Source organism: Streptomyces sp. NPDC031100 (genome assembly GCF_055570785.1).
This window is the reverse complement of record NZ_JBVIGN010000001.1, coordinates 235,962-291,774: the sequence shown is the minus strand read 5'-3', so window position 1 is coordinate 291,774 and position 55,813 is coordinate 235,962. Positions and strand designations below refer to the sequence as shown.

The 55,813-nt window shown below is 71.5% G+C and carries 51 protein-coding genes and 3 pseudogenes (2 of these 54 only partly in view); 32 read left to right on the top strand and 22 right to left on the bottom strand.

Features of this window, described 5'->3' with window-relative positions; all coding sequences use genetic code 11:
- The 5 genes from ACZ5DS_RS01355 to ACZ5DS_RS01335 form a co-directional block, all read left to right on the top strand.
- Positions 1 to 455 carry the 3' portion of a branched-chain amino acid ABC transporter substrate-binding protein gene (locus tag ACZ5DS_RS01355; RefSeq protein WP_468232783.1) on the top strand. Its footprint begins 709 nt before the window's first position, so only the last 455 of its 1,164 coding nucleotides appear in the window; its start codon lies off the left edge, out of view; its stop codon occupies positions 453 to 455.
- Positions 456 to 674: 219 nt separating this feature from the next.
- Positions 675 to 1,556 carry a branched-chain amino acid ABC transporter permease gene (locus tag ACZ5DS_RS01350; RefSeq protein ID WP_468232781.1) on the top strand — a complete coding sequence of 294 codons (882 nt, stop codon included), beginning with the start codon at positions 675 to 677 and terminating at the stop codon, positions 1,554 to 1,556.
- Positions 1,553 to 2,923 carry a branched-chain amino acid ABC transporter permease gene (locus tag ACZ5DS_RS01345; RefSeq protein WP_468232780.1) on the top strand — a complete coding sequence of 457 codons (1,371 nt, stop codon included), beginning with the start codon at positions 1,553 to 1,555 and terminating at the stop codon, positions 2,921 to 2,923. The genes ACZ5DS_RS01350 and ACZ5DS_RS01345 overlap by 4 nt, the downstream gene beginning before the upstream one ends.
- Positions 2,923 to 3,837 (top strand): ABC transporter ATP-binding protein, encoded by a 915-nt coding sequence (locus ACZ5DS_RS01340; RefSeq protein WP_468232778.1) that lies wholly within the window; start codon positions 2,923 to 2,925, stop codon positions 3,835 to 3,837. Before ACZ5DS_RS01345 ends, ACZ5DS_RS01340 begins: the two co-directional genes overlap by 1 nt.
- A gap of 14 nt (positions 3,838 to 3,851) precedes the next feature.
- Positions 3,852 to 4,604 carry an ABC transporter ATP-binding protein gene (locus ACZ5DS_RS01335; RefSeq protein WP_468233853.1) on the top strand — a complete coding sequence of 251 codons (753 nt, stop codon included), beginning with the start codon at positions 3,852 to 3,854 and terminating at the stop codon, positions 4,602 to 4,604.
- 126 nt (positions 4,605 to 4,730) lie between these two features.
- Here ACZ5DS_RS01335 and ACZ5DS_RS01330 read toward each other — a convergent pair whose 3' ends face one another.
- Positions 4,731 to 5,219, bottom strand: a complete 489-nt coding sequence (locus ACZ5DS_RS01330; RefSeq protein ID WP_468232777.1) for a hotdog fold thioesterase — start codon at positions 5,217 to 5,219, stop codon at positions 4,731 to 4,733.
- A 48-nt stretch (positions 5,220 to 5,267) separates the two neighbouring features.
- Positions 5,268 to 7,547, bottom strand: coding sequence for an FdhF/YdeP family oxidoreductase (locus tag ACZ5DS_RS01325; RefSeq protein ID WP_468232775.1), 2,280 nt, complete (start codon positions 7,545 to 7,547; stop codon positions 5,268 to 5,270).
- A gap of 220 nt (positions 7,548 to 7,767) precedes the next feature.
- Here ACZ5DS_RS01325 and polA point away from each other — a divergent pair, with 220 nt between their 5' ends.
- A complete protein-coding gene (gene polA, locus ACZ5DS_RS01320) occupies positions 7,768 to 10,494 on the top strand; it encodes a DNA polymerase I (protein ID WP_468232773.1) in 2,727 nt (908 codons plus the stop codon).
- Positions 10,495 to 10,792: 298 nt separating this feature from the next.
- Positions 10,793 to 11,017, top strand: coding sequence for a hypothetical protein (locus ACZ5DS_RS01315; protein WP_468232772.1), 225 nt, complete (start codon positions 10,793 to 10,795; stop codon positions 11,015 to 11,017).
- Between the two features lie 246 nt (positions 11,018 to 11,263).
- Here the strand turns inward: ACZ5DS_RS01315 and ACZ5DS_RS01310 are convergent, their stop codons facing one another.
- Positions 11,264 to 12,127 carry a DUF4184 family protein gene (locus tag ACZ5DS_RS01310; protein ID WP_468232770.1) on the bottom strand — a complete coding sequence of 288 codons (864 nt, stop codon included), beginning with the start codon at positions 12,125 to 12,127 and terminating at the stop codon, positions 11,264 to 11,266.
- A gap of 319 nt (positions 12,128 to 12,446) precedes the next feature.
- Here ACZ5DS_RS01310 and ACZ5DS_RS01305 point away from each other — a divergent pair, with 319 nt between their 5' ends.
- The 3 genes from ACZ5DS_RS01305 to pgfA all read left to right on the top strand — a co-directional run bounded on the left by ACZ5DS_RS01305 (position 12,447) and on the right by pgfA (position 15,464).
- Complete coding sequence (locus ACZ5DS_RS01305; protein WP_468232768.1) at positions 12,447 to 14,153, top strand: lytic transglycosylase domain-containing protein; 1,707 nt, start codon at positions 12,447 to 12,449, stop codon at positions 14,151 to 14,153.
- A gap of 156 nt (positions 14,154 to 14,309) precedes the next feature.
- Positions 14,310 to 14,444 (top strand): SPW_0924 family protein, encoded by a 135-nt coding sequence (locus ACZ5DS_RS01300; RefSeq protein ID WP_228622578.1) that lies wholly within the window; start codon positions 14,310 to 14,312, stop codon positions 14,442 to 14,444.
- A gap of 27 nt (positions 14,445 to 14,471) precedes the next feature.
- Positions 14,472 to 15,464 carry a cell envelope lipid trafficking protein PgfA gene (gene pgfA, locus ACZ5DS_RS01295; RefSeq protein ID WP_468232766.1) on the top strand — a complete coding sequence of 331 codons (993 nt, stop codon included), beginning with the start codon at positions 14,472 to 14,474 and terminating at the stop codon, positions 15,462 to 15,464.
- Here the strand turns inward: pgfA and hrpB are convergent.
- Both hrpB and ACZ5DS_RS01285 read right to left on the bottom strand, forming a co-directional pair.
- On the bottom strand, positions 15,454 to 17,979 hold the full coding sequence (hrpB, locus tag ACZ5DS_RS01290; protein WP_468232764.1) for an ATP-dependent helicase HrpB: 2,526 nt from the start codon (positions 17,977 to 17,979) through the stop codon (positions 15,454 to 15,456). The genes pgfA and hrpB overlap by 11 nt on opposite strands.
- Positions 17,980 to 18,056: 77 nt before the next feature.
- Positions 18,057 to 19,025: a class I SAM-dependent methyltransferase gene (locus ACZ5DS_RS01285; RefSeq protein WP_468232762.1), complete on the bottom strand. Its 969-nt coding sequence runs from the start codon at positions 19,023 to 19,025 to the stop codon at positions 18,057 to 18,059.
- Positions 19,026 to 19,254: 229 nt separating this feature from the next.
- On the opposite strand from ACZ5DS_RS01285, the gene rpsA reads away from it, so the two are divergent.
- Positions 19,255 to 20,745, top strand: a complete 1,491-nt coding sequence (gene rpsA / locus ACZ5DS_RS01280; RefSeq protein ID WP_071375501.1) for a 30S ribosomal protein S1 — start codon at positions 19,255 to 19,257, stop codon at positions 20,743 to 20,745.
- Between the two features lie 168 nt (positions 20,746 to 20,913).
- On the opposite strand, the gene ACZ5DS_RS01275 is transcribed toward rpsA, so the two are convergent.
- Positions 20,914 to 21,873, bottom strand: coding sequence for a right-handed parallel beta-helix repeat-containing protein (locus tag ACZ5DS_RS01275; protein WP_468232760.1), 960 nt, complete (start codon positions 21,871 to 21,873; stop codon positions 20,914 to 20,916).
- Between the two features lie 210 nt (positions 21,874 to 22,083).
- Between ACZ5DS_RS01275 and ACZ5DS_RS01270 the strand changes: the two genes are divergently transcribed.
- The 3 genes from ACZ5DS_RS01270 (at position 22,084) to ACZ5DS_RS01260 (ending at position 24,202) form a co-directional block, all read left to right on the top strand.
- Entirely contained in the window at positions 22,084 to 23,022 is a 939-nt protein-coding gene (locus tag ACZ5DS_RS01270; RefSeq protein ID WP_468232758.1) for a PAC2 family protein, read from the top strand.
- A gap of 102 nt (positions 23,023 to 23,124) precedes the next feature.
- Positions 23,125 to 23,772: a dephospho-CoA kinase gene (gene coaE, locus ACZ5DS_RS01265; RefSeq protein WP_468232756.1), complete on the top strand. Its 648-nt coding sequence runs from the start codon at positions 23,125 to 23,127 to the stop codon at positions 23,770 to 23,772.
- A 49-nt stretch (positions 23,773 to 23,821) separates the two neighbouring features.
- On the top strand, positions 23,822 to 24,202 hold the full coding sequence (locus ACZ5DS_RS01260) for a tetratricopeptide repeat protein (protein ID WP_468232755.1): 381 nt from the start codon (positions 23,822 to 23,824) through the stop codon (positions 24,200 to 24,202).
- Between the two features lie 24 nt (positions 24,203 to 24,226).
- Here ACZ5DS_RS01260 and ACZ5DS_RS01255 read toward each other — a convergent pair whose 3' ends face one another.
- Complete coding sequence (locus ACZ5DS_RS01255) at positions 24,227 to 24,523, bottom strand: DUF6343 family protein (RefSeq protein WP_468232753.1); 297 nt, start codon at positions 24,521 to 24,523, stop codon at positions 24,227 to 24,229.
- Between the two features lie 74 nt (positions 24,524 to 24,597).
- On the opposite strand from ACZ5DS_RS01255, the gene ACZ5DS_RS01250 reads away from it, so the two are divergent.
- The 3 genes from ACZ5DS_RS01250 (at position 24,598) to ACZ5DS_RS01240 (ending at position 26,802) form a co-directional block, all read left to right on the top strand.
- A complete protein-coding gene (locus tag ACZ5DS_RS01250; RefSeq protein ID WP_468232752.1) occupies positions 24,598 to 25,509 on the top strand; it encodes an acyltransferase domain-containing protein in 912 nt (303 codons plus the stop codon).
- Between the two features lie 62 nt (positions 25,510 to 25,571).
- Complete coding sequence (locus ACZ5DS_RS01245) at positions 25,572 to 26,264, top strand: class I SAM-dependent methyltransferase (protein ID WP_468232750.1); 693 nt, start codon at positions 25,572 to 25,574, stop codon at positions 26,262 to 26,264.
- A gap of 76 nt (positions 26,265 to 26,340) precedes the next feature.
- Complete coding sequence (locus ACZ5DS_RS01240; protein ID WP_468232748.1) at positions 26,341 to 26,802, top strand: DoxX family protein; 462 nt, start codon at positions 26,341 to 26,343, stop codon at positions 26,800 to 26,802.
- Positions 26,803 to 26,874: 72 nt separating this feature from the next.
- Here ACZ5DS_RS01240 and ACZ5DS_RS01235 read toward each other — a convergent pair.
- Positions 26,875 to 27,003: pseudogene (locus tag ACZ5DS_RS01235) on the bottom strand (transposase); the annotation flags it as partial.
- A gap of 44 nt (positions 27,004 to 27,047) precedes the next feature.
- Positions 27,048 to 27,668, bottom strand: a complete 621-nt coding sequence (locus ACZ5DS_RS01230; protein ID WP_468232747.1) for an RNA-binding S4 domain-containing protein — start codon at positions 27,666 to 27,668, stop codon at positions 27,048 to 27,050.
- A gap of 299 nt (positions 27,669 to 27,967) precedes the next feature.
- Here ACZ5DS_RS01230 and ACZ5DS_RS01225 point away from each other — a divergent pair, with 299 nt between their 5' ends.
- Complete coding sequence (locus ACZ5DS_RS01225; RefSeq protein ID WP_468232745.1) at positions 27,968 to 28,663, top strand: uracil-DNA glycosylase; 696 nt, start codon at positions 27,968 to 27,970, stop codon at positions 28,661 to 28,663.
- A gap of 154 nt (positions 28,664 to 28,817) precedes the next feature.
- Here ACZ5DS_RS01225 and ACZ5DS_RS01220 read toward each other — a convergent pair whose 3' ends face one another.
- On the bottom strand, positions 28,818 to 29,492 hold the full coding sequence (locus ACZ5DS_RS01220; protein WP_468232744.1) for a GntR family transcriptional regulator: 675 nt from the start codon (positions 29,490 to 29,492) through the stop codon (positions 28,818 to 28,820).
- Between the two features lie 182 nt (positions 29,493 to 29,674).
- On the opposite strand from ACZ5DS_RS01220, the gene ACZ5DS_RS01215 reads away from it, so the two are divergent.
- Positions 29,675 to 31,126, top strand: coding sequence for an NCS1 family nucleobase:cation symporter-1 (locus ACZ5DS_RS01215; protein ID WP_468232742.1), 1,452 nt, complete (start codon positions 29,675 to 29,677; stop codon positions 31,124 to 31,126).
- A gap of 5 nt (positions 31,127 to 31,131) precedes the next feature.
- A complete protein-coding gene (locus tag ACZ5DS_RS01210; RefSeq protein ID WP_468232741.1) occupies positions 31,132 to 31,854 on the top strand; it encodes an aspartate/glutamate racemase family protein in 723 nt (240 codons plus the stop codon).
- 128 nt (positions 31,855 to 31,982) lie between these two features.
- Here the strand turns inward: ACZ5DS_RS01210 and ACZ5DS_RS01205 are convergent, their stop codons facing one another.
- The 3 genes from ACZ5DS_RS01205 to ACZ5DS_RS01195 all read right to left on the bottom strand — a co-directional run bounded on the left by ACZ5DS_RS01205 (position 31,983) and on the right by ACZ5DS_RS01195 (position 33,781).
- Complete coding sequence (locus ACZ5DS_RS01205; RefSeq protein ID WP_468232739.1) at positions 31,983 to 32,447, bottom strand: GNAT family N-acetyltransferase; 465 nt, start codon at positions 32,445 to 32,447, stop codon at positions 31,983 to 31,985.
- On the bottom strand, positions 32,444 to 32,866 hold the full coding sequence (locus ACZ5DS_RS01200; RefSeq protein WP_468232738.1) for a RidA family protein: 423 nt from the start codon (positions 32,864 to 32,866) through the stop codon (positions 32,444 to 32,446). Before ACZ5DS_RS01200 ends, ACZ5DS_RS01205 begins: the two co-directional genes overlap by 4 nt.
- A gap of 252 nt (positions 32,867 to 33,118) precedes the next feature.
- Positions 33,119 to 33,781: a hypothetical protein gene (locus ACZ5DS_RS01195; RefSeq protein WP_468232736.1), complete on the bottom strand. Its 663-nt coding sequence runs from the start codon at positions 33,779 to 33,781 to the stop codon at positions 33,119 to 33,121.
- Between the two features lie 38 nt (positions 33,782 to 33,819).
- Here ACZ5DS_RS01195 and ACZ5DS_RS01190 point away from each other — a divergent pair, with 38 nt between their 5' ends.
- The 6 genes from ACZ5DS_RS01190 to ACZ5DS_RS01165 all read left to right on the top strand — a co-directional run bounded on the left by ACZ5DS_RS01190 (position 33,820) and on the right by ACZ5DS_RS01165 (position 41,886).
- Entirely contained in the window at positions 33,820 to 35,778 is a 1,959-nt protein-coding gene (locus tag ACZ5DS_RS01190) for a toll/interleukin-1 receptor domain-containing protein (RefSeq protein WP_468232734.1), read from the top strand.
- An 88-nt stretch (positions 35,779 to 35,866) separates the two neighbouring features.
- The gene (locus ACZ5DS_RS01185) at positions 35,867 to 36,649 is read left to right on the top strand and encodes a nucleotidyltransferase domain-containing protein (RefSeq protein WP_468232732.1); all 783 of its coding nucleotides are present in this window, start codon (positions 35,867 to 35,869) and stop codon (positions 36,647 to 36,649) included.
- A 194-nt stretch (positions 36,650 to 36,843) separates the two neighbouring features.
- Positions 36,844 to 38,931 carry an FUSC family protein gene (locus ACZ5DS_RS01180; protein WP_468232730.1) on the top strand — a complete coding sequence of 696 codons (2,088 nt, stop codon included), beginning with the start codon at positions 36,844 to 36,846 and terminating at the stop codon, positions 38,929 to 38,931.
- Between the two features lie 36 nt (positions 38,932 to 38,967).
- Positions 38,968 to 40,320, top strand: a complete 1,353-nt coding sequence (locus ACZ5DS_RS01175) for an amidohydrolase (RefSeq protein ID WP_468232728.1) — start codon at positions 38,968 to 38,970, stop codon at positions 40,318 to 40,320.
- A gap of 20 nt (positions 40,321 to 40,340) precedes the next feature.
- Positions 40,341 to 41,537 carry a cytochrome P450 family protein gene (locus ACZ5DS_RS01170; RefSeq protein WP_468232727.1) on the top strand — a complete coding sequence of 399 codons (1,197 nt, stop codon included), beginning with the start codon at positions 40,341 to 40,343 and terminating at the stop codon, positions 41,535 to 41,537.
- Positions 41,538 to 41,712: 175 nt separating this feature from the next.
- Positions 41,713 to 41,886, top strand: a complete 174-nt coding sequence (locus ACZ5DS_RS01165) for a hypothetical protein (protein WP_468232726.1) — start codon at positions 41,713 to 41,715, stop codon at positions 41,884 to 41,886.
- Between the two features lie 6 nt (positions 41,887 to 41,892).
- On the opposite strand, the gene ACZ5DS_RS01160 is transcribed toward ACZ5DS_RS01165, so the two are convergent.
- The 3 genes from ACZ5DS_RS01160 to ACZ5DS_RS01150 all read right to left on the bottom strand — a co-directional run bounded on the left by ACZ5DS_RS01160 (position 41,893) and on the right by ACZ5DS_RS01150 (position 45,101).
- Positions 41,893 to 43,854, bottom strand: a complete 1,962-nt coding sequence (locus ACZ5DS_RS01160) for an ABC transporter ATP-binding protein (protein ID WP_468232724.1) — start codon at positions 43,852 to 43,854, stop codon at positions 41,893 to 41,895.
- Positions 43,855 to 44,034: 180 nt separating this feature from the next.
- Entirely contained in the window at positions 44,035 to 44,463 is a 429-nt protein-coding gene (locus ACZ5DS_RS01155; RefSeq protein WP_468232722.1) for a hypothetical protein, read from the bottom strand.
- Positions 44,460 to 45,101, bottom strand: a complete 642-nt coding sequence (locus ACZ5DS_RS01150; RefSeq protein WP_468232720.1) for an ATP-binding protein — start codon at positions 45,099 to 45,101, stop codon at positions 44,460 to 44,462. Before ACZ5DS_RS01150 ends, ACZ5DS_RS01155 begins: the two co-directional genes overlap by 4 nt.
- 222 nt (positions 45,102 to 45,323) lie before the next feature.
- Between ACZ5DS_RS01150 and ACZ5DS_RS01145 the strand changes: the two genes are divergently transcribed.
- Together ACZ5DS_RS01145 and ACZ5DS_RS01140 are read left to right on the top strand one after the other, a co-directional pair.
- Positions 45,324 to 46,184, top strand: coding sequence for a helix-turn-helix domain-containing protein (locus tag ACZ5DS_RS01145; protein WP_468232718.1), 861 nt, complete (start codon positions 45,324 to 45,326; stop codon positions 46,182 to 46,184).
- Complete coding sequence (locus ACZ5DS_RS01140) at positions 46,185 to 46,439, top strand: DUF397 domain-containing protein (RefSeq protein WP_100825625.1); 255 nt, start codon at positions 46,185 to 46,187, stop codon at positions 46,437 to 46,439.
- Between the two features lie 261 nt (positions 46,440 to 46,700).
- Here ACZ5DS_RS01140 and pdxR read toward each other — a convergent pair.
- Positions 46,701 to 48,121: pseudogene (gene pdxR / locus ACZ5DS_RS01135) on the bottom strand (MocR-like pyridoxine biosynthesis transcription factor PdxR).
- Here pdxR and ACZ5DS_RS01130 point away from each other — a divergent pair.
- Positions 48,119 to 48,538 (top strand): annotated as a pseudogene (locus ACZ5DS_RS01130) (carboxymuconolactone decarboxylase family protein); the annotation flags it as partial. The pseudogenes pdxR and ACZ5DS_RS01130 overlap by 3 nt on opposite strands.
- A 45-nt stretch (positions 48,539 to 48,583) precedes the next feature.
- On the opposite strand, the gene ACZ5DS_RS01125 reads toward ACZ5DS_RS01130, so the two are convergent.
- From ACZ5DS_RS01125 to ACZ5DS_RS01115, 3 genes are all read right to left on the bottom strand, one after another.
- Positions 48,584 to 50,071 (bottom strand): glutamate synthase subunit beta, encoded by a 1,488-nt coding sequence (locus ACZ5DS_RS01125; RefSeq protein ID WP_468232716.1) that lies wholly within the window; start codon positions 50,069 to 50,071, stop codon positions 48,584 to 48,586.
- A 155-nt stretch (positions 50,072 to 50,226) separates the two neighbouring features.
- Positions 50,227 to 50,706: an anthrone oxygenase family protein gene (locus ACZ5DS_RS01120; RefSeq protein ID WP_468232714.1), complete on the bottom strand. Its 480-nt coding sequence runs from the start codon at positions 50,704 to 50,706 to the stop codon at positions 50,227 to 50,229.
- Positions 50,707 to 51,004: 298 nt separating this feature from the next.
- Positions 51,005 to 51,697: a DUF2293 domain-containing protein gene (locus tag ACZ5DS_RS01115; protein WP_468232712.1), complete on the bottom strand. Its 693-nt coding sequence runs from the start codon at positions 51,695 to 51,697 to the stop codon at positions 51,005 to 51,007.
- Positions 51,698 to 51,928: 231 nt separating this feature from the next.
- Here ACZ5DS_RS01115 and ACZ5DS_RS01110 point away from each other — a divergent pair, with 231 nt between their 5' ends.
- Positions 51,929 to 52,561 carry a nucleoside/nucleotide kinase family protein gene (locus ACZ5DS_RS01110; protein ID WP_468232710.1) on the top strand — a complete coding sequence of 211 codons (633 nt, stop codon included), beginning with the start codon at positions 51,929 to 51,931 and terminating at the stop codon, positions 52,559 to 52,561.
- Between the two features lie 57 nt (positions 52,562 to 52,618).
- Positions 52,619 to 53,032 carry a PPOX class F420-dependent oxidoreductase gene (locus tag ACZ5DS_RS01105; protein ID WP_468232709.1) on the top strand — a complete coding sequence of 138 codons (414 nt, stop codon included), beginning with the start codon at positions 52,619 to 52,621 and terminating at the stop codon, positions 53,030 to 53,032.
- 4 nt (positions 53,033 to 53,036) lie between these two features.
- On the opposite strand, the gene corA is transcribed toward ACZ5DS_RS01105, so the two are convergent.
- Positions 53,037 to 54,164, bottom strand: a complete 1,128-nt coding sequence (corA, locus tag ACZ5DS_RS01100; RefSeq protein ID WP_468232707.1) for a magnesium/cobalt transporter CorA — start codon at positions 54,162 to 54,164, stop codon at positions 53,037 to 53,039.
- Positions 54,165 to 54,340: 176 nt separating this feature from the next.
- On the opposite strand from corA, the gene ACZ5DS_RS01095 reads away from it, so the two are divergent.
- Positions 54,341 to 55,135, top strand: coding sequence for a methyltransferase domain-containing protein (locus tag ACZ5DS_RS01095; RefSeq protein WP_468232705.1), 795 nt, complete (start codon positions 54,341 to 54,343; stop codon positions 55,133 to 55,135).
- Here the strand turns inward: ACZ5DS_RS01095 and ACZ5DS_RS01090 are convergent.
- Positions 55,132 to 55,813, bottom strand: partial view of a carbohydrate kinase family protein gene (locus ACZ5DS_RS01090; protein ID WP_468232703.1) — the 3' portion only. 284 nt of this gene lie beyond the right edge of the window; the window shows 682 of its 966 coding nt (coding positions 285–966); its start codon lies beyond the right edge, outside the window — the gene reads right to left on this strand; the stop codon is at positions 55,132 to 55,134. The genes ACZ5DS_RS01095 and ACZ5DS_RS01090 overlap by 4 nt on opposite strands.

The window sequence follows — 55,813 nt, the reverse complement described above, 5'->3', positions numbered from 1 at the left end:
AGGACCTGGCCCCGCTCTCGAAGAAGCTGTCGGACGCGGGCTTCAAGGGTGCCGCGATCTCGGGTGACGGTTCGAACGATGCCAAGTTCGTGGAGCTCGCCGGTAAGGCCTCCGAGAACTGGTACCTGACCTGCCCCTGCACGGACTCGACCGTCGAGGCGGGTACGAAGAAGTTCGCGGCGGACTACCAGAAGGAGTTCAACCGGGCTCCGGGTACCTACTCCGCCGAGGCGTACGACGTCGCGAACATGATCATCGCGGAGATCAAGAAGGCCGGCTCCGGCGTCGAGCGCAAGGCGCTGCGCGATGCCCTCGCCAAGGCCTCCTACAAGGGTCTCACCAAGACGTTCTCGTTCGAGTCGAACGGTGAGTTCAAGGGTACGGACGTCTTCATCTACCAGGTGAAGAGCGGCAAGATCGAGTACCAGGGCAACGTCACCAAGCTGATCGGCTGAGGCCGGGCTCCGGCGGCTGACGCCATGTGACGGGGGTCGGGGGACACACGTTCTCCCGGCCCTTGTCTGTGAAGTGCGCAAGCAGGCACAGCCGTTGACCGCTCCGCATGTCTTTCAGCGGGCCGCCCGGCGTTCCGGGCCAGCGGCTTGTCCGGTTCTCACAGGAAGTTCAACTCCATGTCCCTTCAGGAGTTCTGGGACTATCTCGTCCTAGGGCTGATGCTCGGCTCGCTGTATGCCGTCATCGCCATCGGCTACACCCTTGTCTACGGTGTGCTGCAGCTCATCAACTTCGCCCACAGCGAGGTCTTCATGATGGGTGGTTACGGCAGCCTTGTGGTTCTCACTCTCATCAATCCGGGGGACAGCCCGTCGGCGCTGGCCTCGATCGGCTTCGTCGCACTTGCCATGGCCGGATCGGCGTTGTTCGGCGGTGTGACGGCGTACGGTCTCGAAAAGGTCGCGTACCGGCCGCTGCGCAGACGCGGGGCGCCTCGCCTGATCTTTCTGATCACCGCTATCGGTGCCTCGTTCTTCCTCTACAACCTGGCGGGCAAGCTCTTCGGCCGTGACCCGCTGACGCTGCCGGACATGTACAAGAACAGCACGGTGTTCACCGTCTTCGGTGCGGGGGTGAACATCACTCAGCTGCTGCAGTTCCTGACGGCTGTGGTCATGATGATCGGCCTCGACCTGCTGGTGAACCGTACGAAGCTCGGCAAGGGCATCCGTGCGGTGGCGCAGGACGCCGAGGTCGCGAGCCTGATGGGGGTGGACATCGACAAGGTGATCTCCCGCACCTTCATCATCGGTGGTGTGCTCGGTGGTGTGGCGGGCTTCCTGTTCGCCAACCTCAACCAGGTCTCGTACACGATGGGCTTCATTCCCGGCATCACCGCGTTCGCGGCGGCGGTGGTGGGAGGCATCGGCAACATCCGCGGCGCGATGCTCGGCGGTGTGCTGATCGGCGTGGTGGAGACGATGACGGTGCCGCTGCTCGGTGACGAGTGGCGAAGCGTTTCCGCCATGGTGGTGCTGATCCTGGTGCTGATGTTCCGTCCGACGGGCATCCTCGGTGAGCGAGTGGGGAGGGCGGCATGAGTGCGGTCGACACGTCCAAGCATCTGACTCCGTCTCAGGCAGCCAGGCTGCGTCGTACGGCGTGGTACCAGCAGCCGCGGTTCACCCGGCTGTGGGCGATGGTGGCGCTGGGCGTGCTGCTGGCCCTGGTGACGGGCGAGCAGGGCAACACGCGGGACATCTTCTTCTCCATCAACAACACGTTCACGGGCGGCGGACTGTGGGTCTGTCTCGCGCTCACCGTGGGCGTGTGGGTGCTGCGGGAGTTCGCGGGCGATGCGCTCAAGGGCCTTGCCGCGAAGGCGAAGCCGGGCGTGGCCGGTCCGCTGGGTTCGGTGCGCGGCCGGGTGCAGGCGGACAAGCGGCTGCGCTGGGGTCTGCTGATCCTCGCTCTGGTGGTGGCTCTGGCCGTCCCTCCCACGCTGCAGCCGTACTGGCAGACGGTGCTGGTCGACCAGATCGCCATCTTCGTGCTGCTGGCGATCGGTCTGAACGTGGTGATCGGCTGGGCGGGTCTGCTGGACCTCGGCTTCTTCGCCTTCTTCGCGGTGGGCGCCTACTCGACGGCGTTCTGGACGGGGCGGCTGCCGGTCGAGCCTCCGGTGGTGCTGAACCCGTTCTGGGTGATTCCGATCGCCGTGGTGACGTGTCTGCTCACGGGTGTGCTGCTGGGCGCTCCGACGCTGCGTCTGCGCGGTGACTATCTGGCTATCGTCACGCTCGGCTTCCACGAGATCATCTACCTGGTGGCGAAGAACGCGGACGGGCTGACGGGCGGTCCGCAGGGCGCGCGGATGATTCCCGACTTCTCGATCGACTTCGCCGGGATCTCCTACGAGTGGTCGATCGATCCGCTGCCGTACTGGTACCTCCTGGTGTTCTTCGTCGTGGTCGTGATCATCCTGTTCTCCCGGCTGGAGCATTCCCGGGTGGGCCGGGCGTGGACCGCGATCCGCGAGGACGAGATCGCGGCGGCGGCCAACGGTGTGAACACAGTCCGCTTCAAGATGATGGCGTTCGCGATCGGCGCGTCGACGTCGGGAGTCGCGGGTGTGGTGTTCACCAGCAAGTACGGGTACATCAACCCCGAGGTCTTCCCGCTGCTGCAGTCGATCCTGGTGCTGGCGTATGTGATCTTCGGCGGGATGGGCTCGATTCCCGGCGTGCTGCTCGGTGCCGCCTCTCTGGTGTGGCTGCCCGAGGTGCTGAAGGACTACGTGGACCCGTCCGACCGGTACATGTACCTGGGCGCACTGCTTGTGATCATGATGATTTACCGGCCGCAGGGCATCTGGCCTTCCCGCCGACGTCAGCGTGAGATGCAGCTGGCGGAGGAAGGCATCGGGGACGCGGATGCGATGTCCGAGCCGGCGGGAGGCAAGTTCTGATGACCACCGATGTGACGAGCGAGCCGGCCGCCGTCGGCGGGCCGGCGTCCGGTGACGCGGACCTGGTGCTGGAGACCTGGGATGTGACGCTGCGTTTCGGCGGCCTGACCTCTCTGGACCATGTCAATCTGCAGATGCGGCGGGGCGAGATCCTGGCGGTGATCGGCCCCAACGGTGCGGGGAAGACCTCGCTGTTCAACTCCTTGACGGGTGCGTACACCCCACAGGAGGGGAAGATCGTCTTCCGTCCGAAGGACGGCGGCGAGAAGTCCCTGCTCGGCAGCAAGCCGCATGTCGTCAACCGGCTGGGGCTGGCGCGTACCTTCCAGAACATCCGGCTGTTCTCGGCGCTCACCGCGCTGGAGAACGTGAAGATCGCGGCGGAGACCCGGCTGAAGGCCGGCCCGGTCTCGATCATGCTGGGGCTGCCGAACGCGCGGAAGGCCGAGCGGCTCAGCGACGAGCGGGCGCACCGGCTGCTGAAGTTCGTGGGCCTGGAGGACAAGCTCAACGAGATCGCGGGCAGCCTGTCCTACGGTGATCAGCGCAGCCTGGAGATCGCGCGGGCGCTGGCCACCGATCCGCAGGTGCTGCTGCTGGACGAGCCGGCGGCGGGTACCAACCCGACGGAGAAGCTCGAGCTGGAGGAGCTGATCCGCCGTATAAACACCGAACTGGGCGTGAGCGTGCTGCTGATCGAGCACGACATGCGACTGGTGATGTCGGTGGCGGACCGCGTCATGGTGCTCAACTTCGGCAAGAAGATCGCCGAGGGGACGCCGAGCGAGGTGCAGCAGCACCCCGCCGTGATCGAGGCCTACCTCGGCTCCTCCGCGGAGGACGCGGCGGCGGTCCAGGAGATCATCGCCGAGCATGAGCACCAGTCGGCGTCGGACGCGGAGGACGACCAGTGAGTACGACCACGGAGCTGGAGAAGGAGCCGGGCGGGGACGCCGGTGGTGCGGGCAGCCCGCTGCTGGAGCTGAAGAACCTGCGCGTGTTCTACGGTGCCATCGAGGCGCTCAAGGGCATCGACCTGACGGTCGGCGAGGGCGAGATCGTGGCTCTGCTCGGCGGCAACGGCGCCGGCAAGACCACGACGCTGCGCACCGTCTCCGGCATGCTGCAGCCCCGCGAGGGCCAGGTCTGCCTGCGCGGGGAGCGCATCGACGGCATCAAGTCGCACGAGCTGGTGCAGTTCGGTATCGGGCATGTGCCCGAGGGCCGGCGGGTGTTCGCGACGATGACGGTGCGCGAGAACCTGGAGATGGGTGCCTACCGCTTCAAGTCGGTGGACTCCGCCGACCTGGATCGCGTGTTCACCCTGTTTCCGAGGCTTGCGGAGCGGCGTTCGCAGTACGCGGGCACGCTGTCCGGTGGTGAGCAGCAGATGCTCGCGATCGGGCGCGCTCTGATGGGCCGGCCGGAACTGCTGCTGCTGGACGAGCCGTCGATGGGTCTCGCACCGCTGATCGTGCAGCAGATCTTCGAGATCATCCATGAGATCAACCAGCAGGGCACGACCGTGCTGCTGGTGGAGCAGAACGCGACACAGGCGCTGGGGCTGGCGAATCGGGGTTATGTCCTCGAGACCGGCTCGGTGGCCATGTCGGGCGATGCGCAGGATCTGCTGGCCGACTCGCGTATTCGGGCGGCTTACCTCGGTGAAGGCGCGGCCTGAGCCTGACGCCCAGCCGTATGTGTTGCGGGAGCCGGGAAGACGAAGTCCTCCCGGCTCCCGCGTCGTGTCTGCGGCACCGGTGGCGTGCGTGCCGAAGGCGCTACCGGGGTCGCCCGACGGCACCTGTCAGCCGTTGGCGCCCGGCCCGGGGAGCTGCGCGGGGGCGGCGTCCCGCAGCAGGCAGGTCAGCCGCGCGCTGCACACGCGCCGGCCCGCCTCGTCGCTGATCACGATCTCGTACGTCGCCGTCGAGCGGCCCCGGTGCAGGGGCGTGGCCACGCCGGTGACGAGGCCGGAGCGGACGCCACGGTGATGCGTGCAGTTCAGGTCCACGCCGACCGCGATCTTCGAGCTGCCGCCGTGCAGCATGGAGCCGACCGAGCCCAGGGTCTCCGCCAGCACCGCGGAGGCCCCGCCGTGCAGCAGGCCGTACGGCTGGGTGTTGCCCTCCACCGGCATCGTCCCGACGACCCGCTCCGCCGAGGCCTCCAGGATCTGCACACCCATCCGCGTCCCGAGGTGGCCTGCCGAGAACAGCGCGGGCAGGTCGACGCCGAGCGCCGCGTACTCGTCTATGACCTCCTGCGGGAATTTCACCTGCTGCTGCTCACCCATGGGCCCGGCTCCGTTCGTCGTACACCTGTCTCTTGGCTGAGCAAACGCTCAGTCGGCCGCCGATTGTTCCAGACGCACGACCACGGACTTGCTGGCCGGGGTGTTGCTGGTGTCCGCCGTGGCGTCCAGCGGCACGAGCACGTTGGTCTCCGGGTAGTAGGCCGCGGCACAGCCCCGGGCCGTCGGATAGTGCACGACCCGGAAGCCCGGCGCCCGGCGCTCCACGCCGTCCTTCCACTCGCTCACCAGGTCGACGTACGACCCGTCGGCGATCCCCAGGGCGCGCGCGTCCTGAGGGTTCACCAGGACCACCCGACGGCCGTTCGTGATGCCCCGGTAGCGGTCGTCCAGGCCGTAGATCGTGGTGTTGTACTGGTCGTGCGAGCGCAGCGTCTGCAGCAGCAGCCGGCCCTCGGGCAGCTCCGGGTACTCCACCGGCGCCGCCGTGAAGTTCGCCTTTCCGGTGGCCGTGGGGAAGCGGCGCTCGTCGCGCGGCGCGTGCGGCAGCACGAAGCCGCCGGGGCGCTCCACGCGCGTGTTGAAGTCCTCGAAACCGGGGATCACGCGCGCGATGCGGTCCCGGATGGTCGCGTAGTCCTTCTCGAACTCCTCCCACGGCACGACGCTGTCCTCGCCCAGCACCCGGCGCGCCATCCGGCACACGATCGCCGGCTCGGACAGCAGCTGCCCGCTCGCGGGGGCGAGCCGCCCGCGTGAGGCGTGCACCATGCCCATGGAGTCCTCCACGGTCACGAACTGCTCGCCACTGCTCTGCAGATCGCACTCGGTCCGGCCCAGGGTGGGCAGGATCAGCGCCCGCGCGCCCGTGACGACGTGCGAGCGGTTGAGCTTGGTCGACACGTGCACCGTCAGCCGGGCCCGCCGCATGGCCGCCTCGGTCACCTCGGTGTCGGGGGAGGCGGAGACGAAGTTGCCGCCCATCGCGAAGAACACCTTCGCCTCGCCGTCGCGCAGCGCACGGATGGCCCGTACGACGTCGAAGCCGTGCTCGCGCGGGGGCGCGAACCCGAACTCCTTCTCCAGCGCGTCCAGGAACGCCGGAGCGGGCCGCTCGAAGATGCCCATCGTGCGGTCGCCCTGCACGTTCGAGTGGCCGCGCACCGGACACACGCCCGCGCCCGGGCGGCCGATGTTGCCCCGCAGGAGCAGGAAGTTGACCACCTCGCGGATGGTCGGAACGGCGTGCTTGTGCTGGGTGAGGCCCATCGCCCAGCAGACGATGGTCCGCCGGGAGGCGAGCACCATCCGCAGGGCCTCCTCGATCTGCGCCCTCGTGAGGCCGGTCGCGGTGAGCGTCTCGTCCCAGTCGGCGGCCTGTGCGGCTGCCGCGAACTCCTCGTACCCGTGGGTGTGTTCGCGCACGAACTCCTCGTCGACCGCGCCCTGCGTCTCAAGGATCAGCTTGTTGAGGAGGCGGAACAGGGCCTGGTCGCCGCCGATGCGGATCTGCAGGAACAGGTCGGTGAGGGCGGCGCCCCTGAGCATGCCCTGCGGGGTCTGCGGGTTCTTGAACCGCTCCAGGCCGGCTTCGGGAAGCGGGTTGACGCTGATGATCTTCGCGCCGTTCGCCTTGGCCTTCTCCAGGGCGGAGAGCATGCGCGGATGGTTCGTCCCCGGGTTCTGCCCCGCGACGATGATCAGGTCTGCCTTGTAGAGGTCCTCCAGCAGGACGCTGCCCTTGCCGATGCCGATCGTCTCGGAGAGCGCCGAGCCGGACGACTCGTGGCACATGTTCGAGCAGTCGGGAAGGTTGTTGGTGCCCAGCTCACGCGCGAAGAGCTGGTACAGGAACGCGGCCTCGTTGCTGGTCCGCCCCGAGGTGTAGAAGACGGCCTCGTCGGGGGAGCCGAGGGCGGAGATCTCCTCGGCGATGATGTCGAAGGCACGCTCCCAGCTGACCGGCTCGTAGTGGTCCCCGCCCTCGGGGAGATGCATGGGGTGCGTGAGCCGACCCTGCTGCCCCAGCCAGTAACCGCTCCTGGAGGCCAGGTCGGCGACGGAGTGCGCGGCGAAGAACTCCGGGGTGACCCGGCGCAGGGTCGCCTCCTCGGCCACCGCCTTGGCGCCGTTCTCGCAGAACTCCGCCTTGTGCCGGTGGTCCGGCTCCGGCCAGGCACAGCCCGGGCAGTCGAAGCCGTCCTTCTGGTTCACCCGCAGCAGCGTCAGCGCGGTGCGCTTCACACCCATCTGCTGCTGGGCGATGCGCAGGGTGTGCCCGATGGCGGGCAGCCCCGCCGCCGCGTGCTTCGGCTCCGCGACCTGCGGCGCGTCCTGAACCGGATCACCCTTGGGCGGCTTGGTCGCCATCGCACGGTCCCCTTCGACTGCGTGTGAGAAGTACGCTGCCGATCCTCCCACGGGCCACCGACAGCCGTGAGCCCCGGCCCTGCCGGGGGACGGGAGCAATGCCCCCGCCGGGGGACGGGAGCAATACCCCGCCGGTCCGCGGGCTTCCCGGCGGTGCTGTCCCACGGTGCCCAACCCGCCGCGGCCCGGACTGTCAGTGGCTCGTGGCAGGATCGGGGGCGTGGCAGAGACAGCATCGAAGAAGACCGACAAGACCCCCGGCGGCACCCGTCCCCGGCTGATGCTCATGGACGGGCACTCGCTGGCCTACCGCGCGTTCTTCGCGCTGCCCGCGGAGAACTTCACGACCGCGACGGGCCAGCCGACGAACGCGATCTACGGCTTCGCGTCGATGCTGGCCAACACCCTGCGTGACGAGGCCCCCACGCACTTCGCGGTGGCCTTCGACGTCTCCCGCAAGACCTGGCGGTCCGAGCAGTTCACCGAGTACAAGGCGAACCGCTCCAAGACCCCGGACGAGTTCAAGGGCCAGGTCGAGCTGATCGGCGAGCTGCTCGACGCGATGCACGCGCCGCGCTTCGCCGTCGAGGGCTTCGAGGCGGACGACGTCATCGCCACCCTCGCCACCCAGGCCGAGGCCGAGGGCTTCGAAGTGCTGATCGTCACCGGCGACCGCGACTCCTTCCAGCTGGTCACCGAGAACACCACGGTGCTGTACCCGACGAAGGGCGTCTCGGAGCTGACCCGCTTCACCCCGGAGAAGGTTTTCGAGAAGTACGGCTTGACGCCCGCGCAGTACCCGGACTTCGCGGCCCTGCGCGGCGACCCGTCCGACAACCTCCCCGGCATCCCCGGTGTCGGCGAGAAGACCGCCGCGAAGTGGATCAACCAGTTCGGCTCGTTCGCGGAGCTGGTCGAGCGTGTCGAGGAGGTCAAGGGCAAGGCCGGGCAGAACCTCCGCGACCACCTGGAGGCGGTCAAGCTCAACCGCCGCCTCACCGAGCTGGAGCGCCAGGTCGAGCTGCCGAAGACGGTAGCCGACCTGGAGCGGGCCCCGTACGACCGCAAGACGGTCGCGATGGTCCTGGACACCCTGGAGATCCGCAACCCGTCCCTGCGCGAGCGTCTCTTCGCCGTCGACCCCGGCGCCGAGGAGGCCGAGACCACCCCGGTGGCGGTGGACGGCGTGGAACTGGACGGCAAGGTCCTCGGCGCCGGCGAGCTGGCCCCCTGGCTGGCCGAGCACGGCACCGGGACCCTCGGCGTCGCCACGGTCGACACCTGGGCCCTGGGCACCGGCTCGGTCGCCGAGGTCGCGCTCGCCGCGGCCGGGGGAGCGGCCGCCTGGTTCGACCCCGCAGAGTTGGACGAGGCCGACGAGAACGCGTTCGCGTCCTGGCTGGCCGACGCGGGCCGCCCCAAGGTGTTCCACAGCGCCAAGGGCGCCATGCGCGTCTTCGCCGAGCACGGCTGGAGCGTCGAGGGCGTCGCCATGGACACCGCCCTCGCCGCCTACCTGGTCAAGCCGGGCCGCCGCTCCTTCGACCTGGACGCGCTGTCCCTGGAGTACCTGCATCGCGAGCTGGCCCCGGCCGCCGCGGCCGACGGCCAGCTGGCCTTCGGCGCGGACGACGGCGCCGAGGCCGAGGCGCTGATGATCCAGGCCCGAGCAGTCCTCGACCTGGGCGAGGCCTTCGAAGGCCGTCTCCAGGAGGTCGGCGCGGCGGACCTCCTGCGCGACATGGAGCTGCCCACCTCCGCCCTGCTCGCCCGTATGGAGCGCCACGGCATCGCGGCCGACCGCGCGCACCTCGAAGCGATGGAGCAGATGTTCGCGGGCGCCGTGCAGCAGGCCGTGAAGGAGGCGCACGCCGCTGCCGGCCACGAGTTCAACCTGGGCTCGCCCAAGCAGCTTCAGGAAGTCCTCTTCGGCGAGCTGGCCCTGCCCAGGACGAAGAAGACGAAGACCGGCTACACCACCGACGCGGACGCCCTGGCCTGGCTCGCCACCCAGACGGACAACGAGCTGCCGGTGATCATGCTCCGCCACCGCGAGCAGGCGAAGCTGCGGGTCACGGTCGAGGGCCTCATCAAGACGATCGCGGCCGACGGCCGTATCCACACCACCTTCAACCAGACGGTGGCCGCGACCGGCCGGCTGTCCTCCACGGACCCGAACCTGCAGAACATCCCGGTCCGCACCGACGAGGGCCGCGCGATCCGCCGCGGCTTCGTGGTCGGCGAGGGCTTCGAGTCCCTGATGACCGCCGACTACAGCCAGATCGAGCTGCGCGTGATGGCCCATCTCTCCGAGGACGAGGGCCTCATCCAGGCGTTCACCTCGGGCGAGGATCTGCACACCACGGCCGCGTCTCAGGTCTTCGGCGTCGAGCCCGTCGCGGTGGACGCGGAGATGCGCCGCAAGATCAAGGCGATGTCGTACGGCCTGGCCTACGGCCTCTCCGCCTTCGGCCTCTCCCAGCAGCTGAACATCGAGGCGGCGGAGGCACGCGCCCTCATGGACGCGTACTTCGAGCGCTTCGGCGGCGTCCGGGACTATCTGCGCCGGGCGGTCGACGAGGCGCGGGCGACGGGCTACACGGCGACGCTCTTCGGGCGCCGCCGCTACCTCCCCGACCTCAACAGCGACAACCGCCAGCGCCGCGAGGCGGCAGAGCGCATGGCCCTGAACGCGCCGATCCAGGGCACGGCGGCCGACATCGTCAAGATCGCCATGCTCAAGGTCGACCAGGCCCTGCGCGAGGCGGACCTCAAGTCCCGCATGCTCCTCCAGGTCCACGACGAAATCGTCCTGGAGATCGCCCCCGGCGAGCGCAAGACCGCCGAGGAGATCGTCCGCCGCGAGATGGCCGCCGCGGTCCACCTGAGGGCCCCGCTCGACGTCTCCGTGGGCGTGGGCCCGGACTGGGAGTCCGCGGCGCACTAGCCTTCGGCGATTCAGCGGAGAGGGCGTTGTCGGCACCGGCAGGACAACGCCCTCTCCGCCGGCGCGAGGGCTGCCGCCGGTACACCGGCGCAAAAACTGACCGGTCGCCGGGCTGCCAGGCGCACACCAGCTGTCCCCCCACGCCCTCAAGGCAGTGGGGGAGGTGCCGAACCCACCGCACCCCGCACGGCCACTCCACCCCCCCGCACCCTATTCCGGCTGAACCCCCGGAGGGCGTTTCACTCACGTGGCCCCCGCCAAAACGCCCCCCGAGCCCGGCAGCCGCAACACTGCGAGCATGGGTATACGCATGCAACACCGCCGGACGCCCGAGGCGCGCCACGGCACCCCGGCCCCGGCGGACACCGCCTCGGCCCGGGCCACGGCCGCCTCGCCGGTCCCGCCCTTCGCGGCCGACGCAAGCACCGCCCGCATCCCCGCCGACCCGGCCAAGACCGTACGCAGGACCGCGGCGGACCTGAGGCGCCGGCTGGCCGCCCGTACCCGCCGTGCCCCCGACTAGCGCGCCTGGCCGGACCTCGCCCGCGGCTACCTCGCGCTGCTGCTCACCGTGATCCCGAGGACACGGCCCCGGCGCACCCTCACCGTCTTCGAGGTCACCCTCGCCGAGCGGCCGTACGGTCCTGCCGCGCACCGACCGCCCCACCGGGACCGCCCGGGACCCCGGTGGGGCGCCACATCCTGACCCCGGCCGCGTACACGAGCACCCCGAGGAGGAGCCCGGCGCCCACGCCGAAGCACAGTGAGGTCACCCTCGCCGAGCGGCCGTACGGTCCTGCCGCGCACCGACCGCCCCACCGGGACCGCCCGGGACCCCGGTGGGGCGCCACATCCTGACCCCGGCCGCGTACACGAGCACGCCGAGGAGGAGCCCGGCGCCCACGCCGAAGCACAGCGTGGGCACGAGGCCCCAGGGCTTCGCGTTCGCACCCCAGTAGTCCCACCACCGCGTCGCCCGCTGCACCGCCGCCACCAGGGCGCAGCCGCCGAGCACGGCACCGGCCCGTCGGCGGTCCCGTACGGACAGCGCGGGCACCCCCACCGGTTCGCCGGCCGGCGCCCGCCGCAGCGCGCGGGTCAGGAACACGGCGATCACCACGGCGGCCACCGCGGACGAGCCGTACTGCAGCCATGTGTAGAGCGGCATGCCCGCAACGCCCCGGCCCAGGGCCGGAATCAGCCGCGACCCCCACCGGTCGTGATGCGTGAACGCGTCCCACACGACATGCGTCAGCGCACCGAGCACCGCGGAGACGTACCACCACAGCACGGAAACGGCTCGCACGCGCGCGCGTGGCGCACCGCAGCGCAACAGGGCGGCCGGACGGCCCTGCCGGCCCCGGGGCAGCAGCGCCACCAGCGGTTCCCGGACGAACAGCCACAAACCCACCAGCGCCCAGGAGATGAGCACGTCCACGCCGACCACACCGGGCAGAGAGTGCGTGACCGTACCGAACTCCATCCCGCCGGGCAGGACGCTCGCCGCGTAATAGGTCATGTCGGGCGCGAAGGAGCCCGCGACGAGCACCGAGGGCGCCAGCCGGCCCCGGCCGCCGCCGTCCTGGCGGAGGGCGGGCAGTACGGCTGCCGCATGGCTGAGCGTGAACGGCAACTGGCCCCCCTGGAGCGGTCGTCGGCGCCGGCGCCGGAACCGGTGATCACGTCGTGTCCAGTATGCGTGAGGGCCACCCGGGGCCGTACATACCAACGAGAGTTGGCCAACCGGTGAAAATCGGGCGCGAACGGGTGCCCGCGCCCAGCAGGTTGCCGTAGGGTCTCCTGGGTCGCCGTGCCGGACACGTGATCGAATACATGTCCCACGGGTGGAATGGCGGAACAAGGGCAACCACAGCACCGGGTCAACCGTCACACCAGAGCGAGGCACACAGACGGAGAAGGACGCACCTGCGTCCACGGGAGGGGTTCACTCTATGGCGGCGCACATCGGCAGGCGGCTGCGCAAGGGAGCAGCGACCACCGCGGTGGCCGCGGCAGCGGTTGCGGCTCTGTCCGCGTCCCAGGGGCCGGGAGCGGCCGGCGAGGACAACGGCAGACAGTCCGCGGCCGGCGCCAGCACCTCCGTACCGGACGCGGTCGTCGACGGCGAAGCGGCCGGCAACGCCACCGGCAACTCCCCGTACTACACGGACCTGCCGCCGCTCAACAGCCCCAACCCCAGCCCGTCGCCCACCATCGGCACGCCCGTCGCCCGGGGCGAGGCCGAGGCCGGCATCCCCGCGACGGTCCTCGACGCCTACAAGAAGGCCGAGGCCGAGCTGCGCAGCTCCAAGCCGGGCTGCAACCTGCCCTGGCAACTCCTGGCCGCCATCGGCAAGGTCGAGTCGGGCCAGGCCCGCGGCGGCCAGGTCGACGCCGACGGCACGACCCTGAGCCGCATCCTCGGCCCGCAGCTCGACGGCAACGGCTTCGCGCTCATCAAGGACACCGACCACGGCAGGTACGACGGCAACAGCACCTACGACGCCGCCGTCGGCCCGATGCAGTTCATCCCGTCCACCTGGGCCTGGGCCGGCCGCGACGGCAACGGCGACGGCACGGCGGACCCCAACAACGTCTACGACGCCGCGCTCGCCGCCGGCCACTACCTGTGCCGCAACAACTGGGACATGTCCGGCGAAGCCGGCCTGCACAGCGCGATCCTCAGCTACAACAACTCGCAGGACTACCTGAACCTGGTCCTGAGCTGGCTGGAGTACTACCGCAAGGGCACCCACTCCGTGCCCGACGGCACCGGCACCGTGCCTTCCCACCGCAGCGACGACGGCAAGAAGCCCACCCGTTCGAAGCCCTCCGGCCCGCCGAAGACCAAGCCGGCCCCGCGCAAGCCCGGCGGCGGCAAGGACACCCCCGACCCGAAGCCCCCGAAGCCGCCGGTCCCGCAGACCCCCTCCGACACCGTGGACCACCTGGAGGACGCGGGCACCGCCAAGCTCACGGCGATGGCCGGCGACACGTTCGGCGGGCGGATCGGCACCCGCGCCGAGACCAAGGCCGGGGCGGCCGTCGCCAAGGTCAGGATCCGGTTCACCATCACCGGCGACACCGACGCCACCTTCGCCGGCGGCGAGACCGTGGCCACGATCGCCACCGACGCCAAGGGCGTGGCGCTCGCGCCGGCGCTGAAGGCGGGCGAGAAGACCGGCGACTTCAAGATCACCACCGCCGTCGTCGGCCACAAGGCCAAGACCGTCGGCTACACGGCCACCGTCACCGCGCGCGCCGCCGACACCCTCGCCCGCACCGGCGACACCCCGCTGACCTGCACCCCGGGCGGCGAGTTCGCCGACCAGGTCGAGGTGAAGGCGACGTACAAGGGCGCCGTCGCCGACAAGGTCGCGGCCACCGCCACCCTCATCAAGTCGGCCGACGACCCCACCGAGAACGACAAGGGCCCCTACTTCAAGGACGCCGACGGCAAGACCGTCCGCACGCTCACCGGCCTGCAGACCGACGACAAGGGTCTGCTCACGCTGCCGAAGCTGTACGCGGACGACACCACCGGCACCTTCCTGCTCCGCATCACCACCACCGGCGGCGCGACCCTCACCGTCGAGCTGACGGTCGCCGCGCCCGACTCCTCGGCCAGCCCCTCGCCGAGCCCGTCCGCGACCTCCTGACGGCACGGACGACCCGCAGGGCCACAGGGCGCCCCCTCCGCCACGGAGGGGGCGCCCTCGTCCGTGTGCGCTATCTGTTCTCATCTCGGCCGCCCGTTGCTACGGTGCCTGCCGCACCTGACGATCCATCAGGAACCGTCCGCCGGGAGGCCCCGCATGCGTGCCCTGATCGCCGCCGCGACCGGTCTCGCCCTCGCGTTCGCCCTGGTTCTGGCGATGACCGCCATGGGGACGCCGACGGGCCGGACGTCGCCCAAGCCGCTGCTGACGACCGTGCCCTCGCACCCGTAGCAGCGCCCGTCCGGGAGGGAGGCCGGAATGCGCCGCAAGGCAAGCCTGGTCCTGCTCGCCTGCGCCGTGTTCTTCGCGGCGCTGTCCCCGCTGATGCGCTGGTACGCCTTCCCGCGCCTGGCCAGGATCCCCGCGAACCAGTACCAGGACATGGTCCTGGAGGCCAAGGGCGCCACTCTCCTCGACTACGGGACGATGCGCGCGAAGAAGGTCTCCGCGGTGACCATCGTGCAGACCCTCAAGGGCGACGTGGAGGCCGCGAAGAGGATCGAGAAGACGGCCGGCCGCCCCGTCGTGGTCTGGGACAGCCTGTCCTACGTCCAGGGCCCCGACGGCAAGATGGTCTCCCGGATCCCCGAGCGCTACATCTTCGACGCCCACAGTCAGGACCCCGTCCACGCCACCGGCGAGTCGGTCGACGGCGACCCGGTCAAACGGGACGGCATCGAGTTCAAGTGGCCCTTCCTCACCCAGAAGCGCGACTACGAGTACTTCGACGCGCAGACGCGCACCACCAGCCCCATCCACTACAAGGGCACCCAGACCTTCCGCGGCCTGAAGGTCTACTACTTCGAACAGACCATCCCCTGGACCAAGGTCCCCATGCCCAAGACCATGCCGGTCCAGGGCATCACCCCCGAGTCGGTGGCCAAGACCGGCACCACCCGCTGGTACACCACCGTCCGGAAGTTCTGGGTCGAACCCGTCACCGGAGCGCCCGTCTACGGCGAGGAGATCCACAAGGAGGAGCTGCGCGGCGGCACCCTGCTCGGCGACCGCGCCAAGGTGACGGCGTTCGCGGGGCACGTGAAGATGCGCGAGGACTACATCGAGCACACGGTCGCCCTGGTCAAGCACAACCGCACCCTGGTGCTGACGCTCACCTCGTACCTGCCCTGGGGCTTGCTGATCCTCGGCGTCCTGCTCCTCGCGCTCTCCCTCTGCCTGGAGGCACGCGGCCGCCGCCCGGAGGACCCGGCGACCGCCCGGGCGGCGGAACCCGAACCGGTCAGCGCCTGAGCCGCGCGTTGGTGTGCCGGGTGGGCTCGGCGGTCGCCGGGTCCTCCGGCCACGGATGCTTCGGATACCGCCCGCGCAGCTCCGCACGCACGCCCTTGTAGCCGTCCTTCCAGAAGGACGCGAGATCGGCCGTGACGGCGGCGGGCCGCCCGGCGGGGGACAGGAGATGCACGAGCAGCGGCACCCCCGCCACGGCCGGGGTCTCCTCCCACCCGAACATCTCCTGCAGCTTCACCGCGAGGACGGGCCGCTCCGGGTCCCCGTAGTCGATCCGGATTCTGGACCCACTCGGTACGGCGATCCGTTCCGGCGCCAGCTCGTCCAGCCGGGCGGCCTCCCCGCTCGCCCAGGGCAGCAGCCGCGCGAGCGCCTGCCCGGCGTCGATCCGCCCCAGGTCCGCCCGCCGCCGGGCCCGGCTCAGCTCGGGCTCCAGCCACTCGTCCACGCGCGCGTGCAGCGCCTCGTCCGACACGTCCGGCCACGGCTCGCCGAGGTGGGTGTGCACGAACGCCAGCCGCTGCCGCAGTACCTCGGCGTCCGGTGACCAGCGCAGCAGCCCGAGCCCCTCCTGCCTGAGCCCTGCGAGGAGAGCACCCCGTACGAGCCCGGGATCGACGTCCTTCAGGGGCCGTACGGCAAGCTCGATGGCCCCCAGCCGTTCGACACGCCGGGCTACGACATCCCCGTCGGCCCAGTGCACCTCGTCCCGCTCCTCGAGGAGCGCCCCCGCGGCGGCCCGCGCCACGTCCTCGTGGACGGCCGCACCGAGCCGCACGCGCGCGTGCCCCTTCCCGCCGGGCCGATCGGCGGCGGCGACGACGATCCAGGGCGCCCCGCGCAACGCCGACCCCTCGGACAGCTCGGCCCGAGTCCCGGAGGCCATGAGGTAGGACCCGCTGTCGAGCTTGGCGACACGCTCAGGGAACGCGAGAGCGGCGACGAGCCCGGTGAGCTTGTCGTCACCGGTGCGTGGCTCTACTTGAACGTCCACCTGTGACTGACGGTCATGGGTGGGCGGGTGGGAAAACTCCCCCGAGACGGCCCGCAGCCGCCGAACCTCGATCCGCCACCGCTCGCCGTAGGCGTCACCCCCACGCCGGGCACGCCGCAAAGCGCCAGCAAGATCATCCCCGTAATCCCGCGGCACTTCTTCAGCAAGCAGAGCAACGACCGAGGCACCCCCACCGGAGGTATCCAGCAGGGCCCGCCCCAGCCGAGGATGCACCCCCAACCGACCCAACCGCACACCGAGCTCCGTGGCCCGGCCGACGGAGTCCACCGCCCCCACCGCTGTCAGCGCGGAGCGCGCCGCCGCCATCGCCCCGCCCGGCGGCGGATCCAGCAACGCCAGCCCCGTGGCGTCCGGATCGCCCCAGCACGCCACCTGAAGGGCGAATGCGGTCAGGTCGGCCACCTTGATCTCCGGCGCCGGAAAAGCCGGCAGACGGACGTCCTCGGCCTCCGCCCAGCACCGGTACACCACGCCCGGCGCCTCACGCCCGGCCCGCCCCGCCCGCTGCCGTCCGGCCGCCCGCGACGCCCGTACCGTCGCCAGCCCGCTCAACCCGCGCGCGTGGTCCACACGCGGCTCCCGCGCCAGCCCCGAGTCGACCACCACCCGCACTCCGGGCACCGTCAGCGACGACTCCGCCACGGACGTCGCCAGCACCACCCGGCGCCGCTGCCCGGGTGCCAGCACCGCGTCCTGCACGGCGGCCGGCGCCCGCCCGTGCACCTGCAGCACGTCGACGTCACCCGGATCGCCCAGCTGCCCGGCCACGCGCGCGATCTCGCCCACGCCGGGCAGGAAACACAGCACGTCCCCCTCCCGCTCGGCCAGCGCCCGCCGCACCGTCGACGCCACATGCCCCAGCTGCGCCGGATCCACCCACATGCCGTGCGGCGGCCGTACCGGACGCGCGGGCGGCGCCCACACGACGTCCACGGGGTGCGCGACCCCCTCGGCCTCGACCACCGGGGCATCGCCGAGCAGCCGCGCCCAGCCCTGCGCGTCGGTGGTCGCCGAGGCGGCCACCAGCCGCACCTCCGGCCGCAGCGTCTGCCGTACGTCCCACAGGAACGCGGCCGCCGTGTCGGCGTCCAGATGCCGCTCGTGGCACTCGTCGAGCACCACCACGTCGACACCCGCCAGCTCCTGGTCGCGCTGCAGCCGCTGCACCAGCACACCGGTGGTCACGACCTCCACGCGCGTGTGCCGCCCCACGAGCCGCTCGCCGCGCACCGTGTGGCCGACGCTCTCGCCGGGCTTCTCGCCCAGCAGCCACGCCATCCGCCGGGCCGCCGCCCGTGCCGCGATCCGCCGCGGCTCGGCCACCACGACCCGCCGGGCCGGACCGCCTCCGACCAGCCCCGCCAGCACCAGCGGCACCAGCGTCGTCTTGCCGGTGCCGGGCGGCGCCACCAGTACGGCCGTGCCGTGCTCCTCCAGGGCGTCGCTCAGCGCGGGCAGGGCGGCACGGACGGGCAGCGCGTCCAGGGCGTCGTAACGGATCACGCCCCTAGTGTCGTACGACCGTGAAAGCGCCCTTCACGCGCGCGTGCGCAGAAGTCGTACGCGCAAGTAAGGGCCGCTCAGTCCCGCTCGCAGACGAAGATCGCCGTACCCGGTATGAGGTTTCCGCGCAGCGGGGACCAGCCGCCCCACTCCGTGGTGTTCCAGGCCGGCCACTCCGGCTCCACGAGGTCCACCAGACGCAATCCCGAGGCCGCGATGTCCCGGACGCGGTCGCCGAGCGTCCTGTGGTGCTCGACGTACACCGCACGACCCTCGTCGTCCTGCTCCACGTAGGGCGTGCGGTCGAAGTAGGACGAGGACACCGACAGACCCTCGGGGCCGGGCTCGTCCGGGAACGCCCAGCGGATCGGATGCGTCACCGAGAAGACGAACCGGCCGCCCGGCCGCAGCACCCGGCGCACCTCGCGCAGCACCAGCCGCGGATCGGCGACGAACGGCAGCGCCCCGTACGCGGAGCACGCCAGGTCGAAGGAGGCGTCCGCGAAGGGCAGCGCGCTGGCGTCGGCACAGACCAGCGGAAACGATCCGCCGATGCGCAGGGCGTGCTGCAGCTGGCGGTGCGAGAGGTCCAGTGCCACCGGACGGGCGCCCTGGGCGGCCAGCCAGCGCGAGCACTGCGCTGCGCCCGCCCCGATCTCCAGGACCTCCTTGCCCTTCAGGTCCTCCGGCGGGCCGAGCAGCTCGGCCTCCACCTCGTCCAGGCCCTCCGGGCCCCACACAAAGCGGTCGTCACCGAGAAACGTGCCGTGCTCGATCTGGTACTCGTCCGCGTTGCGGTCCCACCAGCCCCGGTTGGCCCGGCTGCTCTCCGCGACGCCGGCCTCACGCCGGGTTGCTTCCGGCTCGAACCCCTCGGGGTCGAGCGCTTCGGACTCTTGGATGATCGGCTCCCTCGTCGTACTCTTCCGTGCAACCCGCCTGGGCGAGTGCGTCACGGAAGGGGTCCCACGGCCCTGCGTGGCCTCCTGGGACGATTCTTGTGCCGGGTATGCGGCGATCCGCCCCGGGTGTGCGCCTTCGCGCATTGACCCTGTCCGGCTGCCCCCGTATGCTACAAGTTGCGCTGCGGGCCTGCGCACCTCAGACGTAGCAGGCTGCGCTCGCATCTGTTGTATGTCCCCTCGGTTCTCGAGGCGCCATCACCAGTTCTCTGGTGGGGCGCTTCCTTGGCTGTCCGGCTTCTGCAGAGCGAAACGGGCTCCCGGCGTAAGCAGTACCTACGACTTCAATGTCCGTACCGGAGCCCTTTCCCACATGACGAGCAGCACCGAGACCACCGCCACCACCCCGCAGGTTGCGGTCAACGACATCGGTAACGAGGAAGCCTTCCTCGCAGCGATCGACGAGACGATCAAGTACTTCAACGACGGCGACATCGTCGACGGCGTCATCGTGAAGGTCGACCGGGACGAGGTCCTGCTCGACATCGGTTACAAGACCGAAGGTGTCATCCCGAGCCGCGAGCTCTCGATCAAGCACGACGTTGACCCGAACGAGGTCGTGGCCGTCGGCGACGAGATCGAGGCCCTGGTCCTCCAGAAGGAGGACAAGGAAGGCCGCCTGATCCTCTCGAAGAAGCGCGCCCAGTACGAGCGTGCCTGGGGCACCATCGAGAAGATCAAGGAAGAGGACGGCATCGTCACCGGTACCGTCATCGAGGTCGTCAAGGGTGGTCTCATCCTCGACATCGGCCTCCGCGGCTTCCTCCCGGCCTCCCTGGTCGAGATGCGCCGCGTCCGCGACCTCCAGCCCTACGTGGGCAAGGAGCTCGAGGCGAAGATCATCGAGCTGGACAAGAACCGCAACAACGTGGTCCTGTCCCGTCGCGCCTGGCTGGAGCAGACCCAGTCCGAGGTCCGCCAGACGTTCCTCACGACCCTCCAGAAGGGTCAGGTCCGCTCCGGTGTGGTCTCCTCGATCGTCAACTTCGGTGCCTTCGTGGACCTGGGTGGCGTCGACGGTCTGGTCCACGTCTCCGAGCTGTCCTGGAAGCACATCGACCACCCGTCCGAGGTCGTCGAGGTCGGCCAGGAGGTCACCGTCGAGGTCCTCGACGTCGACATGGACCGCGAGCGCGTCTCCCTGTCGCTGAAGGCGACCCAGGAAGACCCGTGGCAGCAGTTCGCCCGGACCCACCAGATCGGTCAGGTCGTCCCGGGTAAGGTCACCAAGCTCGTTCCGTTCGGTGCGTTCGTCCGCGTGGACGAGGGCATCGAGGGTCTGGTCCACATCTCCGAGCTGGCCGAGCGCCACGTGGAGATCCCGGAGCAGGTCGTCCAGGTCAACGACGAGATCTTCGTCAAGGTCATCGACATCGACCTCGAGCGTCGTCGCATCAGCCTCTCGCTGAAGCAGGCCAACGAGTCCTTCGGTGCCGACCCGGCCTCGGTCGAGTTCGACCCGACCCTGTACGGCATGGCCGCGTCCTACGACGACCAGGGCAACTACATCTACCCCGAGGGCTTCGACCCCGAGACCAACGACTGGCTCGAGGGCTACGAGAAGCAGCGCGAGGAGTGGGAGCGCCAGTACGCCGAGGCGCAGGCCCGCTTCGAGCAGCACCAGCAGCAGGTCATCAAGTCCCGCGAGGCCGACGCGGCGGCTGCCGCCGAGGGTGGCGAGGCTGCGGCTCCGGCCGCGACCGGCGGTTCGTACTCCTCCGAGGGCGCGGACACCTCCGGTGCGCTGGCCTCGGACGAGGCGCTTGCCGCTCTCCGCGAGAAGCTGGCCGGCGGCCAGAGCTGAGCTCTGTCACCGAGCTGAGGGTTAGCCCCTAGCTTTGAGGGCCCGTACCTTTCGAGGTGCGGGCCCTCAAACTTTTCGGGGGAACTGCTGGTCATCGGTTGAGTGCCGGCCGTCTGCGGCTGGTCGCGCCCCGCGACGGAGCCGCTGATCGATGCAGCCCCGCGCCCCTCAGGGCGTCACCTGGACGTTGGTCAGTCCCTTGCCGCCCGTCACCGTGTTCGTGCCGTAGACCGTCGTCCTGCAGCTCGTGCTGTAGTTGGTGACGTCGATCGCCAGCTGGGTGGAGCCGGTGGCGCCAGTCAAAGTTGACTTGTTGTTCTTGAAGACCGTGCCGCAGCCCCAGCCGGACTGCTGGGTGTGGGTCTGGTAGCCGTCGTTGCTAGTGTTCCTGCCGGTGTTGTCCTGGACGAGGACGTTGCTGCCCTTCACGTCGACCCAGGAGTCGTCGTAGTTGGCGCCGGTCAGCCCACTGCCGTCGAAGGTGTTCCCGACGATCTGCGCGCCCGTCGTGCCCTCCTTGATGTCGACGTTCTCGCCGCCGACGCCGGGGCCGATCGTGTTGTTCAGGATCTGGATGCGGTCGCTCTTGTCGGACAGCGTGTTCGCGGTCCCCACGTACACGCCCTCGCCCATGCCGCGGCCGTCGTGCCCGGTGTCGTAGATCTTCGAGTTCCTGATCACGCCGTCCGTGCTGGAGTTGCGGAAGTGCACGCCCTCCATGTCGAGGTCGTGGACCGTCACGCCGTCCACCACGACACCCTTGGCCGTGTCGATCATGATGCCCTTCTGGCCGCCGGTCACGGTCAGCCCGCTGACCGTCCAGTAGGACGCGCCGTTCAGGTGCAGGCCGTAGCCGCCGCTCGCGGTGAGTACGGCTTTCGGGGAGCCGGTGAGGGTGATGCGGGAGGCGGCTGCGGCCGGCGTCGTCGCCTTGAAGTTGCCGGTGTACGTGCCGTCCGCGAGGTGGATCGTGTCGCCCGGCTTGGCGCTGCCGAGCGCCGTCTTGAGCTGGGCCGCGGTGCCGACCTCGATGGTCGAGGCGGCCGGGGCCGGGCTCGCGCCGAGAAGCAGGCCGCCGGTGGCGGCGGTCGCGGCGAGCAGGGAGGTGAGCAGCGTACGCGTGCGCATGGGTGCCTCCTGTCGAGCGGACACTCGGATCACTTGATCTCATACATGAACCATGTACGTCATTGTGAACCTGGATTCTTCGTGAAGGTACGGACCAGCTGACGGGGCGTCAAGGTGTGCGGCGCGCGGTGCCTGACCGGCTGCCCGATGCGGGAATGCCCACGCCCCAGGGCGCGTTGTCGAGAAAGAACACGAGGAGGAGCGGTCACAGTGCTTGATCCGCAGGGTTTGTACGCATGGGAGCCGAAGGGCCTGGCCGTCGTCGACATGGCCCTCGCCCAGGAGTCGGCCGGACTTGTCATGCTCTACCACTTCGACGGATACATCGACGCGGGCGAGACCGGCGACCAGATCGTCGACCGGCTCCTCGACTCACTGCCCCACCAGGTCGTGGCCCGCTTCGACCACGACCGGCTCGTGGACTACCGGGCCCGCCGCCCGCTGCTGACGTTCAAGCGCGACCGCTGGGACGACTACGAGGAGCCGGCCATCGAGGTCCGCCTCGTCCAGGACACCACCGGCGCCCCCTTCCTGCTGCTGTCCGGGCCCGAACCGGACGTCGAATGGGAGCGGTTCGCGGCCGCCGTCCGGCAGATCGTGGAGCGGCTCGGCGTCCGCCTGTCCGTGAACTTCCACGGCATCCCCATGGGCGTCCCCCACACCCGCCCGGTGGGACTCACCCCGCACGGCAACCGCACCGACCTGGTCCCCGGTCACCGCAGCCCCTTCGAGGAGGCCCAGGTGCCCGGCAGCGCCGAGTCGCTGCTGGAGTACCGCCTCATGCAGGCCGGACACGACGTGCTGGGCGTCGCCGCGCACGTCCCGCACTACATCGCACGCTCCGCCTACCCGGACGCGGCCCTGACCGTCCTGGAGGCCGTCACGGCCGCCACCGGCCTGGTCCTCCCGGGTGTCGCGCACGCCCTGCGCACGGACGCGCACCGCACGCAGACCGAGATCGACCGCCAGATCCAGGAGGGCGACGAGGAGTTGACCGCGCTCGTCCAGGGTCTGGAGCACCAGTACGACGCGGCCGCGGGCGCCGAGACGCGGGGCAACATGCTCGCCGAAACGGTCGAGATTCCGTCCGCCGACGAGATCGGCAGGGAGTTCGAGCGGTTCCTGGCCGAGCGTGAGGGCGACATCTGACCAGGGCCTGCCCGGCGGATCAGGCGCCCCTGAGGCGGTCGCCCGTCCTCCGGGCCGACGCCGGGGGTGGCCTTGTCAGTGGCAGGGCCTAAGCTTCCGCTCATGCTGAAAGTGGGCCTGACCGGCGGCATCGGCGCCGGCAAGAGCGAGGTGTCGCGACTGCTCGTGGAGCACGGGGCCGTGCTGATCGACGCCGACCGCATCGCGCGCGAGGTCGTTGCGCCCGGGACGCCCGGACTCGCGGCCGTGGTCGAGGCCTTCGGCGAGGACGTCCTCGCCCCGGACGGCAGCCTGGACCGCCCCAGACTCGGCGCCATCGTCTTCGCCGATCCCGAGAGGCTGGCCGTCCTCAACTCGATCGTGCATCCCCTGGTGGGCGCCCGCTCCCGCGAGCTGGAGAGCGCCGCGGCCGAGGACGCCGTCGTCATCCACGACGTGCCGCTCCTCACCGAGAACGGCCTGGCGCCGCTGTACGACGTGGTGGTCGTCGTCGACGCGAGCCCCGAGACCCAGCTCGACCGGCTGGTCAGGCTGCGCGGGATGACGGAGGAGGACGCACGCGCGCGCATGGCCGCGCAGGCGACACGCGAGCAACGCAGAGAGATCGCGGACATCGTGATCGACAACGACGTGCCCCTGGACGCGTTGCACAAGCGCGTGGCGGAGGTCTGGGACGACCTCGTGCGCCGGGCGCGCGAAGGCGGGGCGACATCCGGGGACGGGCGGCCGCGCGAGGTCGGCTCGGAATAGCAGCCCGTGTCAGCGCGTTGAACCGCCGCAGTGAGGGAAGGACTTTGCCGTGCCCGAGACCAGCGGTTCGACCGGACGTACGCCGGAGACGCATGTCATCGACTTCCGTGCGGCCGAGCAACTGCTCAACGCGCGGGATCCGCAGGGTGCGGTGAAGCTGCTGGACGGCGTCATCGCCGCGCACCCCGAGAACACCGCGGCCCGGCTGCTACGCGCGCGTGCATTCTTCGCGGCCGCGCAACTGCGGCCCGCCGAGCTGGAGTTCACCATCGTGCTCGAGCGTGAGCCGGACAACGCGTTCGCCCACTTCGCGCTCGCCCGCACCTACGAGCGCCAGGGCCGCGCCGACCAGGCCAAGCGTCACTTCCGGCTCGCCGCAGCGCTCGACCCCAATCCGCAGTACCTGAAGGCGGCCCGCTTCGACTCCTGACCCGGGCCTGCCCCCAGACCGGGGTCACGGATGGCGGTGCCGCGTCGGACGCGGGTACGGCGGACCGTTCTCCGGTGGCCGGTACGGCGGGATGTTCCGGCCGGGCTGGAAGTGCGGGCCCTGCCGGATGTGCCTGAGGATCATGGTCATGTCGATGGTGGCCACCAGCCACAGCACCCCGCAGGCGGCCGCCCAGCCGGGGCGCCCGACGAGCGAGAACGCCGCCGTACCGAAGATCGCCCAGACCAGCCCCCACAGGCTCAGCCAGAAGCGCGCCCGCAGCGCACTGCGCGCGGTCGCCGGCTCACTGCCCGTACGCATGGGATCACCACTCCTCTTTGCAACGTACTCTCCGTGGGGGACGTTCATCAACGTGCGCCGAAGGGGGACGCGCCGTGCTGCCGGACGCCGACGACCTGCCCGAACTGCTCCTCGACCTGGCCGTACCGCACGAGGACATCAACGAACTGGTCGCGCTGCGGCGCATGGTGACGGGCGACCCGGGCGCACGGCGCCTCCTCGAGGAGTGCGTCGAGGAGCTGCTCCGGGACCTGGGGGAGACGGAGCACACACCGGACCTTGGCGAGCTGCTCGCATCCGCTCCGCCCGCGCTGAACGGCCTCCTCGCCGTGTACGTCTTCGTCGCAGCGGTCCCACACACCCTCGGTTATCACCGGGAACGCGGCATCCCGTCCGAGATCTCCCGGCGCACCCTGGCCGACCTGGGCCGGCACATGGCGGTGCACCGCAGACAGCACGGCAGGGGCGGGGTGCAGTCGCCGCGCTGGCTCGCCCATCACTTCCGCGGGGAGCTGTACCAGCTGGGACGGCTGCAGTACGAGCGGGCGCGGCTCGGGCAGCGCACCGCGCCGGTGATCGCCGCGGCCGGCCTGGACGCGGCACCCGGCACGCGCTGCCTGAACCTGCACATCCCCGACTTCCACGGACCGCTCACCCCGTCCGCCTGCGACCATTCCCTGGCGCTGGCCCGGGAGTTCTTCGACCTGTACTTCCCCGAAGAGCACCCCGAGGCCGTGCTCTGCCATTCCTGGCTGCTCGACCCCCAGCTGAAGCGGTACCTGCCCGCGCAGTCCAACATCGTCCGCTTCCAGGAACGGTTCCGCGTCGCCCGCGAGGACACCGAACCGGCCGACACCGAGCCCGTCCAGTTCGTGTTCGGGGACCCGGACCTCCCGGTCGTCCAGCTGCCGCGACGCACCTCCGTGGAGCGGGCCGTCGGCGACCATCTGCGGGCCGGAGGCCACTGGTACATCGGACACGGATGGTTCCCGTTCCGGGGCAGATGACTCGAACGAGTGAACCGTAGCCGGGTGGGAACGGCCGTACGGAGGCCGCCCGTTGTTCGGGCATGACGGTCGAGATGCGTGAGGGATACGAGGGAACAGGACCGGGTGCGATCACCCCGGACGGCTGCGCGGTCGAGCTGTACGCGCGGCTCCCGGTGGGCGACGAGCCCGACATCATCGCGGGGGCCGCACCCGCCGGGGCCCACATCCTGGAGCTGGGCAGCGGAGTGGGCCGGGTGACCCACGCCCTCCTGGAGCGCGGCTTCACGGTCACGGCGGTGGACGAGTCCGCCGAGATGCTCACCCGCGTCCGCGGAGCGCGCACGATATGCGGCCCGATCGAGGATCTGGACCTGGGCGAGAGGTTCGACGTGGTGATGCTCGCGTCCTTCCTCGTGCACACCGGTGACGTCGAGGTGCGCCGGGGCATGCTGCGCGCCTGCGCCCGGCATGTGGCGGAGGGCGGCTGCGTGCTCATCCAGCGGGAGGGCCAGGACTATCACACGAACGTGCCGAGAGAGCGGGTCGACCCGAGCGGCTTCACCGTGCGGATCGCGTCGTCGGAGCCGGTCGGCGACGGGGTGCGCTCGGTGCGCGCCGAGTACGTCTTCCCGGACGCGGGCTGGACGCAGACCTTCCTGGCCCGGCCCCTGACCACGGAACAGTTCGAAGAGGCGCTGGCGGAGGCGGGACTGGAGGTGGACGCGTATCTGACCCCGGACGGGACATGGGTGAGGGCGATGCCAGTGACGTGAAGACCGATGAGTTCTCGGGCCACGGCCGGTCTATCCAGGTGACAGCAATCGGGACCGCTTCACCCAGGAGACCCCCATGTCCGAGACCACCGCCCCCATCACTTCCGCTCCTTCCACGTCGTCCGCCGCTTCCGGGACCGCTCGCGGTCGCCTCGCCAGGACAGCGCTGCGCACGGTGCAGGTGCTGCTCGCCCTCTTCTACGGGATCGCGAGCGCGCTGCCCAAGCTGATCGCGCACCCGTCGGCCGTCGAATCCTTCGACAAGATCGGCTGGGGCAGCGCGGGCATGTACACCATCGGCGCGCTCGAACTGGCCGGCGCGATCGCGCTGTTGGTCCCGGTTCTGCAGTCGGTGGCAGCGGTGGCGCTGAGTGCGCTCATGGTGGGCGCGTTCATCGTCCAGCTCACCGTCTTCGACGGTCAGTACGCGGCGACTCCGCTCATCCTGATCGTGCCGCTCATCGTGATCGCCTGGGCCCGTCGCGGGCACAACGCGGAACTGCTTCGGCTGGTGCAGCGGGCGGGCCGACGGGCGTGACCTCTGCGGGACACCGTCGGTGACGTCGGCCGGGGCGCGGGGGCCTGGCCGGCGTCATCGGAGCGCGCAGAAACTGGGGCCCGACGACCTGGTGGCCGGGGCGAGGCCGACGTAGGAGGCGAGGTGGGCGGCGGTGGGGAGGCTGGTGCCGTCGCTGACGGTGACCGGCAGCATGGCGGCGGTCCTGACCGCGACCCCCGGAGAACATCACGTGGGGGGGGGAGGGATCCCCATGGGTGACTGGCTCAGCGCCCCCGAGGACGTCCGCCGGACGCACCGGACGCACCGGACGCACCGGACCCACCGAATCCACCCGCTCCGCCGAGCCCGTTCAGTGCGCGCAGTCGTTCCAGCTCGCGGCGGTCCCGCTTGGTGGGGCGGCCGGTGCCGCGGTCGCGGAGGCCGGCAGGGGCCACGGCCTCGCGGGGCGGGGGAGGAGGGGAGTTGTCGATGTAGCACTGGGCGGCCACCGGCGCGCCGACGCGCTTGCGGATCAGCCGTTTGACGATCACGACGCGCTCCCGGCCCTCGTGCCGCAGGCGCACCTCATCGCCGATGCGTACGGAGTAGGCGGGCTTCACCCGCTCGCCGTTGACGTGGACGTGCCCGCCACGGCAGGCGGTGGCGCCCAGGGAGCGGGTCTTGATCAGACGGACGGCCCAGATCCAGCTGTCGATCCGTACCGTCTCGCCGTTCGCCGGCCCGGCGGCCTCGGCGGCGGCCACCGCGGCGGCGACCTTGGGGTCGAGCGGCGCGGCGTCGGAGGCTTCGGGACCCTTGGCGTCCTGGGCGTCCTGGGCGGGAGCCGGTCCGCCTGGTCCGCCGTTGTCACGGTGCACGTTCTCGTCCGCATCCTCGGAAGCCATGTCCCGACCTTAACGCGCCGGGCCGGGTGAGTCGGAGGCGTTTTCCGGGGGGACGGGGACGAGGACGGGCACGTACCGCTTTCGGGGGGGAACGGGGAAGCACCGCCGGTGTCCCATCGAGTCTCTCCCGGCCAGAGCCTCCCCGACCGGCCCGCTCCCTCGGCCCGCTCCCTCGGCCCCCTCTCTCCAGGGCACGGTCAGGGTGACCTCCTCCGGCAGGGGCTCGGCGTCATCGTCACCTGGGTGTCCCCCGATCGCCTGGGACATTCACACCCGCCGGCCAGGCATACCGTGGCGGTATGGACGACAGCAGCGCGCTCGCTCGGCTCGACCGGCATGTCGCCGCGTGCCGGGCCTGCCCCCGGCTGGTCGAGTGGCGTGAGGAGGTGGCCCGGACCAAGCGGGCCGCGTTCGCCGACTGGACCTACTGGGGCCGCCCGGTGCCCGGCTTCGGCCCGGCCGATGCGCGCCTGGTGATCATCGGGCTGGCCCCGGCTGCGCACGGCGGCAACCGTACGGGCCGGATGTTCACCGGTGACCGTTCCGGGGACGTGCTCTACCAGGCGCTGTACGACGTGGGGCTCGCCTCGCAGCCCACCTCCGTGCGCGCCGACGACGGCCTGGAACTGTACGGCGTCCGTGTCACCGCGCCCGTGCACTGCGCCCCGCCCGCCAACAAGCCCACCCCGGGCGAGCGGGACACCTGCCGGCCCTGGCTGGTCCAGGAGCTGAAGCTGTTGCGCCCGACGCTCAGGGCGGCCGTGGTGCTCGGTGCCTTCGGCTGGCAGGCGGCGCTGCCCGCGTTCGCGGAGGCCGGCTGGCCCGTACCCCGGCCCCGTCCCGTCTTCGCCCACGGCACCCGGGTCGCCCTGGGCGGTCTGGACGTCTTCGGCTGCTTCCATGTAAGCCAGCGCAACACCTTCACCGGCCGGCTCACCCCCGAGATGCTGCGCGAGGTGCTGCGCACAGCGTCCGACGCGGCCGGGCTGCCATAGGGCCTCTCCTTCGGATCATGCCGGGATCGCGGGGTCTGGCATCCCCATCCACTGCCTCAAGGGCGCGGGGGCACCCCCATCGCCCCCGACCGGTAGGCCAGAAGGCCCGTCGCCCGGAGCCGGCCTGATCCGAAAGAGAGGCCCGAGCGGTCGCTCAGCCACCCTCGTCAGGGTCGGTTCCGAACAGGTGGCGTGCCGTCGAGCGGTAGTTGGCGCGGACGTGGTCGAGTGCGCGGGTGCGGGCGCGGTCCGGGTCGCCGGAGGCGATGGCCTCGTACAACTCACGGTGTTCGTCGAGGAGTTGGGGCCACTCTTCGTTCTGTCGGGTGAGCCAGCGCAGTCGGCCGTCGACCGGTTCCATGACGGAGATCAGCAGGCTGTTGCCGGCCAGGGCCAGGATGCGGTCGTGGAAGCGGGTGTTGATGTCCGTGATCGCCTCGGCGTCCCCCTCCTTCGTCGCCGTCGCGGCCTCGGACAGCAGCCCCCGCAGCTCCGCCAGTGCCTCGGGTGTCGCCCGTGCCGCGGCCAGTCCCGCCGCATACACCTCCAACGCCTCGCGCAGCTCGAAGAGTTCCTTCACATCGGTCGGGGTGAGCCGTCGTACGACCGTGCGGCGTGCCGACTCGAAGAGGACGAAGCCCTCGGCGACCAGGGCGCGGATCGCCTCCCGGACCGGCACCCGCGAGACGCCGAACCGTTCGGCCAGTTCCCGTTCGACGAGCCGGTCGCCCGGACCGAGGCGCCCCGCGATGATGTCCTGCCGCAGGGTCGCCAGGACCCGTTCGCGCACCGCACCGAGGGGTTCGGTCTTCGTCGTCGTGGGGCTCATGGGGCCATCTTCGCCGACCCGACGGCGCTTTTACGGAGAAGTAACGGGGACGACATCGGTCCGAACGCTTGACGGCGGGACCATACAGCAGTTTGGTATACCAAATCCGCTCGCCCGGCATCCCCGTCCGGCATCCAAGGCCAGCAGCCGCCCTCCTCCGTCCCCTCGCCCAAGGAGGCCCCGTGTCCCTCGCCGACCGCGCCGAAGCCACCGACGCCCCAGCGTTCGTCCCCGACCCCCGCCTCACCAACGAGGACCTCGCCCCCGCCGAGCAGCGGAACTGGAAGGTCTTCGACCTGTTCGCCATGTGGATGTCCGACGTCCACAACCTAGGCAACTACACCTTCGCCGCCGGTCTGCTGGTCCTCGGCATGAACGTCTGGCAGGTCTTCACCTCCCTGCTCGTCGGCTTCGTGCTCATCTACGTCGGCATGAACTGGATGGGCAGGATCGGCCAGCGTCACGGCGTCCCCTTCCCCGTCGTCAGCCGCATCAGCTTCGGCGTCTGGGGCGCCAACATCCCGGCCCTGATCCGGGCCGTGATCGCCATCATGTGGTACGGCATCCAGACCTATCTGGCCTCCGTCGCCGTCAACGTGATGCTGCTGGCGGCCTGGCCGGGCCTGGAGTCCCTCACCCACAGTTCCTTCCTCGGCCTGGACGCCCTCGGCTGGATCTCCTTCGTCTCCCTCTGGCTGATCCAAGCCCTGATCATCAGTCAGGGCATGGAATCGGTACGGAAGTTCCAGGACTTCTGCGGTCCGGCGATCTGGCTGGTGATGATCGCGCTGGCGGTATGGGTCCTGGCCAAGGCCCACTGGAGCATCTCGCTCACCTCCACCCCGCACCCGGTCTCCGTCGGCGAGCAGTGGCGGCAGTGGTTCGGTGCGATCGGCCTGATCCTCGCGACCTACGGCACGCTGATGCTCAACTTCTGCGACTTCTCCCGCTTCGCACCCGACTACAAGACGGTCCGGCGTGGCAACTTCTGGGGCCTGCCCATCAACTCCACCGCCTTCGTCGTCGTCTCCGTCATCGTCACCGCGGGCTCGCTGGAGGTCTGGGGCGAGGCGATCACGGACCCGGCGGAGCTGGTCGCCAAGGTCGGCACCACCTGGGTGCTGGTGGTGGCCGCGCTGACGTTCGCCGTGGCCACCATGGGCGTCAACATCGTCGCCAACTTCGTCTCACCGGCGTACGACCTCGCCAACGTCTGGCCGCAGAAGATCACCTTCAAGGTCGGCGGCATGATCAGCACGGTGGCGGCCCTGGTCGTCACGCCCTGGAACCTGTTCTCCAACCCGACCGTGGTCAACTACTTCCTCGGCGGCCTCGGCGCCTTCCTGGGCCCGCTGTTCGGCGTGATCATGGTCGACTACTACGCGGTCAAGCGCGGCCGGGTGAACGTGGATGAACTCTTCGACGCCACCCCCGGCTCCCGCTACCACTACCGCAAGGGCGTCAACCCCAAGGCCCTGTGGGCGTTCCTGCCCTCGGCCGCGGTCGCCGCGGTGCTGGCACTGGTCAAGACCTTCAGTGACGTGGCGCCGTACTCCTGGTTCATCGGCACGGCGCTGGCCGCCGGGCTGTACGCGGTGCTGTGCCGCGGCGAGCGTTCTGCGCAGGAGGTCTGACGGACGTGCGGATCGTCGTCACCAACTGCAACACCACGCAGGAGATGACCGAGGAGATCGTCCGAGGTGCCCGGGCCGCCGCAGGCCCGGGCACCGCCGTGACCGGGCTGACCCCCGCGTGGGGTCCCGAGTCGGCGGAAGGCTGGCTCGACAGCTACCTGTCGGCCGCCGCCGTCCTCGACGCGCTGCGCACCTACGACGGCCCGCCGTACGACGCCGTCGTCATGGCCGGGTTCGGCGAGCACGGCCGGGAAGGCGTCCGCGAGCTGGTGGACGTACCCGTCGTGGACATCACCGAGGCAGCGGCCCACCTCGCCTGTCTCCTCGGGCGGCGGTACGGCGTCGTCACCACCCTGGACCGGTCCCGCGGCCAGATCGAGGACAGCCTGGAGACCGCCGGTGTGGCCCGCAACTGCGCCGTCGTGATCGGAACCGGCCTCGGCGTCCTCGACCTCACCGACGACCCGGCCCGCACCGAGGCCGCCTTCCTCGCCGCGGCCGAACGGGCCCGCGAAGCCGGCGCCGAGGTCCTGGTGCTGGGCTGCGCCGGGATGACGGGTCTGCAGCGCGCGGTGGGGGAGAAGCTCGGGCTTCCCGTGGTCGACGGGGTCGGAGCGGCGATGAAACTGGCGGAGTCGCTGGTGTCCCTGGGCCTGACGACGAGCCGGGCGGGCGGCTATGCGCAGCCGTTGCCGAAGGGGAGGACGTGGGGGAGGCCGACGGGGTGAGGCGCACGCCTCAGGGCCGCCACATGGACCCTCTCAGGGTCGCCGTATGAACCTCTCAGACCCGCGCCACATGGCCCCCTTCAGGGGCCCGACACATGGACCCTTCAGGGCCACCCCGTGTACCCCCCTCAGGGCCGCCACTCATACCGCACGTCCGGCTCCCGCTCCTCGTTGCCGCTGCCGTCCGTGTACTCGACGGCGACGAAGCCGTGCCGCTCGTAGAAGCGGTGGGCAGGCTGGTTGACCTGGAAGGTCCACAGGGTGAGCCCGCCCGGACTCCGCTCCTTGGCCAGCGCCACGAACCGGTCGCCGATGCCGCGGCCGCGCCAGCCGGGGTCGAGGTACAGCTGGGACAGCTCGTCCCCGGCGAGCACCATCATGCCCACGACGGCGTCGCCGGCCTCCGCGACCCAGGTCTCCCCCGCCGGCACCACGATCTCCCGGAAGTAGTCGCGCACTTCGTCGTCGGTGTGCGCCCGGACGACCGTGGGCAAGGCGGCGGTGTAGGACCGCAGCCAGACATCGGCGACGGCGGCGGCGTCCGGGCCGGCCGCCCGGCGCAGTACGACCTCCGCCCCGGAACCCGCGCTCACGGACGCGCCGCCTCGGGTACGTCGGGTACGACGGCCGTGGCCGTGATCTCCACCAGCTGCCCCGTGTACCCGAGGCAGGCCACGCCGAGGAGGGTCGACGAGTGCGGCCCGGCACTGAGCCCCGACGCCTCGACCACCTCCCACACGGCGGACAGCACCGAGGGTTCGCTGCTGACGACGTACACGTCGGTCGACACGACATGCGCCAAGTCGCTGCACACCGCGTGCAGTTGCTCCCGCAGATTGGCGACCACCTGCTCGGCCTGCCGCACGGGGTCTCCGGCTCCGACCACCTCCCCCTTCTCGTCGAGCGGCACGGCCCCGGCGAGGAACGCGAGCTTCGTCCCGGCTTCGACGACGGAGGCGTGGGAGTAGGTGGGCGGGGGGAAGAGGGCAGGGGACGTGACACGCTGGATCATGACTGCTCCTGGGATGTCCTGACGGTCGTCGAGGTGTACGGCCTGTATGGCGTGATGGCGGACAACTCGCCGATCATCCGCGCCCCGACCCACGCCCGCATCCGAATTTCCCCTCCCCCTCAGCCACTCGCACAGCGCAGGCACTCCGGCTCCCCGATGCCCTCCTTGCCCCCTGCACAAGCACGGCGGATCGGATCCGACCGTCGACGCTCTTACCCAGCCACTCCGACTGCTTCGACGGCGCCCACCGACTCACGCAGCCCGTACGAACCGTCGGCTCGACTCAGTGACCCGAGCCGGAGCCGTCAGGACCCCTCTGACCTGCGGGGGGGGGTGCCCCGATCCGGGGGATCGCTGTGCTCGCGGTGCCGGAAGGTCGATCAGGTCGCTGACCCCCGCGACCTCCTGCAAGGTCCGTGCCAGCGACACCAGCGTCTCCCGTACGGCCGCGATCTCGCGGCGCAGCGCGTCCACGTGCTCCCACTCCCGCTCGTACGCCACGGGATCGCGCCCCGTCGGCCGCTGGGACTCGTACGCGGTGAGGCGGGGATGCCACTGCGCGAGGAGGGGGCGCAGTACGCGGTTGAGGACGGTCACGGCCAGGACGCCGAAGCTGACGTGGCCCGGGGCGAGGGGCGGGGCGACATCAGGGCCGTAGCGTCGCAGAATCTCGCGGGTGGTGTGGAAGAAGGTGTAGAGGGAGGACAGCGCCTCGCGCAGGAAGCCCTCGTCGGGGTCGAGCTGTTCGACCGACACGCGCGTGACCAGCTCCAGGTACAGCTCCCAGGCCGCGCTGCGCTCCGCGTCGGCCGGTTCCCACGTGCCGGAGATCTCGCCGACGAACGGAATCGTCAGCTTGGCCGTGATCTGCGACGGACCGCTCGGCCGACGTCGTCTGCGCTGCCTGTGTGCCATGATCGCCCTCCCCGGTACCCACAGTAGGGTAAGTCGCCGTGTGGGACGTCTTCCTCAGCTACAGCCGCGGTGATGTGGAGCGGGTCCGTCCGCTCGTACGCGCGCTGCGCGACGGCGGGCTGACGGTGTTCACGGACGAGACCGGTGTCGCGTCCTTCGCCGGCATCAGCGACACCATCCGGCGCGAACTGGGCCGTTCCAAGGCGCTGCTGGCGTACTACTCCGCCGGTTACCCCGAGCGCGAGGCCTGTCAGTGGGAGCTGACCACCGCGTATCTGGCGGGACTTGGGGAGGGCGACCCGCGACGGCGCGTCATGGTGGTCAACCCTGAGCGGGCGACGGGCCACATCCACCCCGTGGAGCTGCGCGACGCCCGGCACGCCTCGCCCCACGACGTCGCCGCGCTCGTGGCGGACGTGCGCGACCACGTGGCCCGCCTCGGCGCCCCCATGACGATCGCGGAACCAGCCGTACGACGCTGGCTGCTGGGCACCCCGCAACCGCGCCCGGAGTTCCTGGGCCGCCTCCCCGAGCTCTGGCAGGTCCACTCCGCCCTGCACGCCCATGCGGCCCCGCTCGTCACCGGCCGCGCCGCCGCGCACGCCGTGCAGATCCGCGGCATGGCCGGCATCGGCAAGACGCTGCTGGCGCAGGAGTACGCCGTGCGTTTCGAGGCGGCGTACCCGGGCGGCGTCTTCTGGCGGAACGGGGGGACGTACGAGGACTCGGTGCGCGCCCTCGGCACGGACGGCCCGAACAGTCCGGGTGGCCCGGAAGGCCCGCAAGACCTCTTCGCGTACTTCGACGCCATCGGCGAACCGTTCCTCTGGATCGTCGACGCCGTCCCCGCCGGCCGGCTCACGGCCCGCGAGATCACGGCGATGGCGGCACCGCACCCCCTCGGCCACACCCTCTTCACCCTGCGCAGCCGCGCCTACGACGCCCTCGGCACGCCGATCGACCTCGAACCGCTGGACGCTCCCCACGCGCGCGTGCTCGTCGGCGGCGACGAGGCGCTGGCCGAGGCGGTCGGCGGCCACCCGCTCGCCCTGGGGCTGCTGGGCCGGGCGATCAGAGCCGGACATCACCCCGGCACCCTCTACGACCGGCTGCACGCCCGCGGCGGATCCCTCCTCGACACGCTCGCCGACGAGGACGTGACAGGAGCCGTCGTACGGGACGTGGACACGCGGGACGCCGCCGACGTGCTGCGGTGCGCGGCCGCCCTCCACCCGCTGCCGCTCACCACCGACGACGCGGCCCGCGTCCTGGCCGCCGCCGACGGCGTCCCCCGGATCGTCGCCGACCGGCGTGCCGCCAACGGCGTCGCCGAACTGCGCGCCCGCAGCCTGCTGACCCCCGCCGCCGACGACCGCTGGTCCCTGCACCCGGTGACCCTCCACGCCTGGCACCATCACGACCCGGCCCCCGCCCGCACCGAGACGCTGCGCCATGCCGCTCTGCGCACCCTGTGCGGCCGCCGCGACCCGTGCGCCCCGGCTACGCTGGCCTTCCCCGGCAGCCGGAGGGAGGCACCCATGGCAGCACCCAGCGAGTCGGAACGGATGGCCGCCTACGACATCCAGGTCGAGCTGGTCACGCGGATCGGGGTGCAGGAGCTGGCGCCGGGCACGGGGAGCCTGCGCGAGGCGCTGACGTCCCTGAAGTCACTGATCGACTTCACGCGGGCGACGCTGCATACGTACAGCATTGCTCTGGAGCGCGGCTCGCAGGCCGGTGCGCCGACGGTTCAGAACCTCGCCTACTCCCTGATCAACGAGACGATTCGTCCCTTCACCAGCACCTGGCACCCCCGCCTCGCCGCTTACGAGGCCCGCTGCCCGGCGGACACCGCCCCGCTGGACCACGAGGCGGCGTGGCCGCAGGCGGAGGAGATGCGCGCCGAACTGGCGGCACTGCGGGAGCCGTTGCTGCGGATCGTGGAGGGGCTGGGCGGCATCTCGGGGGCGGACTTCGGGGTGGCGGCGACGGGGTGAGGGACCAGCAGGACGCGGGCGTAAGGGACCAGCAGGACCCGGGCGTAATTGCGTAGAGGGCCTACAGGCAGCTGCATACGCTGCACACATGCCCTCCCCGGACGACGCCACCCTCCTCGACGCCACCTTCCTCGACACCACCGCCGACCGCCTGGCCACCCTCCCCACGGTCCAGGCCGTCGCCCTCGGCGGCTCACGCGCCCAGGGCACCGAACGGCCCGACAGCGACTGGGACTTGGCGATCTACTACCGGGGCGCCTTCGACCCCGACGACCTGCGTGCGGTCGGCTGGGAGGGGGAGATCTCCGAGGTCGGCGGCTGGGGCGGCGGCGTGTTCAACGGCGGCGCGTGGCTGACGATCGAGGGGCGGCGCGTCGACGTCCACTACCGCGACCTCGACGTCGTGGAGCGTGAGCTGGCGGAGGCGGAGGAGGGGCGGTTCAGGGTGGAGCCGTTGCTGTTCCATCTCGCTGGGATCCCCAGCTACCTGGTGGTGGCCGAGCTGGCGATCAACCGGGTGCTGCGTGGCGAGCTGCCGCGACCGCTGGTGTACCCGCAGAAGCTGCGCACCTCCGCCGGCGAACGCTGGCGCGGCACCGCCCACGCCACCCTCGCCTACGCGAAGGCCAACCACGCCCCGGCGGGCCGCCTCACCGAGGTCGCGGGGGCACTCGCAACGGCCGCCGTGCAGGCAGGCCACGCGGTCCTGGCGGCACGTGGGGAGTGGGTGACGAACGAGAAGCGGCTGCTGGAGCGGGCGGGGCTGCGGCGGATCGACGAGGTGGTGGGCGGGTTGCGCGCGGAACCGGAGGCGCTGGCGGGCGCGATCGGGAAGGCCGAGGAGATCCTCGCGCTCGGTCCCGCGAGCTGAGGGTGGCTGCGGTCCGATCGCCACCGAAGGAATTGCGTTCATAAAGAAACCCCCCCACCCCGGCACCTTTCACCTCCCCGAAACGTGACCGCCCCGTTCGCACCGGGAACGCGATCTACCGTGGGAAGCACATCCCGCAGCCCGGCCACCGTCGTCCGAAGGCCCACCCCGCCCTCGTATGAAGCAGGAGCCCTGTGTCGCGCCCCGCAGCACTGTCACTACCCCCCTGGCTCGCCCACCCCCTGCGCACCCAGCAAGGCCCCGTCCCCTGGAGCGCGATGACCCGGGGTGCGCTCGCCGCCGGGCCGCTGCTGCTCGCCGGTGTGCTCGACGGCCGGGTCGCGGACGGCGTCGTCGCCGCCATCGCCGCAATGCTCGCCGGCATCAACGACCGGCCCGGCAGCAGACGGGCCTCCGTCAGACGGCTCGGGGTGCCCGCCCTGGCCGGGGCCGTAGGGCTGCTCGTGGGGACGTACGCGGGGCAGCATGTCACCGCCGTACCGCTGACTTTGCTGCTCACCCTGCTCGGGTTGGCCGCCGGAGGCATCAGCGCCGTCGGGCCCGTCGCCTCCGCCGCCGGTACCCAACTGCTCGTCACCGCCGCCATCGGCGCGGGGATGCCGGCCGCCGAGAGCGGCTGGCAGCGGGCCCTCGCCTTCCTGGCCGGCGCCGGCTGGCTGCTCCTGCTGCGGCTGGCGCTGCCCACGCCCGGTTCGCTGGCCGGGGATTTCCGGTTCGACGGCGAGCGGGAGGCGGTCGCCGACGTGTACGACGCCGTCGCCGCGCTGCTCGACGCCGTGGGCGGTGACACGGCCGGTGCCCGCCGGGCCGCGCTCACCGCCGCCCTCGACCACGCCCAGGACGCCCTCGCCGGCCCCCGGCTGCGCCGGTACGCCAGTTCCGCGGCCGAGCGCCGGCTGCACGCGCAGTACGCCGCCGCGCTGCCCCTCGCCGAGGCCGCCACCGCCCTCGCCTGGGCGGGCGAGCCCGTTTCCGCGCGCGCGTCGGAAGGACCCCGGCGGCTCGCCGCCGCCGTCCGCGGCAACACCGGAACCGGCCCGCTGCCCGCCCCCAGCCGATCGGCACCGGCCTTGCGCGCCCTCGACGACGCCCTGCTGCGCGCCGCCGAGGCCTTCGACCGGGCCGACGGCGGCGCAGACGGGTTGTTCGCCTGGCGGAAGAGCGCGGCGGATGTGGTCCAGGGTGAGGGCGGCGGACGTAGGCTGTTCGCTCGGCGGCAGAGCACCGAGGGCCCCCTCCGGGCCGAGGGCGGCGCGCACCGGCTGTTCGCCTGGCGGCGGAGCGCGGCGGATGCGGTCGGGGAAAAGGGCGGCAGACGCCGGCTCCTCGCCCGCCGGCAGAGCGCCGAACACGCCGTAGGGGTCGAGGGCGGCGAACACCAGCTCCTCACCCGCCGACGCAGCGCCAAGGACGCCCTCCAGGCCGCTCTCGGCGCCGGCGGGCGGGAGTACGGGCTGCGCGTCGCCCTCTGCTTCGGGGCCAGCGCCGCAGCGGCCCAGGCCCTGCACCACACCCGCTGGTACGGCCAGCACGAGCACTGGTACTGGCTGCCCGCCACCGCCGTCTTCCTCGTCAAGCCCGACCTCGGGCCGCTCGCCTCCCGCGTGCTGAGCCGGGCCGCCGGGACCGTGCTCGGTGCCCTGGTGTTCGCCGGGCTCGCCGCGCTGCTGCCGCGCCCGGAGGGGCTGATCGTGCTGGTGGCGGTGTGCGGGGCGCTCGTCCCCGTCTCCACCCGGAACTTCGGCGCTCTGACCGCCGTCGTCACCGTACTCGTCCTGGCCCTGGTCATGGTCGGCGGTGAGCCGCAGGCCTCCGTCAGCCGGATCGGCGAGACGCTGCTGGCCTGTGCGATCGTGCTGATCGTCGGGCATCTGCCGATGCCGGGGGAGCGCGGCGGCGGGGTACGCGCCCGGCTCGCCGTCGCCGCGAGCGCCGCGCACGCCTATCTCGTGCACGTCCTGAGCGAGTCCGGCGACCGCGCCGAACGGTGGGCGCTGCGCCGCGAGGCCTACCGCACCCTTGCCGAGGCCCGGACCGCGATCGCGCTCGCCGCCGCCGAGCTGCCCGCCCTCGCCCGGCACACCGAGGGCACGGATGCTGTCGCCGCCGTCCTCGAACGCCTCGTCGACACGACCACGGCCTGCGCCGTGCACCTGGACGACACCGGCCGGCTCACCCCATGCCACACCCGTCAACTGCAGGAACTGCTTGCCGAGTTGGAGCAGCGCGGGGAGTGGGTCGGGCTGCCCGTGGCCGCGTGACCGTCCGCAACGGTCCGAGCGTCGTACGGTGGCCCCATGAGCGACTCTCCCGCCGATCTCCTCATCACCGGCTGCACCGTCCTCGTGCACGACGAGGAGGAGCGGATCGCCTTCCGCGAGGACGCCGCGATCGTCGTACGCGACCGGGTGATCGCTTCCGTGACCACCGCGACGGCGGCCGAGGACATGGCGGCCCTGGAGCGGATCGAGGCGCGCGGGCAGATCGCGCTGCCCGGGCTCGTCAACTGCCATACGCACGCGCCGATGGTCGCCCTGCGCGGTCTCGCCGAGGACCTGCCGACCGAGGAGTGGTTCAACGACGTCGTCTGGCCCGTCGAGTCCAACCTCACCGAGAGGGACGTCGAGTTGGGCGCGCGGCTCGCCTGCGCCGAGATGATCCGCGGCGGGGTCACCTGCTTCGCCGACCACTACTTCCACATGGACGTGGTCGCCGACGTCGTCGCCGAGTGCGGGATGCGGGCCCATCTCGGCGAGGCCTACTTCTCCTCGCAGGGTCCTCAAGGGCGAGAGAAGTCGGCGGAGTTCGCGCTGCGCCGGCGAGGCGCCGCCGACGGGCGGATCACCACCGCCCTCGCCCCGCACGCCCCCTACACCGTCACCGACGCCGACCTCGCCGCCACCGCTGACCTCGCCCGCGCCCACGGCCTGCCCGTCCACCTGCACGCCGCCGAGAACCGCGGCCAGACCGACACCAGCCTCGCCCGGCACGGCGTCACCCCCATCGAGGTCCTCGACCGCACCGGACTCCTCGACACCGACCTGCTCATCGCCCACGGCACCGGCATCATCGAGCGCGACCTGCCGCTCCTCGCCCGCACGGGCGGCCGTACCGCGGTGGCGACCGCACCCCGCACCTACCTCAGGTTCGCCTGGCCCGACACCACCCCGGTACGGGCCCTGCGCGCGATCGGCGTCCCCGTCGGACTCGCCACGGACGGCGCCGCCTCCAACAACTCCCTCGACGTGTGGGAGTCGATGACGCTGACCTCCCTGATCCAGAAGTCCGCCGAGGGCGACCCGCGCTGGCTGACGTCCCGTCAGGCCCTGCATCACGCCACGCTGCAGAGCGCCCGCGCGGTCGGCCTCGGCACGAGCATCGGCAGCCTCGCCCCGGGGCGGCGCGCCGACATCATCCTGGTCGACCTCACCGGCCCGCACACCCAGCCGGTCCACGACCTCGCCGCCACCCTCGTGCACAGCGCCCGCTCCGCCGACGTGCGCACCACCGTCGTGGACGGCCGCGTCCTCATGCGCGACCGCGAACTGCTCACCCTCGATGTGCCCGCCGTCGTACGGGAGTTGGGGGAGCGACTGGCCGCCCTCGTCGACCGGGGCCACGGGCGGCGCATCCAGGAGTACGACACCTGAGTCCGCGTAGGCTGACTCCCATGGATCTCGCGGACGGCCTGCTCGACCACCCCTACGACGTCTACCGGCGCCTGCGCGACACCGCGCCCGTCCACCGCATCACCGGACCCGACGGCACACCCGCCTGGCTGGTCACCCGGTACGACGACGTCCGGGCCGCCCTCTGCGACCCGCGGCTCTCGCTCGACAAGCGGCACGCCACGGCCCGCACCAACAAGGGCTTCTCGCTGCCGCCCGCTCTCGACTCCAACCTCCTCAACATGGACCCGCCCGACCACACCCGCATCCGGCGCCTGGTCGGCCGCGCCTTCACCCCGCGCCGCATCCAGCAGCTCCGCGAGCCGATCCGGCGTACCGCCGACCAACTCCTCGACGCGCTCGGCCCGCACGGAAGCACCGATCTGATCGCCTCCTACGCGGCCCCGCTGCCGATCACCGTCATCTGCGACCTGCTCGGCGTCCCCGAGGAGCACCGGATGGACTTCCGGGTGTGGACCGACTCCCTGATCGCCCCCGACCCGGCGCGGCCCGAGGCCGGCAAGGAGGCGGTGGTGGCCATGCTGGGCTTCTTCACCCGGCTGCTCGCGGACAAGCGGAAGGCCCCCGCCGACGACCTGCTCTCCGACCTGATCGCGGTCCGCGAAGAGGGCGACCGGCTGAGCGAGGACGAACTCATGTCCCTCGCCTTCCTCATCCTCGTCGCCGGGTACGAGAACACCGTGCAGCTCATCGGCAACTCCGTCCTCGCCCTCCTCCAGCACCCGGACCAGCTCGCCGCCCTGCGCAAGGACCCCGCACGGCTACCGGCCGCCGTCGAGGAGTTCGCCCGCTACGAGGGCCCCGCCCTGCTCGCCATCCGCCGCTTCCCGGTCGAGGACGTGACGATCGCCGGGGTCACCGTCCCGGCGGGGGAGACGGTCTGGGTCTCGCTGTCCGCCGCCAACCGCGACCCCGCCCGCTTCCCCGACCCCGACCGCCTCGACCTGGCCCGCGACGCCTCCGGCCACCTCGCCCTCGGCCACGGCATCCACTACTGCCTGGGCGCACCCCTGGCGCGCACCGAGACGGAGATCGCCCTCGCGGCGCTCCTGGAACGCTTCCCCGAACTGGCGCTCGCGGAGCCCGAGGTGAGGTGGCGTCCGTCGCTGCGCGCACGCGGGCTGGTGACGCTGCCCGTGCGGTACCAGCCGACCGGGCCCGGCCCGACCGAGGACTGACACAAGAGGTGTCCTCTTCGTCGCCGAACGTATCGTTCATGTCGAAAGGTGAACGGACTCTCACGGTCCGCGATGAACGGGTGTCAGCAATGTCTCAGTCCCGTCACCGAGCGAGCCGTTTGCCTTCTCCAGGGCGTTAACTCCAAGAAGTACGACGCTTTTCTGGAGGTGCGAGATGGTGAACGGGCGAACCGTGCTCGAGCGCTTTCCCGCCGGCGGCCCGCGAGGGTCGTGGCCCGCGGAGGAGTTCGCGCACGCGCGACGCCTCGAAGGTCTGCCCGCCGAGGTCGTCATGGACCTCGCCACGGACACCTTCCTGGTCATCGTGCGCGGCGACGCCACGGAGTGAGGCGGCTCAGGCCGGCTTCGGGGCCGGCACCTTCGCCGTGAACTGCTCCGCCTGCAACGCGTACAGCTCCGCGTACACACCGCCCCTGGCCAGGAGGTCTTCCGGAGTGCCGGACTCCACCAGCCGCCCGTGCTCCAGGACGTGCACCAGGTCGGCGTGGCGGACCGAGGCCAGCCGGTGGGTGATCAGTACGACCGTCTGGCCGCTGCCCGCCAGCGCCCGGATCTTCTCGAACACCTCCAGCTCGGCCCGCGCGTCCAGCGCCGCCGTCGGCTCGTCCACGATCAGGATGCGCCCGCGCCGGTAGGCCGCCCGGGCGATGCCGAGGCGCTGCCACTGGCCGCCCGACAGCTCGTGCCCGCCGCTGAAGTTGCGGGCCAGCAGCGTGTCCAGACCGCGCGGCAGATCCGCGACCACGTCCTCGGCGCCCGCCTCGGCGACCGACGCGGCCAGCCGCTCCTCGGTCAGGGGCGCGGAGGAGCGGCCGACGGCCACGTTCACGCGGGCGGTGAAGGGCCAGCGCTTGAAGTCCTGGGCCACCATCGCGATGCGCTCGGCGAGCAGCCGCCGGTCGGCACCCGCCGTGTCGACACCGTCCCACAGGATCCGGCCCCGGTCCGGGGTGTACAGGCCCGCCAGCAGCTTGACCAGGGTGGTCTTGCCCGAGCCGTTCTCCCCGACGAGCGCGATGATCCTGCCGAGGGGGAGGGTGAGGGTCACGTCGTCGAGGGCCGGGCGGGCCGCGTCACCCGGATAGCTGAACGTGACGTTCTCGAACCGGATCTCCCGCGGCTCCTCGGGCAACGGCAGGCCGCCCTCCGGGATCGCCCGCTCGGCCGCCTCGGCGTACAGCCGCTGCAGATCGGCCACGAACAGGGCCTCCTCGTGCAGCTGGTTGATCTCCAGGACCAGCGTGTCCAGGCTCGCCGACCCGGTGCGGATCGCGATCACCGCCGTACCGGCCACGGACAGGGCCATCGCACCGGTCAGCAGCAACGCGCCCAGCGTCGTGTACGTCGCCAGGGTCGCGAGACCCGTCCAGGCGGCCGCGATCAGGCCGGTGCGGGCGGCCAGCCGGGACAGCCGCGCCTGCTCCGCCTCCGCGCTCTCCGACATGGACCTGAAGTGCCGCAGCAGGAACGGGCCGACGCCGTGCACCCGGATCTCGGGGGCCGCGGCCGGCTCGGTGAGCAGGCTGCCGATCAGATGGCCGGCGCGGGCGTGCTGCACCCAGGTGTGGAAGGACTCGTACCGGCGGCGCGCGTTGGTCAGGGCGCCCCAGGCGCTGGGCAGGGTCATGGTGACCAGCAGCGGCAGCAGCGCCGGATGCAGCACGGTGAGCACACCGGCCGCGGCGATCAGGGAGATCACCGCGTTGATGACCCGGGCGCCGTACGAGATCATGCTGCGCGCGGACCGGGCACCGTACTGGGCGGTGTCCAATAGCTTGTGGAAGGCGTGGTCCTCGATCGCGGCCAGCTCCACGTTCGCCGCCCGCTCCAGATACAGCTCGGTCGCCACCCGCTCCACCTTCGGCTCCAGCCGTCCGGTGGCGTAGGTCGAGGCGGCCCGCAGCAGCGCCGCGACCAGCATCATGGCGGCCACGACGGCAAGGGCGGGGGCGGCCGCGCGCAGCCGCTGCCCGATGTCGGGGCCGGTGAGCAGCCTGCCGAGCGCGCTGTTGACGGCCAGCAGGCTCACTGCCTGCGCCGCGCCCCGGCCCACCTCGGCGGCCAGCACGATCCGGGCGGCGCGCGGGTCCGCCTGCCGGGCCAGCCGCAGGCTGGACGCCAGCATGCCGGGCAGCCGGACCACCATCGCCCGGAAGCTCAGCTCCAGGAAGGCGTCCGCATGCTCGTTCCACCCCATGTCGTACCGCAGCGGCCCCCCGAACAGCAGCCGCTCCGAACCCGAGACCTCGGGCTCACCCGCCCCACGTCTCTTTCCCACCGCACCCCTCCCTGGCATATGAACGAACGGCCACTATCGCTGGCACGACAGCGGCGGGGCAGGGCGCGAGCAGGGGTACTGGGGGCGCGCAGGGGTGTGGAGGGGGCGGGGTACGGCGTCGGTTCGGCGACCGGGTTTATGGCGTGGGTTGTACGGTTCCCGCAGCTCACCTCACCGTTGGTGCAGGCGAGCGCAGTGTCACGCCGGAACGGCCCGAGACCAGTCCGGGGTCGTCCCCGTCACCCGGCACAGGGCCAGGTAGAGGGGGATCGGCGGGGTGTACGGGACCGTGCCCTCGGGGCGGTGGATCAGGCGGGCCGTGGCGGGGACCAGGGCGCCGGGGGCGTAGTGCGCGGGGGCCGGCCAGGGGAGGGCGTAGTCGGAGTCCGACGGAACGATCCACCACCAGTGCGCCCCGTCGGCGTACACGCAGCCCACCCGCGGCAGCCGCGGGCCGATCTGCGGTCCCAGGTGGTCGGGTACGGCCACGGCGTCACAGCCGAGCGGGGACGACATACCCTCCGGCACCGCCAGCCGGTGCACCGGGGCCGGCGTGTGCTGCCGACGTCCGAGGCGGACCAGGGTGTCCAGACCGAGCGCCCGGCCGAACGCGCCGGCGCCGCTCACGGCCGCCCCCACCCGTGCTGCTCGCCCGCCGGGGCTTCGCGCCGGGCCTGCGCTTCCTCTTCCTCGCCCGGACCGGGCGGCGGGCCGCCCGGCTTGGGGCGGGCGCCCCAGCCCAGGTCGTTGCACGGGTCGACGATGTCGCGGGCCGCGTCGGTCTGACGGGCCAGCTCGGCCCAGACCAGCAGCCCCGGCCCGTGCTCCTGGGCACCCCAGGCCCGGCACAGCGCGTCGACGAGAAGCAACCCCCTCCCGTGCTCCTCGTCGGGCCGCTGCGGGGAGGGGTGGGGCTCACCGGGCGCACAACCCTCGTCGCGCACGGCTATGCGCACCGTGTCGTCGTGGTCGTGCAACTCGCACACCACGCGACTGCTCGCGGTGTGCACGATCGCGTTGGTGACCAGCTCGGACATGACCAGGGCCGCGGTGTCGCAGGTGTCCGCGCACACTGACCAGCCGGTCAGCCGGGCCCGCGTCAGGCGTCTGGCCTGGGCGGGGGAACCCGGATGTGCGGCCAGCTCGAAGCGGAACCGGCGCTCGGCAGCGCCCCCGTCGGAGGCTGCTCCCGTTGTGGCGCCGAGACCAAGACGGTCTGCGGCGGCGTCTGTTCCTAAGGGCGCGGACGGAATCACGCTTGCCACTATCTCCCCGGCGTGAACACTTGGCAAGTGTCACTCTGAAAAATGCAGAGTGCTGTGTGACTCGGTCAGAGGGCGTGGCACACTGCTCGCAACAGCACCTCGAGCGGCGCCAATTGGGACAACCGGTGATCCGACCCGGATCTTCGAAAGTGTCTTCGAACGGCGCCGCAGGGCTGTCGGGATTCTTTTGCCGGAGCGGACTCTTGAGTCGGAGGTGGGAGCGTGAGCGAACCGCGGTCCGCGCCGACCGTGGGCCAGGTGGTCCTCGGGCGGCGCCTGCTGGACCTGCGGGAGCGCGCCGGGCTGAAGCGCGAGGAGGCCGCCCATGTCCTTCGCGTCGCCCCCGCCACCATCCGCCGCATGGAGATGGCCGAGGTCGCCCTCAAGATCCCGTACCTGCAACTGCTGCTGAAGGCCTACGGAGTTCCCGACGACGAGGCCGACCTCTTCGTCCAACTGGCCGAGGAGGCCAACAAGCCCGGCTGGTGGCAGCGGTTCCACGACATCCTGCCGGGCTGGTTCTCGATGTACGTCAGCCTGGAGGGCTCGGCCAGCCTCATCCGCTCCTATGAGCCGCACTTCGTCCCCGGCCTGCTGCAGACGGAGGACTACGCGCGCGGGGTGCTGAAGTCGGGCGCGATCGGCCAGACCAGCCCCGACGACATCGAGCGCCATGTCGCGCTGCGCATGCAGCGCCAGGAACTGCTCACCCGTCCCGACGCCCCCCGTTTCTGGGCGGTGATGGACGAGACGGCCCTGCGCCGCCCGGTCGGCGGCCCGGAGGTGATGCGTACGCAGATCGACAAGTTGCTCGAGGCCACGACGCTGCCGCATGTGACGCTCCAGGTCGCCCCGTTCCGCAACGGGCCCCACCCGGGGACGTACGGACCGTTCGTCCTGTTCCGATTCGCCATGTCGGAACTGCCGGACATGGTCTACAGCGAGTACCTGACCGGCGCGGTCTACCTGGACGCGCGCTCCGAGGTGGCGACGCACCTGGAGGTCATGGACCGCATGGCGGCGCAGGCCGCCACGGCACAACGCACGAAGGAGATCCTCCAGGATCTCCGCAAGGAGCTGTGAATGGATCGCATCACACCGCGCAGTCGCGTCTACAACGGCATGCCCGCGCGGGAGTTGGGCAGCGAGGGGTGGCACAAGCCCTGGAGCGGCGGCAACGGCGGGAACTGCCTGGAGGCGATGAAGCTCGCCGACGGCCGGATCGCCGTACGGCAGTCGACCGACCCGGACGGACCGGCGCTGATCTACACCACGGACGAGATGACCGCCTTCATCGAAGGTGCCAAGGCGGGGGAGGCCGACTTCCTGCTCTCCTGAACGGCCCCTGATGATTGGCTCTCGCTCGACTTCCCTATGCCGTGCTGACTTGAGTATTCGTTATTCGGCTGCGCGGGCGCATGCCCCACGCTTACGGTGAATGCGGTTCAGGTGCGCAGGCAGCGGATCCTTCCGTCGCGAGTACTCGCTACCCACCCGGCTGCCGGTTCCCTCCGGCGGCCGGTCCCATGCCGGTCGTCGCCCAGTGCGGCCACCGGCGCGAGTGTTTACGTCACCGCCGTCGACCCCGATCTCTGAACCTCACCCCGGCGGCAGCGCCCTGCACAGCGCCTCCAGCGCCGCGCCGTAGGCGTGTTCCGGCGGCGTGGCGTACCCGACGACCAGGCCGTCGGCCATCGGCATCCCCGTCTCCGGGTGCCGGAACGCGGCCAGTCCGTCCAGGGCGACCCCCTGCCACACGGCCGCCTTCACCGCGGACCGCTCCGTGCCGGGCGGTAGCCTGAGCACGGCGTGCAGTCCGGCCGCGATGCCGGTCACCTCGATGTGCGGGGCGTGCGCGGCGAGCGCCGCGACCAACCGGTCCCGCCGGCGCCGGTAGCGCTGCCGCATGCGCCGCAGATGACGGTCGTACGACCCGGAGACCACGAAGTCCGCGAGCGCCAGCTGGTCCAGCACGCTCGCCCACCCCTCCCGCTCGCCCTTGGCCGCGAGCACGGGCCCGACGTATCGCTCGGGCAGCACCATCCAGCCCAGCCGCAGCGCGGGCGACAGACTCTTGCTGACCGAGCCGATGTGGATCACCCGCTCCGGGTCGAGCCCCTGGAGCGCGCCCACGGGCCTGCGGTCGTACCGGAACTCGCCGTCGTAGTCGTCCTCCAGAACCACCGCCCCACGCGCGCGTGCCCAGTCGATCACCGCCGCCCGCCGCTCCGGATGCAGCGGACCGCCGGTCGGGAACTGGTGCGCGGGCGTGAGCAGCACGGCCCGCTCCCGCCCCAGCCCGGCCACCTGGGCCCCGTGCTCGTCCAGCGGGAGCGGTACGGTCCGCACGCCCGCCATGGCCAGCAGTCCCCGGTGGAAGCCCAGACCGTACGCCTCCACGGCCAGCGGGCCGCGCAGCACGCCCCCCCACCCTGGCCGAACAGCAGCCGCAGCGCGTGCGCGAAGCCGGAGCAGATGACGATCCCGTCCGGCTCGGTGCGCACCCCACGCGCGCGTGCCAGATACTCCGTGAGCGCCTCCCGCAGCTCCCGGCGCCCGGCGGGATCCCCCGGCCCGAACGCCTCGCTGGGCGCCGCCTGCAGGGCCCTGCGGTACGCGGCCGACCAGGCCGCCCGCGGGAAAGCCGACGCGTCCGGTGTGCCCTGCCTCAGGTCGTGCCGCGGTCCACGCGCGCGTGGAGTTGCCTTCACGGACACTCGCTCGGCGTGTCGCCAGGGCTCGGCTCGGTCGGCAACCCGGGTCCCGGAACCCTGCCGTGCGGTCAGCCAGCCCTCCGCGACCAGTTCCGCGTACGCGTCGGCGACGGTGTTGCGGGCCACGCCCAGGTCGGCGGCGAGCGAGCGGTACGGCGGCAGCCGGGTACCGGGCGACAGCCGCCCGCTGCGCACGGCCTCGCGCAACGCCCGGATCAGCGCCGCCCGCCGCCCACCCGGCCCCGACAGCTCGAGGTGCAGGTCGGCGCCGATCCGCTCCGCGGAATTGACCCATGATTCCGTCAGGCCTTCCGCGCCCTCATCGGCTTCGACGCCGCCGCACGCGAGGGTCTCGACCCGGCTCTCGTCGAGCTGATCCAGATCCGCGCCTCGCACCTCAACCACTGCGCTTACTGCCTCCACATGCACACCAACGACGCCCGCAAGGCTGGCGAGAGCGAGGACCGGCTGCACATGGTCGCCGTCTGGCGCGAGGCCCGGCACTTCTTCACCCCGAAGGAACAGGCGGCCCTCGCCCTGACCGAGGCGGTCACCCGGGTCGCCGACGCAGGCGTCCCCGACGAGGCATACGAGCAGGCGGCCGCCCACTTCGACCAGACGGAACTGGCCCACGTCCTCGCCCTGATCTTCGCGATCAACACATGGAACCGTGTGGCCCTGGCGACGGGGAAGGTGGCGGGCACGGACGAACGCCGCCGCTGACGACGCGCTTTCGGCGCCGACTCGACCCTGCCGCACCCATGTCGGCTACACGGCCATCGGACGGTCGTACGGCGATATCGGCGCCGGCAGCCGTGAACTCCCCGTCAGGTAACGGTCCACGGCCGCCGCCACCGCCCGCCCCTCCGCGATCGCCCACACGATGAGCGACTGCCCACGCGCCGCGTCCCCGGCGGCGAACACGCCGGCGACGTTGGTCGCGAAGCCGTCGTCGCGGGCGATCGTGCCCCGCGGCTCCATCACCAGTCCCAGCTGGTCGACGAGCCCGTCCTCCCGGTCCGGCCCGGAGAAGCCGAGCGCGAGCAGCACCAGGTCGGCGGGCAGCGTCCGCACGGTGTCCCGCACCGGCTGCCGCCGCTCGTCCACCTCGACCAGGTGCAGGGACCGCACATGCCCGCTGTCGTCCCCGTCGAAGCGCAGCGTGGACGCCGCGAACAGCCGCGCGTCCGCGTCCGCCGCCGGTGCCGTCCTGAGGTCCCGCGCCTCCTCGTGGGCCGCGGACAGCCGGTAGATCTTCGGGTACGTCGGCCACGGCTCGACGTCCTCGTCGCGCTCGCCACCCGGCTGTGCGTAGATGTCCAGCTGGGTCACGGACGCGGCGCCCTCGCGCACCGCGGTCCCCAGACAGTCGGCCCCGGTGTCCCCGCCGCCCACGATCACCACATGCTTGCCGGCCGCGGACAGCGGCGAGACCTCCAGATCCCCCTCGCACACCCGGTTGGCCAGCGGCAGGTACTCCATCGCCTGGTGTATCCCGGTCAACTCCCGGCCCGGTACCGGAAGTTCCCGCCACGCCGTCGCACCCGTGGCCAGCACCACCGCGTCGTAGCGAGCCCGCAGATCGGCCGCCGGGACATCCCGCCCGACCGCCGTCGACGTACGGAACCTCGTCCCCTCGGCCCGCATCTGTTCCAGCCGCCGCTCCAGATGCCGCTTCTCCATCTTGAACGCGGGGATGCCGTACCGCATCAGCCCCCCGATCCGGTCGTCCCGCTCGTACACGGCGACCGTGTGCCCGGCCCGCGTCAGCTGCTGCGCCGCGGCGAGCCCGGTCGGCCCCGAGCCGATCACCGCGACGGTCTTCCCCGACAGCCGATCCGGGGGCCGCGGCGGGGTGAATCCCTCCTCCCAGGCCCGGTCGGCGATCGCGCACTCCACGTTCTTGATCGTGACGGCAGGCTGGTTGATCGCGAGCACGCACCCGGCCTCGCACGGCGCCGGACACAACCGTCCGGTGAACTCGGGGAAGTTGTTCGTCGCATGCAGCCGGTCGCTTGCCGCCCGCCAGTCCTCGCGGGAGACCAGATCGTTCCACTCGGGGATCAGATTGCCCAGCGGGCAGGCGTCGTGGCAGAACGGGATGCCGCAGTCCATGCAACGGTCGGCCTGCTTGCTGATGATCGGCAGCAGCGCTCCCGGGACATAGACCTCGTCCCAGTCCCGGACCCGCTCCTCCACGGGCCGCCGCGGCCATTCCTGGCGCGGCGTGGTCATGAACCCCTTGGGATCGGCCATGGTCGTCTTCCTCGTGTACGCGTACCGGGGGGTACTCCGGGTACGACGGGCCGTGCCTCGTCGGGCGGCACTCTTTCGGCCACGATACGTCTCCGCCGACACCCCCGCAGAGTGGCGGACAGCGCTTTCTCGCGAGCTCCTCGCAGGACGAGGGTTCAGGCTATGGCCAGCACGTACGCGACGGCGGCCGCGGCGGAGGCGACCGTGCGGACGTCGTTCCAGAACGTCCACTCGCGCACATACACCGGCCAGTACGCCGCCGCCTCGGGACTGCCCGAGGCCATCCCGGCCAGCTTGTTGTTGCGGGGCACGTTCGCGACCATGGTCAGCCCGAACGACCCGAACAGGTACAGCGCACTGCCCAGCAGCAGCTCGACCGTGCCCTCGTCCGGCCACACCACGAACGTCACCACCGCGATCACCGCGCACAGCACCGCCGAGCCGAGGAACACCAGCATGAAGGCGGGCTGCACGGCGGCCACGTTGATCGACTTCATCGCGGCCACACCCTGCGCGGGAGGCAACGCGGCCAGCCCTCGCATCACGAAGGTCGAGAACCCGCAGAGCACCCCCGCCACCAGCCCGGTCCCCAGCACCCCCAGCACGGCCAGCACGAAGAACGGCCCATCGATCACGATCCCACCTCACTCCCACACCGCCCGGCCCCAGACCCGGCACCGGCCTTTCTCCTTTCCTCCCAGTGAAGGCGCACACGGCCCGCCCCACCATGGCTGAGGACCGCGCCGACATGCGCCAGCGTCCAGGTCCCCCACGCACGCCGCCCCGATGCGAGGAGGGGCGCCCGCCCCGGCCCTGCGCACCGCCTGACCTGGATCCAGGGCACACCCTCAGCCCCGCTTGAACATCGGGTCGCGACGGTGCAGCACGGCGGTGCCACACCTCCTCGGCCCCCTGCCCCGCCGACGCACATCCTCAGCCGACGTCGGCCGCCTCTCCCCACCCCCTCAGCACGCTCTCCACGGCCGCCGCGATCCGCCGCCGCGCCTCGAACCTCGGCACCCCGCTCATCAGCAGCTGGTCGTACGGCGTGTCCACGTGCCGTACGGCCGCCACGACCGCCGAGATCACCGCCCCCTCCGTCAGCGCCCGCCCGGCCGCACTGCGTCCGACCCGCCCGCTGCCCCGCACCGACGCGTGCGCCGCGATCGCCAGGGCCCGCTCGGCCGGACACCCGGGAAACAGCCGGACGATCTCCGCCGCGAACGCCTCCACGAACCGCTCGTCCTCCACCGCCCTGCGCCGCGCGTCCCGGGCCCGCCGCCGGCGCCGCACCTCCGCGTCCGCCAGGCACCGCGCCTCGGCCCGGGCCAGCGCCTCCTCCTCCACGAGCAGGCCCTGCCGTTCGTACCGGCCCTGGCGCCGGTTGAACCGCACGACCACCGCCGACAGCGTGCTCTCCTCCCGCGCCCTGCGGGTCAGCGCCGTGTCACCGCGCGGCAAGAACACCAAGTGCCCCAGGTCGGCGCAGGCGAGGCAGCGCGGCGCCCCGTCCTCCAGCACGAGCATCGACAGCGGACCGCGCCGGCACCCGGAACATCGCTTGCGCCGCAGCGGCTGGACGACGACAAGTCCACCGGGGAAGAGGGGAGTTGCAGTAGGTGCCATACGCGCTTCTTTCCCCGCCTCCGCCCTGCACTCCCACGCCTCTTCCCGTTCCGCCCGCTCCTTCCGGCGGATGGGGAACACCGACACCTGCACACGGCGCCGCACTGCCGTGGCGCCCTCGTCTCCTACCGCGATCGCGAGGCCCACCACCGCCACCGCGGGGCCCGCTTACGACAGCCAGTGCACGTCCCCCTCCCGCTGCCACGGAACCTTCCCGGCATCATGGGATCTGTGCGACTCGAAGCGATCACCTGGGACCGGCTCGCCGAACTGCTGGCCGACCGGCTGGTCGAGCTGAAGCCCGCCGACGGGGGTGCCTGGTCGCGCGCCGGCTTCGACGGGGCACCGGCCGCCCGCCCGGTGGACCTCGCCGAGCGCGTCGCCCAGGCGCTGCGCGTGCGCGGGCGCCCCTCGCTCGTCGTCGGCGCCGAGGGCTTCCTGCGCCCAGCCTCTCTCCGCCTGGAGCACGGGCGACGGGACGCGGAGTCGTACTACGGCGGCTGGTTCGACACGGGCGCCCTGTGGCGCGAGGTCTTCGGCCCGCTCGACCCCGGCGGAAGCGGCCGCGTCCTGCCCGATCTGTGGGACCCGGCCACCGACCGTGCCACCCGCAGCCCGTACGTCCAACTCCCTCCCGGCGGAATCCTGTTGTTCCATGGTCCCCTCCTCCTTCGGCACTGGTTCCCCTTCGATCTGACCGTCCACGTCCTCCTCTCCCCGGGCGCCCTGCGCCGCCGCACCCCGGAGGCCGACCACTGGACGCTCCCCGCCTTCGAGCGCTACGAGGCCGAGACCGACCCGGCCGGGACGGCCGACGTCCTCGTGCGCGCGGACGATCCACGCCACCCGGCATGGAACGGCTGATCCGGCCGCCCGGCAAACCCCCTTTTCTATGCGCGTGCATGTAACTAGAGTGCTGCCATGACGACCTCCTCCGGCGCTCCCGTCGCCTTCGACGACTCTGTCCGCGCTCTCCTCGACGGCAAGAACTTCGCCAGCGTCGCCACCCTCGGCCCCGACGGCGCCCCGCAGAACTCGGTGGTCTGGATCAAGCGAGAAGGCGACACCGTGCTCTTCTCCTCCACCGACGGCCGTCAGAAGGTGCGCAACCTGCGCCGCGACCCGCGCATCAGCCTCACGGTCTTCGACCTGGCCAACCCCTACAGCTCCGCCGAGATCCGGGGCACCGCCGAGATCCTGCCGGACGAGGGCAAACGGCTCCCGTACGAGCTGTCGCACAAGTACCTCGGCATCGACCCGCCGGCGGAGAAGGACGACGAGACCCGCATGATCATCAGGGTCGTCCCGCGGAAGGTCGTGGCCTTCTCGGTGTGAGCGGTCAGAGCCAGCCGTTGCGCCGGAAGCCGCGGTACAGCACGAAGCACGCAGCCGCCATCACACTCATGACGAGCGGGTAGCCGAACCGCCAGTGCAGCTCCGGCATGTGGTCGAAGTTCATGCCGTAGACCCCGCACACCATCGTCGGCACGGCGATCACCGCCGCCCAGGCCGTGATCTTCCGCATGTCCTCGTTCTGCGCGACTGTCACCTGTGCGAGATGCGCCTGCAGGATGGAGTTGAGCAGTTCGTCGAACGCGGCTATCTGTTCCTTGGCCCGCATCAGATGGTCGAGCACGTCCCTGAAGTACGCCTGTATCTCCGGGTCGACCACCCGTATCGGCCGCGTCGCCAGATCCTCCACCGGGCGGCCGAGCGGCACCACCGCCCGCTTCAGCTCCAGGAGTTCACGCTTCAGCTGGTAGATGCGCCCCGGGTCGGCCCGTGCGCCGTTCTCCGAGAACACGTCCGTCTCGACCTGGTCGATATCGGCCTGCACCGCATCCGTGACGGTCAGATAGTCGTCCACGACGTGGTCGGCGATCGCGTGCAGCACCGCCGCCGGCCCCTTGGCGAGCTGCTGCGGGTCCGCCTCCAACTCCTCGCGCAGCGGGCCGAGAGAGCCGTGCCGCCCGTGCCGTACCGTGATCACGAAGTCCTCGCCGACGAACACCATGATCTCGCCGGTGTCGACCACCTCGCTCGTCGCCGTCAGTTTCTCGTGCTCCACGTAGCAGACGGTCTTGAACACCGCGAAGAGGGTTTCCCCGTACCGCTCCAGCTTCGGGCGCTGGTGGGCCTCCACCGCGTCCTCCACCGCCAGCGGGTGCAGGTCGAACAGCTCGGCGATGCCCGCGAACTCACTGTCCGTCGGCTCGTGCAGCCCCAGCCAGACGAACCCCTCGCCGCTCTTGCGCACCATCTCCACGGCAGCCACCAGGTCGGTGCACCCCGGCACCCGGACCCCGTCCTGGTACGTCACGCAGTTCACCACCGAGGAACCCAGCGGTGACCGGGCGGGATGGCTCAGGTCGACGCGCGGCCGCCGCCGGGCCAGCCGCGCGACCTTGCGCAGGCCGCCGACCCTGCCCAGCCCTGTGACCTTCCGCAGATTCCCTGCCATGGACATCCGGATCTCCTTGCGTGGATCTCCTCGCACACCGCTTTCGCGCCTTGCCCGGCAAGTGTGCCAGCCTGGCGCAAGGCGCGGGTAAGCCTGTGGGAACAGTTCGTTCCGCTTTGTTCCCGCCTGTGGACGGAGAGCCGGCCGCTGCGGACGAGCCGGCCGGCTGCGAGGATCGCGGGATGACATCATCCGAGGGCTACCTCCTGGACAACCAGCAGAGCGAGGCGGCACAGCGCTTCGACGCCTTCGCCTCCCTCTTCGATCCCACGACGTTCCGGCACCTCGAAGCGTTGGGGCTCGGTCCCGGCCGGTGTGTCTGGGAGGTCGGGGCCGGCGGCACCTCGGTGGTGTCCTGGCTCGCCGAGCAGGTCGGACCCACCGGCCAGGTCGTGGCGACCGACATCGACACCGCGCGACTTTCCACCGCCGACCGCCCTCCCGTCGAGGTGCGCGTCCATGACGTGGGGACTCAGGAGCCGCCGGGCGAGGGCTTCGACCTGGTGCACGCCCGGCTGGTCCTCGTCCATGTCCCCGACCGGGAAAGGGCGTTGGACTCCATGATCAGGGCGCTGCGACCGGGCGGGACCCTGTTGATCGAGGACGCCGACCCCTCCCTCCAGCCCCTGCTCTGCCCCGACGAATACGGCCCCGAGCAGCAGCTTGCCAACCGCCTGCGGCAGGGATTCCGCAGGCTGCTCGCCGACCGCGGCGCCGACCTGTCGTACGGCCGCAAGCTCCCGCGCCTGCTCCGCGAGGCAGGGCTGAGCGAGGTGGCGGCCGACGCGTACTTCCCCGTGACCTCGCCCGCCTGCACCGCCCTGGAGTCCGCCACGGTCCGTCAGATCCGCGGCCGACTCGTCGCCGCGGGCCCTGCCACCGACGAGGACGTCGACCGCCACCTGGCCCATGTGGAGGCGGGCGGCATGGACCTGGCCACCGCACCGATAATCTTGGCGTGGGGACGCAAGGGCTAGGGATACGGCTGCGTGTCAGCCGCGGGTGCCCCTGCGTGCCGGCCGCCGGTGCCCCGGTGCGGTGGTCTGCCGCCCACCCGTTCCACCGCCCGCGCTCCCGCCCCGCACCCGTGTGCCGCCGCCTCCTGCGGCTCGGCGCCCGCGAGCAGGGCGGCGAGGAACGCGCCGGTGAAGGCGTCGCCTGCGCCCGTGGTGTCCAGCGGAGTCGCCGGCACGGCCGGAACCCGGGCGACCACGGCCCCGGAACGGGCCACCAGCGCCCCGTCCGCACCCGACTTGGCCACCACCAGTGGGACGAGCCGGCTCAACTTGGCCGCCGCGTCGGCCGGTTCCGGCAGCCCTGTCAGCAGACAGGCCTCGTCCCGGCTGGGCAGCAGCACGTCCAACCCCTCCGCGAACGCCAGGAAACGGTCCACCCCGAACTCCACGAGGAAGCCCGCCGACGCCGGATCCAGACTGACCGGCACGCCACGCGCGCGTGCTGCCGCGAGGGCCACCCCGGCGAGCGCCAGGCTCGGCTCCGAGAACAGCAGATAGCCCGACAGGTGCAGCCGTGCGACCCCGTCGAGCAACGCGTCGGACCAGTCGGCGGGTTCGAGACGCAGGGATGCCCCGCTGTCCGTGAGGAACGTGCGCTCGGCCGACGCACCCGTGTCGACGAGGCAGATCACCGTCCCG

Bases quoted from the DNA above. Each gene is read 5' to 3' on its own strand.
- ACZ5DS_RS01330 (WP_468232777.1), bottom strand. From the start codon at position 5,219: ATGGGTGAGCAGCAGCAGGTGAAATTCCCGCAGGAGGTCATAGACGAG.
- ACZ5DS_RS01140 (WP_100825625.1), top strand. From the start codon at position 46,185: ATGGATCGCATCACACCGCGCAGTCGCGTCTACAACGGCATGCCCGCG.
- ACZ5DS_RS01325 (WP_468232775.1), bottom strand. From the start codon at position 7,547: ATGGCGACCAAGCCGCCCAAGGGTGATCCGGTTCAGGACGCGCCGCAG.
- ACZ5DS_RS01305 (WP_468232768.1), top strand. From the start codon at position 12,447: ATGGCGGCGCACATCGGCAGGCGGCTGCGCAAGGGAGCAGCGACCACC.
- pgfA (WP_468232766.1), top strand. From the start codon at position 14,472: ATGCGCCGCAAGGCAAGCCTGGTCCTGCTCGCCTGCGCCGTGTTCTTC.
- ACZ5DS_RS01200 (WP_468232738.1), bottom strand. From the start codon at position 32,866: ATGATCCAGCGTGTCACGTCCCCTGCCCTCTTCCCCCCGCCCACCTAC.
- ACZ5DS_RS01115 (WP_468232712.1), bottom strand. From the start codon at position 51,697: ATGGCACCTACTGCAACTCCCCTCTTCCCCGGTGGACTTGTCGTCGTC.
- rpsA (WP_071375501.1), top strand. From the start codon at position 19,255: ATGACGAGCAGCACCGAGACCACCGCCACCACCCCGCAGGTTGCGGTC.
- ACZ5DS_RS01160 (WP_468232724.1), bottom strand. From the start codon at position 43,854: ATGCCAGGGAGGGGTGCGGTGGGAAAGAGACGTGGGGCGGGTGAGCCC.
- ACZ5DS_RS01285 (WP_468232762.1), bottom strand. From the start codon at position 19,025: ATGCGCGAAGGCGCACACCCGGGGCGGATCGCCGCATACCCGGCACAA.
- coaE (WP_468232756.1), top strand. From the start codon at position 23,125: ATGCTGAAAGTGGGCCTGACCGGCGGCATCGGCGCCGGCAAGAGCGAG.
- corA (WP_468232707.1), bottom strand. From the start codon at position 54,164: ATGTCCATGGCAGGGAATCTGCGGAAGGTCACAGGGCTGGGCAGGGTC.
- ACZ5DS_RS01315 (WP_468232772.1), top strand. From the start codon at position 10,793: ATGGGTATACGCATGCAACACCGCCGGACGCCCGAGGCGCGCCACGGC.
- ACZ5DS_RS01275 (WP_468232760.1), bottom strand. From the start codon at position 21,873: ATGCGCACGCGTACGCTGCTCACCTCCCTGCTCGCCGCGACCGCCGCC.
- ACZ5DS_RS01175 (WP_468232728.1), top strand. From the start codon at position 38,968: ATGAGCGACTCTCCCGCCGATCTCCTCATCACCGGCTGCACCGTCCTC.
- ACZ5DS_RS01220 (WP_468232744.1), bottom strand. From the start codon at position 29,492: ATGAGCCCCACGACGACGAAGACCGAACCCCTCGGTGCGGTGCGCGAA.
- ACZ5DS_RS01165 (WP_468232726.1), top strand. From the start codon at position 41,713: ATGGTGAACGGGCGAACCGTGCTCGAGCGCTTTCCCGCCGGCGGCCCG.
- ACZ5DS_RS01340 (WP_468232778.1), top strand. From the start codon at position 2,923: ATGACCACCGATGTGACGAGCGAGCCGGCCGCCGTCGGCGGGCCGGCG.
- ACZ5DS_RS01105 (WP_468232709.1), top strand. From the start codon at position 52,619: ATGACGACCTCCTCCGGCGCTCCCGTCGCCTTCGACGACTCTGTCCGC.
- ACZ5DS_RS01245 (WP_468232750.1), top strand. From the start codon at position 25,572: ATGACGGTCGAGATGCGTGAGGGATACGAGGGAACAGGACCGGGTGCG.
- ACZ5DS_RS01345 (WP_468232780.1), top strand. From the start codon at position 1,553: ATGAGTGCGGTCGACACGTCCAAGCATCTGACTCCGTCTCAGGCAGCC.
- ACZ5DS_RS01225 (WP_468232745.1), top strand. From the start codon at position 27,968: ATGGACGACAGCAGCGCGCTCGCTCGGCTCGACCGGCATGTCGCCGCG.
- ACZ5DS_RS01350 (WP_468232781.1), top strand. From the start codon at position 675: ATGCTCGGCTCGCTGTATGCCGTCATCGCCATCGGCTACACCCTTGTC.
- ACZ5DS_RS01095 (WP_468232705.1), top strand. From the start codon at position 54,341: ATGACATCATCCGAGGGCTACCTCCTGGACAACCAGCAGAGCGAGGCG.
- ACZ5DS_RS01255 (WP_468232753.1), bottom strand. From the start codon at position 24,523: ATGCGTACGGGCAGTGAGCCGGCGACCGCGCGCAGTGCGCTGCGGGCG.
- ACZ5DS_RS01125 (WP_468232716.1), bottom strand. From the start codon at position 50,071: ATGGCCGATCCCAAGGGGTTCATGACCACGCCGCGCCAGGAATGGCCG.
- ACZ5DS_RS01240 (WP_468232748.1), top strand. From the start codon at position 26,341: ATGTCCGAGACCACCGCCCCCATCACTTCCGCTCCTTCCACGTCGTCC.
- ACZ5DS_RS01195 (WP_468232736.1), bottom strand. From the start codon at position 33,781: ATGGCACACAGGCAGCGCAGACGACGTCGGCCGAGCGGTCCGTCGCAG.
- ACZ5DS_RS01300 (WP_228622578.1), top strand. From the start codon at position 14,310: ATGCGTGCCCTGATCGCCGCCGCGACCGGTCTCGCCCTCGCGTTCGCC.
- ACZ5DS_RS01185 (WP_468232732.1), top strand. From the start codon at position 35,867: ATGCCCTCCCCGGACGACGCCACCCTCCTCGACGCCACCTTCCTCGAC.
- ACZ5DS_RS01170 (WP_468232727.1), top strand. From the start codon at position 40,341: ATGGATCTCGCGGACGGCCTGCTCGACCACCCCTACGACGTCTACCGG.
- ACZ5DS_RS01230 (WP_468232747.1), bottom strand. From the start codon at position 27,668: ATGGCTTCCGAGGATGCGGACGAGAACGTGCACCGTGACAACGGCGGA.